Source organism: Cribrihabitans pelagius (assembly GCF_048820915.1).
Lineage (GTDB): Bacteria > Pseudomonadota > Alphaproteobacteria > Rhodobacterales > Rhodobacteraceae > Cribrihabitans_A > Cribrihabitans_A pelagius.
Map to the genome: position 1 here is coordinate 82291 of NZ_JBMERR010000012.1, position 56105 is coordinate 138395.

Sequence of the window (56105 nt, forward strand, 5' to 3'; positions counted from 1 at the left end):
CCGGCACCGCGCCTATGGCGCGGTCCCGGGCCCAACCGTGCGGGGCATTCGCAGAATGTTCCAAGCGGGCGGGAGCGCCTCCGGTTGCGGCGGCGGGAACGCTTGACGGAAAATCTTGGCGGAAAAAGACTGAAAAATATCTGCAGAAAACCCTTGCAAGACTCGCACTCTTGCCCGATATGGGCGCTCAAGACGCCAACGCACGCGCCTCTGTCGAAAGGGGTTACTCCCCTAAGGTTACGTAGCGACGGTAACGTCTCTGATGGAACTGAGCGGTCATATATGGCCGGGTCTTTTGGAGATGACTATGAACGCATATGCCGCTGGGCAAACCGCCCTCGAGCCCATTTCTGTTCCCCGACACCTGCATTACATCGCCCAAGCGCATTTCGACCGCCCGACCCTGGTGATCGACAGCGATGCCGTGGCGCGGCAGTACCGCGCGCTGGACCGTGGCCTCGGCCGCGCCCGCATCCACTACGCCGTGAAGGCCAACCCGGCGCCGGAAATCCTCAAGATGCTGGCCCGCCTCGGCTCCAACTTCGACGCGGCCAGCCGCGCCGAGATCGAGATGTGCCTGGCCGCTGGCGCCACCCCGGACCGGATCACCTTCGGCAACACCATCAAGCGGGCCTCCGACATCGTCTTTGCGCACGGGCTGGGCATCACCCATTTCTCTGCCGATGCGGTGGAGGAGCTGGACAAGCTCGCCGAACACGCGCCGGGTGCGCATGTCTGCCTGCGCCTGGTGGTCGAGGCCTCCGGCGCCGACTGGCCGCTCAGCCGCAAGTTCGGCTCCTCGCCCGCAATGGCGCTGGAGCTGATGCACGCCGCCGCCGCCCGCGGCCTCTCGGTGCATGGTCTGTCTTTCCACGTCGGCTCGCAAACCCGCGATCCGCTGATGTGGGCGCCGGTTCTGGATCAGGTCGCCGAGGTCTGGCGCCAGGGCCGTGCCGCGGGCCACGATCTGCGCCTGGTGAACATCGGCGGCGGTTTCCCGGCCGCTTACCGCAACGAGGTGATGGCTGCCGAGGACTATGCCCGCGTGGTGATGGCCCAGGTCGAGGCCCGCTTCCCCGATGCGGCCGAGGTGATGGCCGAGCCGGGCCGCGGCCTGGTGGCCGAAGCCGGGGCGATTGCCGCCGAGGTGCTGCTGGTGTCGAAGAAACACGCCGACGACCTGCACCGCTGGGTGTACCTGGATATCGGCAAGTTCTCGGGGCTGGCCGAAACCATGGACGAGGCGATCCGCTACCGGATCACCACCGCCCGCGATCACGAAGGCTTTGGCCCTTGCGTCCTGGCTGGCCCCTCCTGCGACAGCGCCGATGTGCTCTATGAAAAGCAGCCCTTCCAGCTGCCCCTGGGCCTGAAGGCGGGGGACCGCGTGGTGATCCACTCCTGCGGCGCCTATACCTCGACTTATTCCTCGGTCGGTTTCAACGGCTTCCCGCCGCTGGATGTGGTGGTGATCTGATCCGGGCAGGCCGGGCGTGATCCGATGTGACTGAACAAGCCGTGGCAGGGGTTGCACCTCTGCCGCGGCTTCGTCTTGATGGGGCAAACGAACAGGAAGGTTTGCCCGATGCCCCCTCTCTTTGCCGCGCCCGAAGACGCCGAGGCCCGCCGCGCCGTTGAGCCGGTGATCTGCTACCCGAACGAGACCCTGCCGGTGCCGGACCTGGCGCTTTACCACAGCGCCCGGCAAAGCGCTATGAAGACCGGCGAGGTGCTGGCCGCGCCGCGCGAGGCCGCCTGCTTCGAGGTCCCCGCGGGCCATTTCTTCCGCATCTCCTCGGTCGAGGGGCCGCAGGTTGGCGATCTCAACCTGTGGAACCGCGCCGACCTGTCCGAGCGGTTCTTCTCGGGCAAGACCCGGGCGCTGCACGGCAGCCATGTCACCACGGGCGGGCGGCTGTGGAGCAGCCTGCCGCATCTGCGCCCGATGGCGACCATCATCGAAGACACGCTCGATTGGTACGGCATCGATCCATACGGCGGCTCGGTGCATGACGTGATCGGCACCCGCTGCGATCCCTATACCGGCAACCTCCTGAAAGGCAGCCAGTACCATCATTGCTGCCACTCCAACCTGACCCGGGCGCTGGCCAATCACCTGGGCCTGCCGCTGGCGGAAGCGGAGCTGCATGTGCATGACGTGCTGAACGTCTTCATGTGCACCGGGTTCACCCGTGACACCGGCCAGTATTTCATGAAGGCCAGTCCGGTGCGGCCCGGAGATTACCTGGAGTTTTTTGCCGAAATCGATCTGCTGGGCGCGCTGAGTGCTTGCCCTGGCGGCGATTGTTCGGTCGAGCACACCAGCGATGCCGCCGCCTGCCATCCGCTGCTGATCGAGACGTTTGCTCCTGAACAGGGCGCGCCGGAAGGCTGGCAAAGCCCGGAGCCGAACGGCTATGACCGCAGCCACGGGCGCTGAGCGCTAGAGGACTGGGCAAGAAGGGCGCGGGCCGGGCAGCGCGCCTGCGGCGCGCTGCGGCCGGGCACCGCCGGCGCCCGGCCAGAAGGTCCCGTCAGACGGCCTGGCGGAAAGGAAAAAAGGCAGCGGCGGCCCGCTGCCTTTCCAATTCCGCCTGTGCCTGCGGTTCAGGAGAAGGCGGCTTCCAGCGCGATTTCCACCATGTCGCCGAAGCTGCGCTCGCGCTGGGCCGGGTCAAGCGCCTCACCGGTGCCGAGGTGGTCGGAAACCGTCAGCACCGCCAGCGCCCGGCAGCCGTAGCGGGCCGCCAGCGTGTAAAGCTCGGCCGCCTCCATCTCGACGCCGAGGATGCCATGTCGCACCATCTGTTCGTTCAGATCGGGGCGCTCGTCATAAAAGACGTCCGAAGAGTAGATGCCGCCCACATGGGTGGTGACGCTGCGCTTCCGGGCGGCGGCAAAGGCCGACTGCAACAAGCCCCAGTCGGCGCAAGGCGCAAAGTCGAACTCCTTGAAGATGGTGCGCGAGGGGCTGCCCGCGGAACTGGCCGTCATCGCCAGGATCACGTCGCGCAAACCCACCTTGTCCTGCATGCCGCCGCAGGAGCCTATGCGGATCAGGGTCTTGGCGCCATAGTCGCGGATCAGCTCGTTTGTGTAGATCGACAGCGACGGCATGCCCATGCCGCTGCCCTGGATGGTGACGCGGTGGCCGTTCCAGGTGCCGGTATAGCCGAGCATCCCGCGCACCTCATTAACGAGAGCCGGACTGTCGAGAAAGGTCTCGGCGGCCCATTTCGCGCGGTAGGGATCGCCGGGCAGCAAAACGGTCTCCGCAATTTCACCTTTTGCGGCACCAATGTGGATGGTCATGAATTCACCTGTTCCCGGTTCAGATTTCCATTTCGGAAATATCCATGCCGGCGGTCAGCGCGGCATGGACCCAATGCGGTTTCCGGCCGCGGCCGGTCCAGGTTTCGCTCGGGTTGGCAGGGTTGCGGTATTTCGGGGCGGCCTTGTTCTTCTTTGCGCCTTGGCGCGCGGCAGAAGAGATTTCGTCCAGCGAAAAGCCGTATTTCGCGGCGGCTTCCTCGGCGGCTTTCAGGGCTTCCTGGCGTTCGCGCAACTCCGCCTCCCGCAGGGCGTTTTCGACATCACCCTGCAGCTTGAGCAATTCTTTCCGGGACATCGTCGAAAGGTCTAGGGTCACGTGGCACTCCTTTGCAAATGACACACCAGTCCATTTGGTGTGTCACTCTTTATGACCCAAATGCCAGACGCGTTTCAGCATCTTTTTTTGCTTTTCGCGGAAAATTGCGCAGTGAATATCAATTCGCTGCAATTTCAGGTGGCTTTGCCAGCTCCACGATGTCACCGATAATTGAATTGAGCTCGAAATCCTTTGGCGTATAGACACGCGCGACGCCGTAGGTTTTCAATTTCTGCGCGTCTTCGTCGGGGATGATTCCACCCACAACCACCGGCACATGGCCAAGGCCTGCTGCATCCATGCGCTGCATCATCTCCTCCACCAGCGGCAGGTGGCTTCCCGACAGGATCGACAGGCCGACCACATGGGCGTCGTCCTTCTGCACTGCCGCGACCAGTTCCGCGGGCGTCATGCGGATGCCGTCGTATGTGATGTCCATGCCGCAGTCGCGGGCGCGGAAGGCGATCTGCTCGGCGCCGTTGGAATGGCCGTCGAGCCCGGGCTTGCCGACTACGAACTTGATGCGGCGGCCCAGCGTGCGGCTCACCGCGTCCACCGCAGCCCGCAGGTCGTCCAGCCCTTCGGTCTGGTTGGAGACCGAGACGGAGACGCCGGTGGGGCCGCGGTAGGTGCCATGCACGCGGCGCATTTCCTCGGCCCATTCGCCGGTGGTGACGCCGGCCTTGGCGGCGGCAATCGAGGGCACCATGATATTGGCGCCGCTGGCGGCGGCCTCGCGCAGGCCCGCCAGGGCCGATTGCACCGCGTCCGCGTCGCGCCCGGTGCGCCAGTCGTTCAGGCGGGCGATCTGCTCCTGCTCCACCGCCGGATCGACCACCATGATGCCGCCGTCTTCGCTTTGCAGCGGCGAGGGCTCGCCCTCGGTCCACTTGTTGACGCCGACCACCACGGTTTCGTTGCGTTCGATCCGGTTCAGCCGCTCGGCGTTGGAATCGACCAGCCGGCCCTTCATGTATTCGATCGAAGCCACCGCGCCGCCCATCGACTCGAGGTTGGCAAGCTCGGCGCGGGCGCCTTCCTTCAGCGCCTCAACCTTGGCCTCGACTGCCGGGTTGCCGTCGAACAGGTCGCCGTACTCCAGCAGGTCGGTCTCATAGGCCAGGATCTGCTGCATCCGCATCGACCACTGCTGATCCCAGGGGCGGGGCAGGCCGAGCGCCTCGTTCCAGGCGGGCAGCTGCACGGCGCGGGCGCGCGCCTTCTTCGACAGCGTCACCGCCAGCATCTCGATCAGGATACGGTAGACGTTGTTCTCCGGCTGCTGCTCGGTCAGGCCCAGCGAGTTCACCTGCACACCGTAGCGGAAGCGGCGGAATTTCGGGTCTTCCACCCCGTACCGCTCCCTGCAGATCTCGTCCCAGAGGTCGACAAAGGCGCGCATCTTGCACATCTCGGTCACGAACCGGATGCCCGCATTCACGAAGAAGGAGATCCGCCCCACCATCGCCGGGAAGTCCTCCGGCGCGATGCGCGGTTTCAGCTCGTCGAGCACCGCCTGCGCGGTGGCGAGCGCAAAGGCCAGCTCCTGCTCCGGCGTGGCGCCGGCCTCCTGCAGATGGTAGGAGCAGACGTTCATCGGGTTCCACTTGGGCACATTGGCGTAACAGTATTCCGCCACATCCGCGATCATCTTGAGGCTGGGTTTGGGCGGGCAGATATAGGTGCCGCGGCTCAAATACTCCTTGATCAGGTCGTTCTGCACCGTGCCCTGCAGTTTCGCCACATCCGCGCCCTGTTCCTCCGCTGCCGCGATATAAAGCGCCAGCAGCCAGGGCGCGGTCGCGTTGATCGTCATCGAGGTGTTCATCTGCTCCAGCGGGATCTGGTCGAACAGGGCGCGCATGTCACCCAGGTGGCCGATGGGCACACCGACCTTGCCGACCTCGCCGCGCGCCAGCTCGTGGTCGCTGTCATAGCCGGTCTGCGTCGGCAGGTCGAAAGCAACGCTGAGCCCGGTCTGCCCCTTGGCAAGATTAGAGCGGTAAAGCGCATTGGAGGCCTGGGCGGTCGAATGGCCGGCATAGGTGCGGATCAGCCAGGGACGGTCGGCGGTGCGGTCATTTTGCGTCTGCGGCATTGCGGGCCTCGCGAGTCAGGGTGTCGGTAATTTTATTTCGTCATGACGATGTAAACTGCAATGATCGACCCTTGTCAATTCGCTGCGTTGCGGCAAAGAGTGCTGCGGCAGGCCGCGGAGCAAAGACCCTGTGGCGGGCCGGGCAAAACCCTTGTCAACGCCCGGCGCCTGCGCAACTGTCCGGACATGACGCAGACGGTCGAACTCCCGCTTTGGCTCTTCGTGCTGGTCGTGGTCTTTGCCGCGGTGACCTTCGCCTCGCATTTCCTGTTCCCTTCGGTGCGCTGGTTCTTCCGGCGGCGGCTGGAGCGCGCGGTGGCGCGGCTGAACCAGCGGCTGGAGCGCCCGATCGAACCGTTCAAGCTGGCGCGCCGCTACGACATGATCCAGCGGCTGATCTACGATCCGCAGGTGACAAAGGCGGTGGCGGAACAGGCCGCGGCAGAGGGTATCCCCGACAACGTCGCCTTCGAGCAGGCCCGCGGCTATGCCCGCGAAATCGTGCCGGGGTTTTCCGCCTTTGCCTATTTCGGCCTGGCGATCCGGGCGGCGCGGGTATTGTCCAATGCGCTATATCATGTGCGCTTCGGCCACAGTGACGAAGCCGCGCTGCGCCGGATCAGCCCGGACGCCACCGTGGTTTTTGTGATGAACCACCGTTCCAACATGGATTACGTGCTGGTCACTTACCTCGCGGCGCAGCGGCTGACGCTGTCTTATGCAGTGGGGGAGTGGGCCCGGGTCTGGCCGCTCAGCCGGCTGATCCGGGCGATGGGCGCCTATTTCATCCGCCGCCGCTCGCACAGCCCGCTCTACCGCGCGGTGCTGGCGGCCTACGTGCGGCTGGCAACCCGCGGCGGCGTGACCCAGGCGATGTTTCCCGAGGGCGGGCTGAGTCTCGACGGCGTGCTGGCGCCGCCCAAGCTTGGTCTGTTGAAATACATCGTCGATGCCAGCGCAGCGGAGTCGCGCGACGTCGTCTTTGTGCCGGTGGCGCTGAATTACGACCGGGTGCTGGAAGACAAGATCCTGACCTCCGCCGCCCGCGCGGGCGAACGCCGCTTCCGCGCCCGCATCGGCGTGGTGGCGCTGAAGATGCTGCGCCAGCACTGGCTGTGGATCACCGGCCGCTTCCGCCGCTTCGGCCACGCCGCGGTAAGCTTCGGCCGCCCGCTCAGCCTGCAAGAATTTGCCGGGGGGCGCAGCGGCGAGGTGACGGTGCCGCTGGCCCGGGAACTGATGGAGCGGATCGGGGAGATCGTGCCGGTGCTGCCGGTGCCGCTGGCCGCCGCGGTGCTCCTGGAGCAGGACGATCTCAGCCGCGCCGCCATCACTCACCGGGCGGCGGCGCTTCTGGAGGCGATGCCGCTCTCGGGGCTGCACCTGCCGCCGGAGAACTGCGATTTCGAAATCGCCGCGGCGCTGCGGCGGCTGGAGGAGCGGGGCCTGATCACCTGTCGCCAGGACCGCTGCCGGGTGGCGCCGGGGCAGCGTGACCTCCTGGCCTTCTACGCCGCCTCGATCCGCCACCTGCTGCCGAAACCGATGCTGCCGCCCGCCGGAAGCGGCCCTGCTCATGCTGCGAATGCTAAATGCGATGCTGCATCCGCTCGGTCATAAAATTGCGCACTGGACCCGATGGGGGTTGCATTGTTACCCTGTCGATCATATCCCTCAGATAAGCGCTGCGATTCTGCACCGCGGCAAAGCACAGTGAAAAAGGAGGCCATCATGGCACTGGACACCCAGACCGACGTCATGTCGTACGAGGCGCCCGAGAAGGATCTTTACGAGATGGGGGAAATTCCCCCGATGGGCCATGTCCCCAAGCAGATGTACGCCTGGGCCATCCGCAAGGAGCGTCACGGCGAGCCGAACACTGCGATGGTGCAGGAAGTGGTCGATGTGCCGGAGCTGGACAGCAACGAGGTACTCGTTCTGGTGATGGCGGCGGGCGTCAACTACAACGGTGTCTGGGCCTCGCTGGGCAAGCCGATCTCGCCGTTTGACGGCCATAAGGCGCCTTATCACATCGCCGGCTCGGATGCCTCGGGCATCGTCTGGGCGGTCGGCTCCAAGGTGACGCGCTGGAAGGTCGGCGACGAGGTGGTGATCCACTGCAACCAGGACGACGGCGACGACGAGGAATGCAACGGCGGCGATCCGATGTACTCCCCGAGCCAGCGGATCTGGGGCTACGAGACCCCGGACGGCTCCTTCGCCCAGTTCACCAACGTGCAGGCCCAGCAGCTGATGCCGCGCCCCAAGCATCTGACCTGGGAGGAAAGCGCCTGCTACACGCTGACGCTGGCCACCGCCTACCGGATGCTGTTCGGCCACGAGCCGCATGACCTGAAGCCGGGCCAGAACGTGCTGGTTTGGGGCGCCTCGGGCGGTCTCGGCTCTTATGCGATCCAGCTCATCAATACCGCGGGCGCCAACGCCATTGGCGTGATCTCGGACGAGAGCAAGCGCGACTTTGTCATGGGGCTCGGCGCCAAGGGCGTTCTGAACCGCAAGGACTTCAACTGCTGGGGCCAGCTGCCCACGGTGAACACCCCGGAATATGCCGAGTGGTTCAAGGAAGCCCGCAAGTTCGGCAAGGCGATCTGGGACATCACCGGCAAGGGTGTGAACGTCGACATGGTGTTCGAACATCCCGGTGAGGCGACCTTCCCGGTCTCCACCTTCGTGGTCAAGAAAGGCGGCATGGTGGTGATCTGCGCGGGCACTTCCGGCTATAACCTGACCTTCGACGTGCGCTACATGTGGATGCACCAGAAGCGCCTGCAGGGCTCGCATTTTGCCCACCTGAAACAGGCCGCGGCCGCCAACAAGCTGATGGTGGAGCGCCGGCTCGATCCCTGCATGTCCGAGGTCTTCAGCTGGAGCGACCTGCCCGACGCGCACATGAAGATGCTGCGCAACGAGCATCTGCCGGGCAACATGTCGGTGCTGGTGCAGGCGCCGAAAACCGGCCTGCGCACCCTTCAGGACGTGCTGGAGGCGCGCGGCTGAGCCAGCCTGCGCCCGCCCGCTGACCCGGTGAACGCCCGCGAATCACACCTGTGATCCGCGGGCGTTCTGCTTGTGCGACCCTTTGCGCGCGTTTAACGCGCGGAACGCCGAACCCGCTATTTATGGGGAGGGAGAAATGGTGAGTATTCTGCAAGCCCGGCCGCCGCTAATGTGATATTTTATGATGTTTTCTCTTTTTCATGGGACGCCAATGGAACAAAATGAATGGATATTGGACGTTCTCATTGACCTCAGGGAGGTTGCCGCTGCAAAAGGGCTAGGGACCCTGGCCAGTCAGCTGGACGCAACCTTGCAGGTCGCTCGCACAGAGATTGCGCCAATTCCCAACCACAATGGCACCCGGGTGAATGGCGAAACAAGCAGACTTGGACCGTATTCTGGAGGCACTTGATGCCACCACTTCCCTCGATGGTCTGCAGCAGATCATCGAACAGGTCTGTGCGGTCTTCGGTGTCGATCATGCCATGTACCATTGGGTCGACAGCGCTGGCGACCACTACTATTTCGGCACTTATTCCCAGGAATGGACCGAACGCTACGCCGAAAAAGCCTATGTCCGCATCGATCCGGTCGTGGCGGGCTGCTATCAGCGGTTTCACCCGGTGGACTGGAAACGGCTGGACTGGTCGTCGAAACCGGCGCGCGAATTCCACAAGGATGCGCTCGCGCATGGGGTCGGAAATCAGGGCTACTCGATTCCGATCCGCGGCCCCAACGGCCAATTCGCGGTGTTTACCGTCAGTGACAACTGCGATGACGAAACCTGGATGAAGTTCACCGGCAAACACAGCCGGGACCTCATTCTGATGGGGCATTATTTCAACCGCAAGGCACTGGAATTCGAACCCAGCCGCGGCGGAGACCAGACCCAGCCGCTGTCGCCGCGCGAGGTGGATGCGCTGACTCTGCTGGCGGTCGGCTACAGCCGCGCCCAGGTGGCGCAGACGCTGTCGATTTCGGAACACACGCTCAGGGTCTACATCGAAAGCGCCCGCTTCAAGCTTGGCGCCATCAACACAACCCATGCCATCGCCCGGGCGATAAGCCTTGGAATTATCATCATTTAACGATTCATTTTCACCGTTAGCGTTAACGGTGTGAGAACGGTCTGAGGGACTCACCCTGAAGGCGCTACTCTGTCCCCACTTTTCAAGTTAAAGGGGACTATTCATGCTTCGCTACATCTACGGCCGTGACCTGCACAACCATGCCGACCTGGCGCATTCGATGTTCTGCGACAGGGCGGATCAGTTTAAAACCCGGCTGGGCTGGGACGTGCAGGTGAACGCCCGCGGCGAGGAACGCGATCAATATGACGATCTCGACCCGCTCTACGTGATCTGGGAAATGCACGACGGGAGCCACGGCGGTTCCATGCGCTTCCTGCCCACCACCGGCAGGGTCATGGTGAACGAGGTCTTCCCGGGTCTCACCGGCGGCGTACCGCTGTGCAGCCCGCTGATCTGGGAATGCACCCGGTTCTGCCTGGCCCGCGGCGCCAGCAGCAAGACCGCGGGCGCCCTGACCCTGGGCGGGGTGGAGATCATGCGCAACTTCGCAGTGCAGCATTTCGCGGGCGTCTTCGACCGGCGCATGGTGCGGATCTACCGCAGCCTCGGCTTCAGCCCCGAAATCGTTGGCACCGAAGGCGAGGGCGGCGAGCGGATCTGCCTCGGCCTGTGGGAATATTCCGAGGAGACCTACACCACGGTGGCGGCGAAGGCGGGCATTGCGCCGGACCTGTCGCAGCTGTGGTTCGACCGTGCCTTCGGCTGCCCTGCAGCCCCCGCGGGCATGGCACTTACCGCCTGACCGAAAGGCCGCGCCGGGCGCCGGTTCCTCTGGCGGAGGGGGGCGCCCGGCTGTAGTGTCGCGCCATGACAGCGATGCCCGTGACATTCTCCGACGACCAGGCCACTGCCTTCGACAGCGTGGCCGAGCTCCTGCGGCAGGCGGGGGTCGACCTTGATGACGGGCTGCTGCATCCGCCCCGCGGCGATGCCGGGGTGATGGCGGTGATCGGCAAGGCGGGCTCCGGCAAGACGCTCCTTCTGGCCGAGCTCTACAAGGCGCTGGAGCAGGCGGGCGTCGACATCGTCTCGGGCGATTACGAAAGCCGCAAGAAGACCGACCACCGCACGCTGGCGATTCTGGCGCCCACCAACAAGGCGGCGAGTGTGCTGCGGCTGCGCGGCGTGCCCGCCACCACCATCCACCGCATCCTCTATACCCCGGTCTACGACCCCGAGTACGAGCGCATCGCCGAATGGCTGACCGGCAACGGCGAACGCCCGGATATCGAGGGCCTCAGCGACGAAGCCCTGGCCCGCGCCGCCGCTTTTTACGGGAAGAACAAGTCGATCCCCGGCGCGCTGGCCGCCGCCGGCCTGCGCGGCTCCGATTTCATAACCGGGTGGAAACGGCGTGAGGATCCGCTCGACATCGGCTTCATCGACGAGGCTTCGATGCTGGACGACCGCCAGTTCGAGGACCTGAAGGAGATCTTCCCCAACCTGGTGCTGTTCGGCGACCCGGCGCAGCTTGCCCCGGTGAACCAGTCCGGCTCGATGGTGTTCGAAACCCTGCCCGAGCCGCGCCGCCTGATCCTCAACCGGGTGCACCGGCAGGAAGCGGGCAACCCGATCCTCGACCTCGCCCACGCGCTGGCCGACCCGCAGCTGGGGTTCGAGGATTTCGAGCGCATGGTGGAGGACACCGCGCGCCGAGACGACCGGGTGGTCTGGGGCCAGCGGGTGGAGGTCGACCTGATGGCGCGCTCGCCGGTGCTGGTCTGGCGCAACGCCACCCGCATCCGGCTGATCAACGCCTTCCGCACCGTCCATGGCGCCCCCGAAGATGCGCTGATCGCGGGCGAGCCCTTGATCTGCGATGGGCTGGAACTGCCGCTCAAGCACCGCAAGAAACGGCTCGACCTGGAGGCGCGCGGGCTGATCAAGGGCGCCCAGGTGATCTACCTCGGCCCGGGGCGCAAACCCGGCTTCTCGCGCCTGCACGTGATGGGCGCCGAGGACCCGCAGGTCTCCGCCGCCTCGATCGTGAAGATCGAAAAACCTGACGAGGAAGAGCCCTTCATCCCCTATGCCGCGCGCATGGGGGCGACCTTTCTGCATGGCGCCGCGGTGACCATCCACAAGGCGCAAGGCTCGCAATGGGACACCGCGCAGGTGTTTGCGCCCGATATCTACGCCGCCGCGCGCATGGGAAGGGTCGAGGCGGGCCAGCCACTGTGGAAACGGCTTGCTTATGTGGCCATCACCCGCGCCCAGGAGCGGCTGATCTGGGTGGTGCGGAACCGGCTTGCCAAGCCGACCACCGCACTGCCGGTCGATGACCTGAAGGCGCTGCCCGCGGCGGCACTGACCCTCGAAGCTCAGGAGGAGGCCCCGGCATGAGCAAGACCATCCTGATCACCGGCGCCAGCTCCGGCATCGGCCGCGCCGTGGCTGAGCTGTTCCTGGCCGAGGGCTGGCAGGCGGGGCTGCTGGCGCGCCGGGCCGATGCGCTGGAGGAAGTGGCGGCGGACCGCCCCAATGCCCATGTCCTGCCCGCCGACGTGACCGACCCGGCTGCGGTGGACCAGGCGGTTGCGCGGTTCATCGCAGCCACCGGCCGGCTTGACGTGTTGTTCAACAACGCAGGCATCTTCACGCCGCCCGGGCTGATCGACGAAATCCCGCTCGAGGACTGGCACGCCTCGCTGAACGTGAACCTCACCGGCATGTTCCTGGCCGCCCGCGCCGCCTTCCGGCAGATGCGCAAGCAGGATCCGCAGGGCGGGCGGATCATCAACAACGGCTCCATCGCCGCCCATGTGCCGCGCCCGGAATCGGCGCCTTATGCTGCAACCAAGGCGGCGGTCACCGGGCTCACCCGGTCGCTCTCGCTCGACGGGCGCGCCTTCAGCATCGCCTGCGGCCAGATCGACATCGGCAACGCCCGCACCCCGATGGTGGAGGACCTCAGCCACCGCCACGCCGCCGCCCACCCGGAGACCGAGCCGATGCATACCTTCGCGGTGGAGGACGCCGCCGCCTCGGTGCTGCACATGGCCAATTTGCCGCTGGAGGCCAACGTGCAGTTCATGACGGTGATGGCCACCAAGATGCCCTACATCGGCCGCGGCTGACCCGGCGCGGGAAAGCCGATCGCTGCGCTGACGCGCAGCGGCCTCCGGCGGGGATATTTGGTGTCAGAAAGTGGCATCTGCTTGTCCTCCCGGGCTGCTTTCTGGCTGGAAATACCCCGGGGTGAATTGGCCGCAGGCCAAAAGGGGCGGCGCCCCTGCCTGCCTGTCAGCGGTTGCGCAGCAGGCTGAAGCCCGCCGAGGCGCCCCAGCCGGCGGCGATTGCGATCACCAGCGACATCACGCCGTACAGGAAGGGCTGCTCCCGAGACAGCCCATAGAGGAACTTCTCCAGCCCCACCTTGCGCACGTCGATCACGGTCTCGTAGCGCGACACCACCCGGCCGCCGCGGGTGAGGAAGATGCGGGTGTCATAGGCGCCCTCGGTCAGGTCGGCGGGCATGTCGATGGCGGTGCGGAACAGGGTCTGCTCGTCCACGGCGACAGTGTTTTCGCGCAGCGAGTAAAGCCCGTTGTTCTCGCGGATGCGCATCACCGCCTCGGCAAAGCGCTGCGCGCCGCGGATATGCATGGCAGCGCCGACCGAGCGGATCGCGCGCCGGATCGAGACCCGGTGACGAAGGTCTTCGGTGTCGCGGAGCACTTCTTGAAAGGGGGCGGAAGTGGCGACGGCGTAGAAGGCAGGCGCCGAATCCACCAGCACGCTGTCGGTGTTGACCCAGATGCCGAAGCGTTTCTCCTTGCGGCGCACGGTGACCGGGGCCTGGGGGCCGGAGACCGCGACGATCACCTGCAGCGGGTCGTCGTCGGGGATCGGGGTTTCGCGCTTCACCGCGCCGAAGATCAGGATTTCGGAGCCGTCGAATGTGGCGGTGATGGCCACCCGGTCCTGGCTCAGTCCCAGCACCACTTCCTCTTCCCCGGCGTGCGGCGCGGAGAGCGGCAGCAAGGCCAGCAGGGCGGCGAAGGCCAGGCGGGGCAGGGCGGCAGCGGCCATGGTCAGTGCCCTCCCGGCGCGCCGAGCGAGTAGAGCTCGCCCGGCATCAGCAAGAGATCGAGCGCCAGCTTGGCGCAGACCGCGATGACCATCAGCGCCAGCAGGATGCGCAGCTGTTCGGCCTTGAGGTAAACACCGATGCGGGTGCCGATCTGGGCGCCTATGACACCGCCGACCAGCAGCAGAACCGCCAGCACGATGTCCACCGTGAAGTTGGTGGTGGCATGCAGCATGGTGGTGAAGCCGGTGACCAGGATGATCTGGAACAGCGAGGTGCCGACCACTACCTTGGTCGGCATGCCGAGGATGTAAATCATCGCGGGCACCATGATGAAGCCGCCGCCAACCCCCATGATTGCGGCCAGGATGCCGACGCAGACCCCCACCATGAGCGGCGGGATCACCGAGATATAGAGCCCGGAGGTTCGGAAGCGCATCTTGAACGGCAGCGCATGCACCCAGCCGCGCTGGCGCCTTGCGGGCGCCGGGGTGCCGCCTGCGCGTTTGGCCTTGCGGATCGCGTTCAGGCTTTCGATGAACATCAGCCCGCCGACCACGCCGAGGAAGACCACGTAGCAGAGCTTTACCAGGAGATCGACCTGCCCCGCGGCTTTCAGCAGGTTGAACACCACCACCCCCAGCGCCGCCCCCACGAGGCCGCCCGCCTGCAGCACCATCCCCATCTTGATATCGACCGTGCGCCTTCGGAAATGCGCCAGCACGCCCGAGAACGACGAGGCGACGATCTGGTTTGCCTCGGTCGCCACCGCCACCGCGGGGGGGATGCCGATGAAGAACAGAAGCGGCGTCATCAGAAATCCGCCGCCGACACCGAACATGCCGGAAAGGACGCCCACCATCCCGCCCAGACCGAGGAGCAGGAACGCGTTGACCGAGACCTCGGCGATGGGAAGGTAGATCTGCATAGTCCTTGTTAGCCTGCCGGCCGTTTAGAAATCAAGAATCCTTGCCGCTGCGCAGCATTCAGGACCGATTGGAGGACAGCAACTGGACTTATCGGGCAGGGGCGGGGCGGTCGGGCGGATGTGCAAATATGAGGCACGCGGACTCCGGCGCGGAGCAAGGCCGCCGGGCCGCCGCGCGCGCAGGCGCGGCGCGGCTTGCGTACACCTTCCAAAAAGATACGCCCGGCGCTTTGGCCGGGCGTTTTGCTGTCTCTTTCCCGGTTGGGGCAGGGCGGCTCAGCGCTCCTTCACGTAAGGCTCGCCGCCCGCGCGCGGCGGGATCGCCTTGCCGACGAAACCTGCGAGGATCACCACCGTCAGCACATAAGGCAGCGCGTCCATCACCTGCACGGGGATGGTGATGCCGCCGAGCTCGATGCTCTGGAAGCGCAGCGCCACCGCCTGCAGCAGGCCGAACAGCAGGCAGGCCCCCATCGCGTGCCAGGGCCGCCATTTGGCGAAAATCAGCGCCGCCAGGGCGATGAAGCCGCGGCCCGCGGTCATGTCCTTCACGAAGCCCGCCTGCAGCGCGGTGGCGAGATAGGCGCCCGCGACGCCGCACAAGAGCCCGCAGATCAGCACCGCGCCATAGCGCAGCCCCACCACCGAGACGCCCGCGGTATCCACCGCCGCCGGGTTCTCCCCCACCGCGCGCAGGCGCAGGCCGAAGCGGGTGCGGAACAGGATCCACCAGGTTGCAGGGACCGCGAGGAAGGCGAAGTAGACAAGGATCGAATGGCCCGAAAGCAGCTCGGAGTAGATCGGCCCCAGCACCGGCACGTCTTCAACAGCCCCGGCAAAGGGCAGCGTCACCGGGTTGAACCTTCCCGCGCTGAACAGCGAGGGCGTGCGGCCGCCTTGCTGGAACCAGTCCTGGGCAATCAGCACCGTCATGCCCGCCGCGAGGAAGTTGATCGCCACGCCCGAAATCAGCTGGTTGCCCCGGAAGGTGATCGAGGCCACCCCGTGCAATGCCGCCAGCACCAGCGAGGAGGCTATACCGGCCAGCAGACCCAGCCAGACATTGCCGCTCGCCGCCGCCACCGCGGCCGAGAAGAAGGCCGCCATCAGCATCTTGCCTTCAAGGCCGATGTCGAAGATGCCCGCACGTTCCGAAAACAGCCCCGCAAGGCAGGCGAGCAGCAGCGGCGTTGCCAGCCGGATCGTGCTGTCGAACACCTGGATGATCGTGAGGAAATCCATCAGGCCTTCTCCCTGCGCAGCGCCAGGAACAGCTTTTCAAGCGGCATCCGCACCATGTTGTCGAGCGCGCCGGTGAACAGGATGACCAGCGCCTGGATCACCACGATCAGCTCGCGCGGGATCGTGGTCCAGAGCGCGAGCTCGGCGCCGCCTTGGTAGAGGAAGCCGAACAGGATCGCCGCCAGGAACACCCCGAACGGGTGGCTGCGGCCCATCAGGGCCACCGCGATGCCGATGAAGCCCGCGCCCTCGGTTGAGTTCAGGACCAGCCGCTCGGCCTCGCCCATCACGTTGTTGATCGCCATCATCCCCGCCAGCGCGCCGGAGATCAGCATGGCGATCATGATGATCTTCACCGGCGAGATGCCGGCATAGACCGCGCCCGGCTCGGAATGGCCGTAGGCGCGGATCTCGAAGCCCAGCCGGGTGCGCCAGATCAAAAGCCAGACTACGACACAGGCGGCGACTGCCACCAGGAAGGAGACGTTCGCGGGGGCGGCCTTGGAGAACTCGATCCCCAGCGGTGCCAGGATGTCATGCAGCGACGGCAGGTGCACCGAAGCGGGAAAGCGCGCAGTGGCCGGGTCCATCGAGCGCTCGGGGCGCAGGACGTTCACCAGCACGTAGTTCAGCACCGCCGCCGCGATGAAGTTGAACATGATGGTGGTGATCACGATGTGGCTGCCGCGCTTGGCCTGCAGATAGGCGGGGATTGCGGCCCAGGCGGCACCGAAAAGGCCCGCCCCCAGCGCGGCAAAGACCAGCGCCAGCGACCAATGCGGCCAGGGGATATAAAGGCAGACCAGCGCCACGCCGAGGCCGCCCAGCATTGCCTGGCCCTCGCCGCCGATGTTGAACATGCGGGCGTGGAAGGCGACCGCCACGGCCAGGCCGGTGAACAGGAAATTGGTGGCGTAATAAAGCGTGTAGCCCCAGCCGTAGGTCGACCCCAGCGCGCCGCTGACCATCAGGTCGACGGCGGCGATCGGGTCTTCGCCAATGCCCAGGATCACCAGGGCAGAGAGGAGTGCGGCCAGCGCCAGGCTGATCAGGGGGATCAGCACAACGTCGGCCCATTTCGGCATCTTGTCCATTTACGCGGCCTCCCCCGCGACACCGGCCATCATCAGGCCGAGTTCTTTTTCGTTGGTCTGATCGGCCGGGCGCTCGCCCATGATCATGCCGTCAAACATCACCGCCACCCGGTCGCTGAGCGACAGGATCTCTTCCAGCTCGACCGAGACGAGGAGGATGGCCTTGCCCTGGTCGCGCAGGGCGACGATCTGCTTGTGAATGAATTCGATGGCGCCGATGTCGACGCCGCGAGTGGGCTGGCCGATCAGCAAGAGGTCGGGGTTGCGCTCGATCTCGCGCGCGACCACGATCTTCTGCTGGTTGCCGCCCGAGAAGTTCTTCGCCGCGAGCCAGGGATCGGGCGGGCGGACGTCGAACTTCTCCATCTTGGCGGCGGTGTCGGCCTTCAGGGCGGCGTTGTTCATCAGCAGGCCGCGCTGGTATTGCGGCGCATGGTGATAGCCGAAGGCAACGTTCTCCCAGGCGTGGAAGTCCATGATCAGGCCTTCGCGCTGGCGGTCCTCCGGCACGTGGCCGATGTGGGAGGCCCGGCGCGCGCGCCCGTCGGCGCCATGGCCCGACAGCGGCAGCGGCTGCCCGTGCAGCTTGATGCTGCCGGTGCCCTCGCGCATGCCTCCGAGCACCTCCAGAAGCTCCGACTGGCCGTTGCCTGCGACGCCTGCAATCCCGAGGATCTCGCCCGCGCGCACGGTAAGGTCGATGCCCTTCAGCCGCTCGACGCCCGCGCCATCCACCACCCGCAGGTTCTCCACCTCCAGGATCGGCTCGCCCGGGCGGGCAGGGACCTTGTCCACGCGCAGCAGCACCTTGCGGCCGACCATCAGCTCGGCCAGGTGCTCGGGGCTGGTCTCGGCGGTCTTCACGGTCGCGGTCATCTCGCCGCGCCGCATCACCGAAACGGTGTCGGTGTATTCCATGATCTCGCGCAGCTTGTGGGTGATCAGGATGATCGTCTTGCCCTCGCTGCGCAGCCGGTCGAGGATGCGGAACAGCTGGTCCGCCTCCGAAGGCGTGAGCACGCCGGTCGGCTCGTCGAGGATCAGGATCTCGGCCTTGCGGTAGAGCGCCTTCAGAATCTCGACCCGCTGCTGCATGCCGACGCCGATCTGGTCGATGCGCTTGTCGGGGTCGACGAAGAGTTCATATTCAGCTTCCAGCGCCTTCAGCTCCTTGCGGGCGCGGGTCAGCGAAGGCATCAGCATGCCGCTGTCCTCGGCGCCCAGCACGATGTTCTCGAGCACGGTGAAATTCTCCACCAGCTTGAAGTGCTGGAACACCATGCCGATGCCCGCGGCAATCGCCGCCTGGCTGTCCGGGATCTCGGTCTTCTTGCCGTTGATGAAGACCTCGCCCTTGTCGGCCTTGTAGAAGCCGTAGAGGATCGACATCAGCGTCGACTTGCCGGCGCCGTTTTCCCCGATGATACCGTGGATGGTGCCCGGGGCGACGCGAATGGATATGTCCTTGTTTGCCTGGACCGGGCCAAAGGCCTTTGAAATGCCTTTGAGTTCGATGGCGGGGGCGGTCACGCGGGCTCTCCCATGCCTGAAAATCCGATCAGCCGGACCACTTTGCCGTCTTCGAAGTCGGCAAAGTAATATCCGCGCAGCATCTGTTCGCCGTCCTTGAGGAAATCGACGCTGGCCAGCGCGTGGCCGTGGTGCGCGGTGACCGCAGCAACCCTGGCCTCGCCGCCGGTCAGCACCGCGCCGAACTGCGCGATATAGTCCAGATAGGCTGCGCGCCCGTGCAGGGGGCCGGGCGCATTGGGATCGGAATAATAGAAGTTGGGCCCGATTGCCGCGTCCGTCTTGGCGGCGCGGCTTTCGGGCGACGGATCGCCCCAGGCGGAAAACAGAAGATGCAAGGAATCCGTCATCGCCCGGGGCATTTGACTCAGAAGCTCAGCGCAGGGCAGCTGTCATCCGACATGTAGTCATGCACCTCGATCTCGCCCGACGCGATTTTCTCCGCGGCTTCGTCCACCGCGGCCTGCATCTCCTCGGTGACCAGCTCGGCGTTGTGCTCGTCCATCGCATAGCCGACGCCGCCATTGCCAAGCCCCATGACCGAGAAGCCGGTCTCCATGTCCGCACCGTCCTGGAAGGCCTCGAACACGGCGTTGCCGACGTTCTTGGTCATCGAGGTCAGCACCTTGCCCGGATGCAGGTGGTTCTGGTTGCTGTCCACGCCGATCGACAGGATGCCCTCGTCGGCGGCGGTCTGCAGCACGCCCACGCCGGTGCCGCCGGCAGCGGCATAGACCACATCGGCGCCCTGGGAGATCTGCGCCTTGGTCAGCTCGGAGCCCTTCACCGGGTCGTTCCAGGCGGCAGGGGTGGTGCCGGTCATGTTGGCGATCACCTTGGCATCGGGCTTGGCGGCCTTCACGCCCTCAGCGTAACCGCAGGCGAATTTGCGGATCAGCGGGATGTCCATGCCGCCGATGAAGCCGACGGTATCGGACTTGGACGCCATCGCCGCCATCATGCCGACGAGATAGGAGCCCTCATGCTCGTTGAACACCACCGAGCGCACGTTGTCGCCTTCGACCACCATGTCGATGATGACGAATTTGGTATCCGGATAATCCGCTGCCACCTGGCCAAGCGCGTCGGCGAAGGCAAAGCCCACCATCACGATCGGGTTGGCGCCGGCCTCGGCAAAGCGGCGCAGAGCCTGTTCGCGCTGGGCTTCGGACTGTAGCTCGATCTCGCGATAGCTCTCGCCGGTTTCCTCGGCCCACCGCTTGGCGCCGTTGAAAGCAGCCTCGTTGAAGGACTTGTCGAACTTGCCGCCCAGGTCGAAAATCAGCGCCGGTTCGGCAAGCGCAGCACCGGCGGTCAGGGCCAGCGACGCGGCTGCGCCCATCAGCGATTTCATCAGGGTCATCAGGATACTCCCACTGCATTCTGTTTTTTTTGAGCCATCGGCCAATGCCGGCGGCCGGGCCCTGTTCGGGCCCTGTAGGTGCGGCAATTTAGCCCGGAGCCCGGGGAGACGGTCAACAGGTTTTTGACCATCTGGTGCGGAATCCGCGCGCGTTGCCTAACGTAAGTATGCCCGCATCAGCAGCGCATCGGCCGCCGCGCGCCCCTCCCGCGGGTAATAGCCGGACCGGCGTCCGCAAAGCGCGAACCCGCAGGCGTGATACAGCGCCTGTGCCGGCATGTTGTCCTCGGCCACCTCCAGGAAGGCCTCCAGCGCACCGCGGCGGCGGGCCTCGGCGGCCCAGCCCGCCATGGTGGCACGCGCCAGCCCCCGGCGGCGGTGCGCGGGCGCGGTGGCGATGGTCAACAGCTCGGCCTCCTGCGCCACCACCCGCACCAGCGCAAAGGCGCGCGCATCTCCGATGGCGAAATTCAGCGGGCTTTCCAGCAGGGCGGTGAACTCGGCCGCGCTCCAGGGGCGCGACTGGGTGAAGGCGGCGGCGTGGGTGTCCGCCATCACCTGTGGCAGAAGCGCCTCAGTCATCGGGGAGAACGGCCATCGAGAAGAACGGGCGGCAGGTCGCGGGCAGGCGCGGCATCGGCGGCGCGCAGGTAAAGCGGCGCCGGGGCTTCGACGGGGCCATCAAGCCGGGTGATGGCGATGCGCGCGATGGCTTCGGCTATCCCCGCGGGGCTTGCCTCGGGCGCAAACGCCAGCCCGGCGCCGCGGGCGGCCTCCTCGGCCGCTGCGCGCGGCATCAGACGCGGCGCCTCCCTCCCGTGCTGGCCGGGCAGGGCGGCATAGACCTGATCGCGCGGCGCCGGCACCGCGGCCAGCGTGCCTTCCGCGGCGCGCGCCTCAAACCCGTCGACGCCCACGGCCGGGATCTCCAGCCCCAGCGCCAGCCCGCGCGCGGCCGAAACCGCGATACGGATACCGGTGAAATTGCCGGGGCCGACGCCAACGCCGATCGCGGCAAGGTCCTGCCAGGAAGCGCCGCCCTCGGCCAGCACCTCCTCCAGCAGCGGCATCAGCCGCTCGGCCTGGCCGCGGCTCATTTCTTCCAGGCGGCAGACCAGCACGTCGCTGCCGCGCAGCAAAGCGGCCGCGCAATGCGCGGCCGATGTGTCAAATCCCAGAACCAGCGGTTCGGAGGTCATGCAATGTCCTTTCGCAGCCGGTCAGACGGCAACCGGGCGCACCTCGGTGACTTCCGGGATATAATGGCGCAGCAGGTTCTCGATGCCCATCTTCAGCGTCAGGGTCGAGGACGGGCAGCCCGCGCAGGCGCCCTGCATGTGCAGGTAGACCACGCCGCGGTCAAAACCGTGGAAGGTGATGTCGCCGCCGTCCTGAGCCACCGCCGGGCGCACCCGGCTGTCCAGCAGCTCCTTGATCTGGTTGACGATTTCTTCGTCCTCGCCGGAGTGTTCGGCATGGCCCGAGGCCGGGTCCGAAGCGCCGCCCGCCATCACCGGCTGGCCGGACTGGTAGTGCTCCATCACCGCGCCCAGGATCGCTGGCTTGATGTGGTCCCACTCGACGGCGTCCGCCTTGGTCACGGTGACGAAATCATTGCCGAAGAACACCCCGGTCACGCCGTCGACCGCAAAGATGCGCGCGGCCAGCGGCGATTGGGCGGCGGCTTCGGCGCTGGCGAAATCGGCGGTGCCCGCCTCCAGGACGGTCTGGCCCGGCAGGAATTTCAGCGTCGCCGGGTTGGGCGTGGATTCGGTCTGAATGAACATCTCGGGCCTCCGTAAAGCGTGCCACCGATATGCGCCCTGGCGCCGGGCAAGTCAAGTTTTGGAACAGTTCTAAATCATACGCTGCCGCCCGCGTGCTCGCGGGCGTGCTCCAGGGCTTGCTCCAGACGGTCGTCGCCCCAGAACAATTCCGCGCCGCTGGAGAAACTGGGCGCGCCGAAAATGCCCGCCGCCATGGCGGCCTCGGCCTGCGCGCGCAGCGCCGTTTTGATTTCAGGCGCCCCGGCGCGGTCCAGCAGCGCCGCGTCCAGTCCCGCCTTGCGCAGGCAGTCCAAAAGGGTCGCATCGCTGGAAATATCGGCGCCTTCCGCGAACTCTGCCCGGAACACCGCTTTCGAGAACGCCTCGATCCCGTCCTGCTCCGCGGCGGCCATGGCCAGCCGCGCCGCCCGCAGGCTGTTCTGCGGAAAGGGATCAGGGCGGCGGAAAGGCAGCCCGCGGGCCGCACAGATCCGCTCCATGTCGCGCCACATGTAGCGCCCTTTGGCCGGGTAGATATTGAACGGGGAGGTGTCCCAGCCCTGGGCGGCAAAGACCGGCCCCAGCAGGAAGGGTTTCCAGGTGATTGAGACGCCGCGCGCCGCAGCGGCTTCGCCGATCCGCATGGCGCTGAGGTAGGAATAGGTGGAGGCGAATTCGAACCAGAAGGTGATCCTGCCGTGCATCGCCCTTGCCCCGCTGCCCCGCTGCCCCGTCAGGTGATCGCCTCCAGCTTTTCCTTGCTGAGATCGCCCGGCACGATGGTTATCGGCACCGGCAGAGTGCCCGAATTCTTGGTGAGCTGGGTGACCAGCGGCCCTGGCCCCTTGCGCCCGGTGCCCGCGCCCAGCACCAGGACGCCGATCTCCGGATCTCCTTCGATATAGTCGAGGATCTCCGGCACCGCCTCGCCCTCGCGGATCACCAGCTCCGGGTCGACGTTCTGGCGGTCGCGCATCCACTTGGCAAAAACCTCGAAATGGGCGTGGATACGCTCGCGCGCCTCCTCCCGCATCACTTCGCCGACGCCGATCCAGTGGTTGAACTCGTCCGGCGGGATCACCGACAGGATGGTCACCCCGGCGCCGGTATGCGCTGCCCGCATGGCGGCAAAACGCATCGCGTTCAGGCATTCGCGGCTGTCGTCCAGTACCACAAGGAATTTGCGCATATCCGCTCTCTCTCTGCTCCGCCGGGGATCATGGCGCAAGGCGGCCGGTCAGGCAAGGGCGGCCCGCCCGGGTGCGCAAGCGGCGGCGGCGGGAGGGGAGCTCTCCCGCGCACACGGAGCCCTCCGGCTGCGCCGGCGCGCCCCAGGCGGTTTTGGGCGTGGCGCCGCGCTTTCGCGCGTCGCGGCACGGTGCGGCAGCACGGTGCCCGGCCCAACCGGAAAGGGAGCTGCACAGCCGCGTCCGGAGCCGGCGGGAGGGGCCCTGCGCGGCCAATTTCCAGCAGCCGCGGCTCACGCTTCGCTGGCGGCCCAGTCCCAGTACATCTCGCGCGCCCGCGCCGCCACCGGCCCGGTCTGGTAGCGGGTCTCGTCGAAGGCGGTGACCGGGGTCACCTTGCTCATGTTGCCGGAGAGGAACACTTCGTCGGCGTCCTCGAAATCCTCGCAGGTGAGCACGCATTCATGCACTGCCACCCCATCGGCGCGCAGGTTCCTGATGTGGCGCGCGCGGGTGATCCCTGCGAGGAAGGTGCCGTTCGGCACCGGCGTGAAGACCTCGCCGCCGCGCACCATGAAGATATTGGCAGTGGCGGCTTCGGCGACATTGCCCATCGCGTCCAGCGCCAGCGCGTTGCCGAACCCCTTGGACCGAGCCTCGCGCAGCATCCGCGCGTTGTTGGGATACAGGCAGCCGGCCTTGGCGTTCACCACTGCGCTTTCCAGCACCGGGCGGCGGAAGCGGGTCCGGGTCAGCGTGGTGCTGGCCGTGGGCGGCGCCATCGGAATTTCCTCCAGGCAGACCGCAAACTGCGTGCTGCCGGCGTCCGGCACGATCAGCGAAGGATCGCCATCCGCGGCCCAGTACATCGGCCGGATGTAGACCGCGGCACCGGGGGCAAAGCCTTTCAGCCCCTCGCGGATGATCTCCACCATTTGCTCCGGCGTGTGCGTCGGCGCCATCATCAGCGCCTCGGCCGAGGCATTTGCGCGGGCGCAATGCAGGTCCAGGTCCGGGGTCAGCCCGTTGAACAGCCGCGCGCCGTCAAAAACCATCGAGCCCAGCCACATGGCGTGATCGGCCGCGCGCAGAACGGCCGGGTTGCCGTCGTGCCAGGTGCCGTTGAAATAGGTCCGGATCGCGCTGCCCGCCGCCATGGCTCTCTCCATCGTTCGCTCCGCCGGGAGCGTAGGGCGGGATGGGTCAGCCGTCCAGACCTTTTTCCGGCCTGTCATGACCCGTCCGGAGCCGCCTGTAAGGCAATGTTTCACGTGCAATAAAGCGGAGTTCGCTGAGAGATGCGGAGCCCGAAAACAACGCCGCCAAATGTTTCGCGCGCGAAACATTCGGTCAGACTTGCTGACCCGGTTGCGGCCCGTCGCACGGGGCCGCTCTGGCGGCTCCGGCGGTCATACTGCCCTCCCGCGCCGCCAGGCGCGCGCGACCCAACAGGGCAAGTCCAATTCATTGGATGCAGGCCGGGCGGGAGGGGCTGGTGTGCCTTTTTGACCTGCGGCGCGCTTCAGTAAGGCCAGGTTATCTGGACCAGTTTTCAACCCGGCCTGCGCAGCCCGGCGTTTTCGAGGATCGCGCCGGCGTCGGCCTCCCAGCGGGCCTTGAGATCGGCGTTCGGGGTGCGGCGCAGGCCCATGGCCTTCAAGCCTTCGAATTTCTCCGAGGATTCCGAGCCGAAGCTCGCGGCCACCCGCGGCCACCAGTAGTCCGCGTGTTCCTGCAGCAGCGCCGGACCTTCCCGTTCCACCAGCTGCATCAGCCCTTCTTCAGCGAGTTCCGCGTGATGCGTCTCGACAGGCAGGATAACGCGGAAGGCTTCGGCCAGCGGCTGGTAGGAGACATGGGTGAGCTCCTCCAGCTGCACTGCCACCGCGCGCCCCATCAGGAGGTTCATCACCACCGCATCACCCCAGCCCTCCAGCGGGTAGTTGAACACCGCCAGCCGCATGTCGTGCTTGCTGCGGCTCTGGCCGATGTCGGCGCCGCGCTCCAGCCGGGCGGTCCAGGGGTGGTGGTCGGCGTAGCGCTCGGTATTGGCGCCGAACTCGCCCATCAGCCGCAGCACCTGGCCCGCGTGGCCGGTCTTCTCCAGCACGATGCGGGCGGCGGCGATGCGGGCCTTGATGCCGGGGCCTTCGTTGATGATGTCGGCAAAGCCCGCAGCGCCCGCGAGCTCGCTGTCGACAAAGGTCGCCATCAGCTTCAACAGCTCGGCGCGGTAACGCGGCGGCACGTTGGACGGGTTGCTGAGCACCCCGCCCTGTTCCAGGTAGCTTGCGATGCTCATCTCGTCCGTCATGGCGGTTCCTCCCTCGGGCCAGCCGTTACTGATCGTAGTCGACCACCACGCGGTCGGTCACCGGATAAGCCTGGCAGCTCAGCACATAGCCCTTCTCCACCTCGTAGTCCTCGAGCGCGTGGTTGGCGACCATCTCGACCTCGCCTTCCAGCACCTTGCAGCGGCAGGTGGAGCAGACCCCGGCCTTGCAAGCGTAGGGCGCATCCATCGCGTTTTCCAGCGCCGCATCGAGGATCGTGACGTCCTTGCCCATCTCGATGGTCTGCGTCGCGCCGTCGAGCGTGATGGCGGCCTTGGTCTGGTTGGCGCCGGAGGCGGTGCCGCCCGCCACGGTTTTCCGCTTGGCGCGGCCGGGCTGGGCGGAGGCGAACAGTTCGAACTTGATCTGCTCCTCGCCGAGCCCCGCCTTGCGCAGGGCGCTGGCGATGCCGAGCATCATCGGCTCCGGGCCGCAGATGAAGGCGGTGTCGACCGATTTGATGTCGATCCAGTGCTCGAAGAGCTGCGCGCATTTCTCCTCGGTCACCAGGCCGGTGAAGAGATCGATCTCCTGCGCGTCCGTTTCCAGCACGTGGATGACGTTGAGACGGCCCATGTGCAGGTTCTTCAGATCCTCCAGCTCCTCGCGGAACATGATCGTGTTCACGCCCTTGTTGGCATAGACCAGCGTGAAGGAGGAATGGGGCTCGGCCGCCAGCGTGGTCTTGAGGATCGACAGCACCGGCGTGATGCCGGAGCCGCCCGCAAAGCCCAGGTAGTGCTTCTCCGCGCCCGCTTCGAGCGGTGTGAAGAAGCTGCCCATCGGCGGCATCGCCTGCAGGGTGTCGCCCGCTTTCAGCTCGGTATTGGCCCAGGTCGAGAAGGCGCCGCCGTCAACGCGCTTGATGCCGACCTGCAGGATGCCTTCATCGCGGCCTGCGCAGATCGAATAGCTGCGGCGCAGCTCCTCGCCGTCGAAGTCGCGGCGGAAGGTCAGGTACTGCCCTTGCGTGAAGCCGAACGCCCCCGCGGCATCCTCCGCGGGCTTCAGGGAGACGACAACCGCATCGCGGATCGTCTTGCGGACGTCGGTGACTTCAAGATCGTGAAAGCGCGCCATGGAGGTCTCCTCAGATGCACTTGAAATAGTCGAAAGGTTCGAGGCAGTCCTGGCAGCGCCAGTGGGCCTTGCAGGGGGTCGAGCCGAACTGGCTGACCTTGGTGACATGTTTGCTGCCGCAAAGCGGGCATTTCTCCGGCCCGCCCGCGGGCTGGGGCGGGGCGATGCCGTAATCCTCCAGCTTGGCGCGGCCTTTTTCCGACAGCCAGCCGGTGGTCCAGGCGGGGGCGATCTGGGTCTTCAGCTTCAGATCGCAGATGCCACGAGCGCGCAGTGCGGTTTCGACGTCTATCTGGATCACCGCGGTGGCGGGGCAGCCGGAATAGGTCGGGGTAAGGGTGACTACGAGGGTTTCGCCCTGCCATTCGACGCCGCGGATGACGCCAAGATCGACCAGCGAGATCACCGGGATTTCCGGGTCCGGCACGGCGTCGAGCCACTCCCAGATCTGGTCGATGCTGGGCTTTTCGGCAGGCTTTTCGGCAGTTTGGCTCATGCGGAAATCCTCATTGGCTGATCCGCCCGGCACAGACGCCGGGCACTGGCAGGCGCGCCGCCGGCGGCGGGGGCCGGAATTATTCGATAATTCCGGGCCGGTTTCCTTGCAGGAAACCGGCTTGGCTGGCTACCGGCTTACCATTTGGCGCCGGGGTAGGCGCGTTGCAGCCATTGCATCTGGGTCAAAAGATGGCCCAGATGCTCGGTGTGCATCCGGCCGGTGCGGCCACCCGTGTGGCCATAGCGGCTTTCGGGGATCTTCAGGGTCGCCTCGCCCAGCACCCGGGTCACCAGCGCGTCGTACTCCTCGCGCAAGCTCGCCGGATCTGGGGCGATGCCCGCGTCCGCCATGACGGCGTCCGCTTCGTCGGACTGGAACATCTCGCCCACATAAGGCCACAGGTAATCCAGCGCCGCCTGCATGCGGGTGTGGCTTTCCCCGGTGCCGTCGCCCAAGGAAACCACCGTGTCCTTGGAGCGTTCGAGGTGGTAGGCCACCTCCTTCGATGCCTTCCCGGCAATCGCGGCCACGCGCTCGTCCGAGGACGCCTTCAGCCGCTCCAGCATCAGCGAGTGCCAGGCGTCGAACAGGAACTGGCGCATCAGGGTCTGGCCGAAATCGCCGTTCGGCATCTCGACTAGCAGGAGGTTGCGGAAGTCCCAGGCGTCGCGCAGGAAGGCGAGATCGTCGGCGGTCTTGCCCTCGCTCTGCACCTCGGCAGCAAGGCCGAGCCACATCTGGGTCTGGCCGATCAGGTCCAGCGCGATATTGGCGAGCGCGATGTCCTCCTCCAGCACCGGCGCGTTGCCGCACCATTCGCTGACGCGGTGGCCGAGGATCAGCGTGCTGTCGCCCATCCGCAGTAGAAACTGCTCGAACGCCTCGTCCTGGCTGAGCGCGGCTTTAGCTTTGGCGGCTGCGGCGGTCATCACATCGCCCCCACTTCTTCGGGGATGTCGAAGAAAGTCGGGTGGCGGTAGACTTTGGACTCGGACGGCTCGTAGAGCGGGCCCTTGTCGCTGGGCGAGGAGGCGGTGATGGCCGCGGCCTCGACCACCCAGATCGACACGCCCTCGTTGCGGCGGGTGTAGACGTCGCGGGCGTTCTTGATCGCCATTTCGGCGTCGGGCGCATGCAGGGAGCCCACGTGGCGGTGGCTCATGCCGTGCTGGCCGCGGATGAAGACTTCCCAGAGGGGCCATTCGTTTTTCATGACTCGGATACTCCTGGCTGCGGCGGCCCCGGCCGGGCGGGGCGCGCACTCATGTGGCTCATTCGGCGGCGTGTTTGCGGGCGGCTTTCTTGCGGGCGTGGGCCAGCATGCCGTCGCGCACCCATTTGCCGTCGTCCCAGGCCGTGTTGCGGGCGGCGAGCCGGTCCGTGTTGCAGGGGCCGTTGCCCTTGATCACCTCGAAGAACTCGCTCCAGTCCGGTTCCGAGAAGTCGTAGTGGCCGCGTTCCTCGTTCCACTTCAGGTTCTCGTCCGGCACGGTAAGGCCGAGGTATTCGGCCTGCGGCACGGTCTGGTCGACAAACTTCTGGCGCAGCTCGTCGTTGGTGTTCATCTTGATCTTCCAGGCCATCGACTGCGCCGAATGCACCGAGTCCTTGTCGGAAGGCCCGAACATCATCAGCGACGGATACCAGAAGCGGTTGAGCGCATCCTGCGCCATCTTCTTTTGCTCCGGCGTGCCTTCCGCCATGCGGCGGATCGCGTCATAGCCCTGGCGCTGGTGGAAGCTTTCCTCCTTGCAAACACGGATCATCGCGCGCGAATAGGGGCCATAAGATGTCCGCTGCAGCGGCACCTGGTTCATGATCGCAGCACCATCGACCAGCCAGCCCACCGCGCCGATATCGGCCCAGTTCAGCGTTGGGTAGTTGAAGATCGACGAATACTTCATGCGCCCGTCGAGCAGCATCTCGGTCAGCTCGTCGCGCGACACGCCCAGCGTTTCTGCCGCGCAGTAAAGGTAGAGCCCGTGTCCCGCCTCGTCCTGCACCTTGGCCAGAAGGATCGCCTTGCGCTCCAGCGTTGGGGCGCGGGTGATCCAGTTGCCCTCGGGCAGCTGGCCGACGATTTCGGAATGCGCGTGCTGGCCGATCTGGCGGATCAGCGTCTTGCGGTAGCCCGCGGGCATCCAGTCCTTCGGCTCGATCTTCTCGCCCGCGTCGATGCGCGCCTGGAAGGCGGCGAGCTTCTCGGGATCGTCCTGCGTCACCTCGGACTTCACCATCTGTGCATACATGACTTGTACCTCCCGTCAGGGGTTAACCGGGTTACACGCGTTCCAGGATCAGGGCGGTGCCCTGACCGACGCCAACGCACATGGTGCAGAGCGCATAGCGCCCGCCGGTGCGCTGCAGCTGGTAGGCGGCGGTCAGCACGAGCCGCGCGCCCGACATGCCGAGCGGGTGGCCCAGTGCGATGGCGCCGCCATTAGGATTAACATGGGGCGCATCGTCCGGAACGCCAAGTTCCCGAAGCGTCGCCAGACCTTGCGAGGCAAAAGCCTCGTTCAGTTCGATCACGTCCATCTGCCCGATGGTGAGGCCGGTGCGGGCGAGCAGCTTGCGGGTGGCGGGCACCGGGCCGATGCCCATCACGCGCGGCTCCACGCCCGCCGCCGCCATGCCGACGATGCGGGCAATCGGGGTGAGGCCGTTCTTGCTGACCGCCGCCTCATTCGCCAGCAGGATCGCCGCGGCGCCGTCGTTCACGCCGGAGGCATTGCCCGCGGTCACGCTCTTGTCCGGGCCGTTGACGCCCTTCAGGCCCGCCAGCTTTTCGGCTGAGGTGCCGGGGCGGGGGTGCTCGTCGGTGTCGACCACCAGCGCATCGCCCTTGCGCTGCGGGATGGTGACCGGGGTGATCTCATGGGCGAAGACGCCGGCCTCCTGCGCGGCGGCCCAACGGGCCTGGCTGCGCGCCGCGAAAGCGTCCTGGTCCTCGCGGGAGACGCCGTAATCCTCGGCCACGTTGTCGGCGGTCTGCGGCATCGAGTCGGTGCCGTACATCTGCTCCATCTTCGGGTTCACGAAGCGCCAGCCGATGGTGGTGTCATAGACCGCGTTGGCGCGGGTGAATGCGGAAGTGGCCTTGGGCATCACGAAGGGCGCGCGGCTCATGCTTTCGACGCCGCCGGCAATGGCCATGTCATAGTCGCCCGAGCGGATCCCGCGTGCGGCCATGCCCGCCGCGTCCATGCCGGAGGCGCAGAGCCGGTTGATCGTGGTGCCCGGCACATCCACCGGCAGGCCCGCCAGCAGGGCGGCCATGCGCGCGACGTTGCGGTTGCTTTCGCCGGCCTGGTTGGCGTCGCCGAAGATCACGTCGTCGATGCTGGCCCAGTCCACCTGCGGGTTGCGCGCCATCAGCGCGGCAATCGGCGCGGCAGCAAGATCGTCGGTGCGGACCTGGCTCAGCGCGCCGCCGTAGCGGCCGATGGGGGTGCGGGTGGCATCGCAGATGAAAGCTTCCATAGTGTTCGCGTCTCCTCACAGGCGGCGTGCCGGCGGCAGATAAGCCGACCGTTGGGTCGGTGATACGCCGGAAGATGATTCGCGGCAAGATATTTGTAACGAGTGATCAGTGATTGGCGAAATTCTGTAACATTCCACCGCGTGAGGTTGCAGCAGGGGCGGCGCCGCGTCGCGCAGCCACGGCGGCGGAGGGATTTCCTCGTCTACGGCTACCTGGCCGGGTTCACCATGGCGACCCCGGCCCGCGCCCGGTTCCGGGACCCGCAGGCGGGCCATGCCTCCGGTTTCGTTGCGGCCGCAATGCCGCCAAACCTTGCGGCGATTGCCGCTCAGAAGGTGCGGGTGGTTTCCAGCGCCGGCGGCGTGAACCCCGAGGCCTGCGCCGCCGCGCTGAGAGACGAGATCGCGCGGCACGGTCATTCAAGGAGCGTGGCGGTGGTGGAGGGCGGCGGCCTGGTGCCGCGGGGTGAGGAACTGCCGGAGACCGCTCTGCAAGAGATGGTCACCGGAACCGGCCTTCTGCCGCTGGACAAGATCGCCAGCATTGACGCCTGCCTCCATCACTTTGGCTGGGGGCTGAAGATCTGGACCGCCTTGCGCAGGGCAGCCTGTCCCGACACCTGCCGGAGTGCAGCCCGCAGGAGACAGTTGGTGATTTCACCGGCTGGCGGGAGGTGGCCGAGCGCATGGCGGCGACCGGCTATCAGATTGCGGAGGTGGCGGCCGATGGCTGCTTCGATCCGGTGAAGCCCGCAGGCCCGGACGGCCTGGTTTCACGGGCGGCAGTGGCAGAGCAGATGCTCGATGAAACGGGCGTTCCGCAGGCTTAGGCGCTGCCGGATGTGATCTGCGGTTTCTCTGCTGTCACACTGACGCAGGCGGGGGCGGACCGGAAGCTGCCCTTTGTCCATCTGGCCGAAAGTGCCAGCGCCAACGGCGGCGGGCATCCCGGTGATCACGAAGTTGCACGGCGCCTCCACCGCGCGCGGCGCCCATCAGCCGAGGGCTGGCGTTTATGTGATCGGGGTCCGGGCAACGGCATGGCGTTGCTGGCCGGTGCAACCCCGGTGCAGGACGCGACCGGTGAGGCGGCAAGCGATGCGGACCATGGCGGTGGCGAGTTGCATGCGGAGGTGGCGGGCCTCGCCGACTGCCTCGCTGAGGACGATGCCCACGGTACCGGGACTGCGCGCGAGGTCGTGGCGGGGCTGGGCTAGGCTGGGCTCCCCCTGCCGCGGCCAAGGGTTCCGCCCCGCCGGAGCTGGACCTGCAAAGGACCGCGGGCGCGGTGACGGTGGGCAATCGCACCCCTTACGGCATGCGCGGGATGGCGGCGCGGTATGTGGACTGCTCGGACTTGCGGGAGTTCAAGCGCCGGTCTGGGCGCGGTGAGGCTCTGCCTGCAAGCGCGGATCATGGGCGGGCCGGCACCTTGAGCAACAACGGCCCGGCCGAGCCGGACGGCGCCGCCAAGGCCACGCAATTCCTGCAGGCGATGGAGCAGGCGGGTGCGCCGGTTGCCTTCGTCAACAATACCACCGGTTACATCGCCGGCACCGAATTTGAGCGCGCGGGCATGATCAAGCAGGGCGCCAAGATGACCCGGGCGTTGACCAGCCTGCGAGCGCCGAAGGTCGCGCTCTGCACCGGGGTCAGCTTCGGGCCGGGAATTGCGGAATGTGCGGCTCCGCCTCTGGAGCGGATTTCCTGTTCACCTGGCCCAACCCGATGACCTGGGTGATGGGCGGCGGTCAGGGGCGCGCCGCCGGCGCAGGAGGATGTGGCGTTCTCTGGCCGCGCGATCGAGGCGCGGCTTCATGCCGGGGATCCCGCCCAGGCCTTCCTGCCGCAGGCCGGGCGGACCGCGCTTTGGCGGCCTGCGGAAGGAAAGGGGCTGCGGGTCCATGCGGGGATTGCCACGCGGCAGGAGGTGCCGCCTTTCTGCGCTCCGCTGCCCGCCAAGGTGATTGCGCATGGCGCCAGCCGGGCAGTGGCTTTGCGGCGGCTCATGGAAGGCCTTGGCAGCGGCGTGCTGTGCGGGGTAGTGAGCAACCGTGACTGCCTGCGCAAGGCGCTGGCGCATCTGCAGGTGGCGCAGGGTGGCGCAGGGCGGCGCGGATATAGGCCTTCTTGGGCGTTGTTTTTGGGCGCGCGGCGCTGCTCTATGAGGCGTAGCAGGCGGAGACCGCCACCGCGGCGGGTCTGCCCGGAGAGCTGCCGGGCCGGTCCAGCCAGGGCGCGCTGCGCTCCCGGTTCCCGCTGGACGCCGGGGGCAAGCGGCAGATGGGGACGGTCTCGGGCCGCACCAGGCAGCTGGAAGTCACGGCCGGAGGGGCCAGCCATGCGGTGACCGGCAGCGGCGCCGGAATGCGTGTGGACGGGCAGCGCGCAAACCCGCGTGCGGCACCGCTGGAGGATGGCATCCAGTATGCAGCAGCCTTCGGGCGGTTCTTCCGGGTGGCGCAACTGACAGCCGGGGCAGAGGCCCGCGCCGCGGGCGGTGCCAGCGGCCAGGCAGGCTGCCATGTCACCGCCCCGGTGCACGGCAGCCTGCTGGAGGTCTGTGCCGGGGTCGGCGGCAGTGTGGAGCCGGGCAGCCGCCTGGCAGGGCTGGAAGCGATGATGATGCAGCACGAGATTCCTGCCGGTGTGGCGGACAAGGTGGTCTCGCTCCCCGTCGGGTCCGCCTGCGAGGTGCGCGCAGGTGCGCTGCTCGGGGAGATCGCGCCCTCCGGCCGAGGGCGGCATGGCTGGCCCCCGCCCTTGCCGCAGGGGCTGCGGCGGCTGCGTGTAACGCTTGGTGTCCGCCCTCTCCGGAGGGCGCCATTTGACTGGCAGACAGGCTGGCAGGCGGGCGGTCAGGCTGGCTGGCTAGGAGCGGGGCGCTGGGCGGGCCGGGGGCGGCATTCGTCCTCGCCATTCTGCTTCACCTGTTCAATAGTCGCAGGGTCAATACAGGCAGCGCGGCGGGGAGGCCCAGATGAATATTCTCTACATCATGTTCGATCAGCTGCGCTTTGATTACCTGAGCTGCGCGGGCCATCCCTACTTGCGGACGCCGCATATCGACGCGCTGGCCGCCAGGGGCGTGCGGTTCTCGCGCGCCTACGTGCAATCGCCCACCTGCGGTTCCTCGCGGATGTCGAGCTATACCGGGCGCTACCCGTCCAGCCACGGGGTGCAGTTCAACGGCTATCCGCTGCGGGTGGGCGAATGGACCATGGGCGACCATCTGCGCAAGGCGGGCATGGGCTGCCACCTGATCGGCAAGACCCATATGGCGGCGGATGCAGAGGGCATGGCGCGGCTGGGGCTCGCTCCCGACAGCCTGATCGGCGTGCGCCAGGCGGAATGCGGCTTTGACCCTTTCGTGCGCGACGACGGTCTTTGGGCGGAGGGGCCTGACGGCTTCTATGACCCGGGGCGCAGCCCGTACAACGAGTACCTCAAGGCAAAGGGCTACCCGGGCGAAAACCCCTGGGCCGATTTCGCCAATGCGGGGGCGGTGGACGGGGACATCGCCTCGGGCTGGTTCATGGTCAATGCGGACAAGCCCGCCAATATTGCCGAGGAGGACAGCGAGACCCCCTGGCTCACGACGCAGGCGATGGACTTCATCAGCCAGTCCGAAAGCCCCTGGTGCGCGCATCTGAGCTACATCAAGCCGCATTGGCCCTATATCGTACCGGCGCCTTACCACGATATGTACGGGCCGGAGCACGTCTTGCCCGCGCAGCGCAGCGAGCGCGAGCGCCAAGGTCCGCATCCGGTCTTTGCCGGCATGATGGACAATCCGATCGGCCGCGCCTTCAGCCGGGAGGAAGTGCGGCAGAAGGTGATCCCCGCTTACATGGGGCTGATCAAACAGGCCGACGACCAGATGGGCCGGCTGTTTGCCTGGCTGGAGGAGACCGGCCGCATGCAGGACACGATGATCGTGCTGACCTCTGATCACGGCGACTACCTGGGCGATCACTGGCTGGGGGAGAAGAACCTGTTCCACGAGGTCTCGGTCAAGGTGCCGCTGATCGTCTATGACCCGCGGCCCGAGGCCGATGTCACCCGCGGCACGGTCTGCGACGCGCTGGTGGAGGCGATCGACCTCCTGCCCACATTCTTGGAAGCGGCGGGCGGGGAACCTGCATCGCATATCCTGGAGGGGCGCTCGCTGATGCCGCTGATCCGGGGCGAGCGGCCGGAATGGCGGGAGTTTGCGGTCTCGGAGTTCGACTATTCGACCATGCCGCTATGCGCGATGCTGGGGCTCGCTCCGAAGGACGCGCGGCTGTTCATGGTGGCGGACAAGCGCTGGAAGTTCATGCATGCGGAGGGCGGGCTGCGGCCGATGCTGTTCGACCTGGAAAAAGATCCGGGCGAGCTGGAGGATCTGGGCGCCAGTGCCGCGCACCGCGGCGTGATCGCGCTGATGTACGAACGGCTCCGGGCCTGGGGGCTGCGAATGTCGCAGCGGATCACCCTGCCGGATGCGGAGATCATCGCCCGGCGCGGCGCCTCGGACCGCAAGGGCATCCTGCTGGGCGTCTACAAGCCCGAAGAGCTGGACCCGGAGCTGACCGCGAAATACCGCGGGCCGGTGCCGCGGAGGTGAGCCCTGGCGGCCGGGGCGCGGCCGCGCAAGTGTCGTGGCGGGGCGCGGCGTGGAGAGAACGGCAAACGGCTTGAATGGACCCGGCCGCCGCGTGGGCCGTTCCGGGGCAGGCTACCAGGCGCTGTGGCGGCCCGGGCGTCTCAGACTGGCCGGGAGGTTTGCGGCGTTCCGTCCCGCAGCGGGCGCAGCGCGCGGATATGGGCGGGCAGTTCCTTGCGGCGGGCATAGGGCAGGGCAGGCACGCCGTAGGCTGCGCTGGCCTGCTGCCGGCCGAGCTCCGGCAGCGCGGCGGCAAGCTGGAGAAGCGCGGCAGGCGACAGGCAGGACAGGGCGCGGGGGCCGGGGTAGAAGCTCTCCGTCGCCAGGCCCTCGGAGCAGAGCAGGCTGTGCTGCGGCAGCAGGAGGTGCACGTAGGTGACCGATCTGGCGCCCCTGAGTACCCGCGCCGCGCCGCCCTTCAGGCGCGCCAGCTGGATGGCGCGCGCCAGCAGTTGCCGACCGCCGGCGGTGCGGACCGCAATGCCGTGCTGCGGCGATACCGTGAGGCTGCGGCCGGTGCCTGTCCAGCGGGCGGAGAGGAGCACGGGGCGCAGGTTCGGGTGTGCGGCGAGTTCCTCTGGCCCCAACGTGCGGCTGCCGGCCCAGACCACCGGCTGCACGCCCCGGTCCAGCGTGCAGACCGGGTCGCCCGGCTGCAAACCGCCGGCTTCCCGCAGCCCGTTTGGCGTGCGGATCAGCGTCTGCGCGGTGAAGCAGGGAATGCCCGAGGCGATCATCTGCTGGGTGGTCATCTGCCCGGGGGTGATGCCGTAGAAAGTGATGGTTTCGCCCTCGGGGAAGGTCAGCACCGCGTTGCCGTGGCCGTCGCCGCTGACGCTGACGTCCCAGACTGAAACCGGCTGTCCGGTGGCGTCCCGCAGGCCGGTCACGTCGAGCTGGTCGTTGGAGAATCCGTCGGTGTCGTCGTCGCCGATATCGAAATCCAGGACCACCGTGTGCCCGGCGCTCTGCTCGAAGATCAGGAGGTCGTCGCCGTCGCCGGTGTGGATCTCGTCATTGCCAGAGCCGCCGGTGAGCGTGTCGCTGCCGGTGCCGCCCTGCAGCGTGTCATCACCCGCACCGCCGGACAGGGCATCGTCGCCGCTGTCGCCGTAGAGGACGTCATCGCCGCCGCCGCCGCGGAGCGTGTCATTGCCGCCGCTGCCCTTGAGGGTGTCATGGCCCGCGCCGCCCTGGACCAGATCGTCGCCATCGCCGGCATAAACGAGGTCATCCCCGGCGCCGGCATCTATGGTGTCATGGGCGACGGCGCCGCCATCCGGCTCGCCTACGCTGTTGCCGCCGTAGATGGTGTCATTTTCCGAGGTGCCGGTGATTATGCCGTCATCCTGGCCGTCGGACATGTCGTGCAGGGTGTTGAGCTCGGATGGCGCCCGGGCGTCGCTGTAGATCTCGAAATGCCCGATCGAGCCTTCGAAGAACTGCCGCAAGTTGTCGGCGGTGTTGTCGCCGCTGGACCCTTGGCTGGCTCCCAGCGTCCAGGGTTCGTTGTTTTGTGACAGGGCGAGGGAATCGCCATTTGTCACCGCATCGCTGTTGGTGCCGACGGCAACGCCGTCCACATAGAGGATCATGCCGCCAGTGGGGCTGAACTCGTAAACGAGGTCGGCTGCCTGGCCCTCGGTGATCAGACCCCCAGCGGTGTGGATGTAATAATCCTGAGTGGCGGACTGGTGGCGCACCAATAGCGAGCCGTCCCCGTCAACCATGATGGTCAGATGTCCACCGCCATCGTAGCCGCTGGAGTCGCGGGAGACCAGCGTTTGAAGGCGTCCGTCGTTGATATTCGTGCTGCGGTGGCCGTCGAAACTGCCATTCGCCGCGGTAAACGTGGTGCGGATGGTGCCTTCGGTCAGCGCATATTGCGGCGCGTCCGCGATCTCAACATAATCATTCACGCCATCGAAGGTCGCGGCGCCGGCATTGTCCTGAACGGCTCCATTGTGGAAAACGGCGTCATTGGCGTTGCCGGATGTATCCTTGCCGTTTCCGTCGCCGGTCCAAAAGGCCCAAAGCCCGATGAGAGACATGCCGCTTGCCCTTATACTAAGTGTGGCAACCATAGAGAATCGATATTTAAAATGTCTGAATCCCGTGGGGCAGGCCGGCGGCGGCGCCTCGCGAGCATCTTCAGGAAAGTGAAAAGGTGACGTGGCGGAAGGAATGCCGGGCGTCGGCGTCCCTTGGCGCGCAGCTGAGGAGCAGCAGGAAAGTTTCGCAAGTTCCATGTGGCCTGAAAGTTTGTTACATGCGAGGCGAGCCGGCCGGCGTTGCGGCCCGCTGGGCTTGGCGCGGGGGTGCTGCTGTGGCCCTATCGGATGAGCCCCAGAGCCGCCTGGCGGCGGGCGGGGAGGAGAGAGGAAGAAAGATGACCGAAGCCATTGCATATGAACGGGTGGGCGAGATCGCCGTCCTGAAGGCGCAGAACCCGCCGGTGAACGCGCTAAGCGCGGATGTGCGCCGCGGCCTTCTGGCCGGGATCGAGCGCGCCGAGCAGGAGGGCGCCCGGGCGGTGCTGATTTACGGCGAGGGGCGGACCTATTTCGCGGGCGCCGACATCCGCGAGTTTGGCAAGCCGCCGCAGGAGCCTTCGCTGCCGGACCTGTGCAGCCGGATCGAGGCCTCGCCGCTGATCGTGGTCTCCGCCCTGCACGGCACGGCGCTGGGCGGCGGGCTGGAGGTGGCACTGTCCTCGCAATACCGGATCGCGGTGCCCTCGGCCAAGATGGGGCTGCCGGAGGTGAACCTTGGGATCCTGCCCGGCGCAGGCGGCACCCAGCGGCTGCCGCGGGTGGCCGGAACGGAAGCGGCGCTGGAGATGATCACCACGGGGCGCCATATCCCGGCCGCGGAGGCGCTGGAGAAGGGCGTGATCGACCGGATCGAGGATGGCGATCCGCGCGAGATCGGCTTGGCCTACGCGCAGGAGCTGCTGAAGAAGGGCGCGCCGCGCCGGGCGGTGGGCGAGATGCCGGCGCCGGAAGCGGGGGATTTCGATGCGGTCTACGCGGCGACACTGAAGAAGGGCCGCGGCCAGCTCTCGCCCGCGGTGGCGGTGCGCGCGGTGCAGGCGGCTGCCGAGGCGGATAGCTTCGAGGCGGGTCTCAAGCACGAGCGGGAACTGTTCATGGAGCTGATGGCCTCGGACCAGCGGCAGGGGCTCATCCATGCGTTCTTTGCCGAGCGCGCGGTGAGCAAGCTGCCGGAGCTGGAGGGGGTTGACCCGCGGGAGGTGGCCTCGATGGGGGTGATCGGCGGCGGCACCATGGGGGCGGGCATCGCCACCGCGGCGCTGCTGGCGGATCTGCCGGTGGTGCTGATTGAGATGACCGCAGCGGCGGTGGAGGCCGCGCGGAGCCGGATCGAGGGCAACCTGAAGGGCGCCCTGAAGCGGGGCAAGATCAGCGAGGCACAGTACACCCAGCTCACCGGCGAGGCGCTGACCGTGGCGACGGACTACGCCGCGCTTTCGGACGTCGACCTGGTGGTGGAAGCGGTGTTCGAGGACATGGGCGTGAAGCGCGAGGTCTTCGGCAAGCTGGATGCCCATTGCAAGCAGGGCGCGGTGCTGGCGAGCAATACCTCCTACCTGGATGTGGACGAGATCGCTGCGGCAACCTCGCGGCCGCAGGATGTGATCGGACTGCACTTCTTCTCGCCCGCGCATGTGATGAAGCTCCTGGAGGTCGTGATGGCGGAGAAGACCGCGCCAGAGGTGCTGGCGACTGGTTTTGCGCTGGGCAAGCGGCTGAAGAAAGTGGCGGTGCGCTCCGGCATCTGCGACGGCTTCATCGGCAACCGGATCATGAACGCCTACCGCAAGGCGGCTGAATACGCGGTGCTGGACGGCGCCTCGCCCTTTCAGGTGGACAAGGTCGTGACCGGATTCGGCTTCCCGATGGGGCCGTTTGCGATGGGCGATCTGGCCGGGCTCGACATCAACTGGGCCGCCCGCAAGCGCCGCGCGCCCACCCGTGATCCGCGCGAGCGGGTGGCGCGCTTTTACGAAATGCTCTGCGAGGGCGGCGATTTCGGCCAGAAGACCGGAAAGGGCTTCTACATTTACGAGGAGGGCAGACGCGGCGGCGTGCCGAACCCTAAGGTGGCTGAGCTGATCGCGCAGGATCAGGCGGAGCAGGGAGTCGCGCCGCGTGACTTCAGCGATGACGAGGTGCTGCGCCGCTACATGTGCGCGATGGTGAACGAGGCCGCCAAGGTGGTGGGCGAGGGCATCGCGCGGCGGCCGCTGGACGTGGATATGGTGATGGTCTTTGGCTACGGCTTCCCGCGCTTCTGGGGCGGGCCGCTGAAATGGGCAGACCTGCAGGGGCTGGAAGCGGTGCTTGCGGATATCCGTCGCTATGCTGAGGAGGATGACTTCTTCTGGCAGACCGCGCCGCTGCTGGAGCGGCTGGTGGCGGAGGGCAAGAGCTTCGACGACCTGAACAAGGGCAGCTGAGCCGCGGGCAGGGGGCGCCCTTCCGGCCCGTCGAAGGCCCTCAGGGCGCGGCCCGGCTTTGCCGGGCTGGAGGCGCCGCCGCAGGCCGTATCACGAAAAAGCGCCGCGCGGAACGCGCGGCGCCTGGCCCAACAAGCGCGGCGCATCTTTGATGCGCCTGGCGATTGGCGGGAGTGCTTCCCTCGCGCTTTACGCCCAGGTGCCTTGGGTGGCGGCACGGATCTTGCGGATGTTTTCGCCGTAGACCTCCGGGGTGTCGACCGAGCCGCCCTTGAACACGGCGGAGCCTGCGACCAGCACGTCGGCGCCCGCTTCGGCCACCAAGGGCGCGGTGGTGGGGTCGACACCGCCGTCGATCTCAATATGCACCGGGCGGTCGCCGATTATGCTGCGCAGGCTGCGGATCTTGGCGGTCATGTCGATGAACTTCTGCCCGCCGAAGCCCGGGTTCACCGTCATCACGCAGATGAGGTCGGTGAGGTCAAGGAGATGCGCCACCGCTTCGGCCGGGGTGCCGGGGTTGAGTGCAACGCCCGCCTTCATACCTGCGCCGCGGATCGCCTGCAGGGTGCGGTGGATGTGCGGGCCTGCCTCCACATGGGCGGTCAGCACGTCGGCGCCGGCATCGGCGTAGGCTTCGATATAGGGGTCGACCGGCGCGATCATCAGGTGGACGTCCATCACTGTCTTCACATGCGGGCGGAAGGCCTTCACCGCTTGCGGGCCGAAGGTGAGGTTGGGCACGAAATGGCCGTCCATCACGTCGACATGCACCCAGTCGGCGCCCTGCGCCTCGATGGCCCGGATTTCCTGGCCGAAGTTGGCGAAATCGGCGGAGAGGATCGAGGGGGCGATCTTGATGTTGCGGTCAAAACCCATTGGGCAGTTTCCTTCTGCATCGGGAGAACGGGGAGTCGGGGCGCATATAGCCGCTTGCGTTGAGGTTTGACAGGGGGCAGTTCGCCTGCGCAGCCAGTGGACGCGGCTTCAGGTTGCATTCGCGCGCGTCACAAAACCTTCACGGCAGCGACACATGGGTGTTGAGCGCTCCTCGTAGCCAGAACCCGAACGAAGAAGGGGGCCGGGACCGTGCTGCGTATCGAGAAATTGAGCAAGACCTTCAGCGGTAAGATCGCGGTGGACAATGCCACGCTGGATATCGGCAAGCCCTGCATGATCGGCGTCATCGGCCGCTCCGGCGCGGGCAAGTCGACGCTTTTGCGGATGATCAACCGGCTGGAGACCGCGAGCAGCGGCCGCATCCTGTTTGAGGGCCGCGAGGTCACCCAGCTGAAGAGCCGCGCCAAGCGGGCCTGGCAGGCGCAATGCGCGATGATCTTCCAGCAGTTCAACCTGGTGCCGCGGATGGACGTGGTCTCCAACGTGCTTCATGGCACGCTGAACCGCCGCCCGGTGCTGGCGGCGCTGTTCAACCTCTATCCCGCGGCCGACATCCACCGCGCCATCGATATCCTGGAGCGGCTGGGCATCGCCGAACATGCCGCCAAGCGCGCCGAGGCGCTTTCGGGCGGGCAGCAGCAGCGGGTGGCAATCGCCCGCGCGCTGATGCAGGACCCGGCGATCATCCTGGCGGATGAGCCGATTGCCTCGCTCGACCCGATGAACGCCCAGACCGTGATGCAGAGCCTGCGCCGCATTCACGAGGAGGACGGCCGCACGGTGATCGCCAACCTGCACACGCTGGACACCGCGCGGCGCTACTGCGACCGGGTGGTGGGCATGCGCGACGGGCGCATCGTGTTTGACGGGCTGCCCGGGCAGCTGACCGCGGGCGTCGCCCGCGAGATCTACGGTGCGGACGAAGCCTTCAGCGAGGCCGCCACCTCGACCGCGATCGAAACCCTAGAGCCGGGCGGCCCCGTCCCCGGCCTGAACCCCGCCATCCCCCTCGCGCGCCGCCGCGCTGCCGTAACCGCCTGACGGATTTTCAGAGTTCCGGGGCAGCCACGCTCCGGGAAAGACAAACCGGAGTAAAAGAGATGAAGACTTTGATTGCTGCCGCCCTTTCCACCACTGTCCTGGCCTCCGCGGCCTCGGCCGAAGGGATTACCGGGTTCCGCATCGGCATTCTTGGCGGCGAGAACGCTCAGGATCGTCTGAACAACAACGAGTGCCTGCGCGAATACACCGAGGAAGCCCTGGGCGTGGAAACCAAGCTGTTCGCGCCGGCCGACTATAACGGCGTGATCCAGGGCCTGCTGGGCGGCACCATCGACATGGCCTGGCTCGGCGCCTCGGCCTATGCCAAGACCTACCTGAGCGACCCGGAGGCGGTGGAGCCGGTGCTGGTCAAGGTGAACACCGATGGCGGCTACGGCTATTACTCGGTCGGCTTTGCCCGCAAGGACAGCGGCATCACCTCGCTGGACGGCATGAAGGGCAAGACCTTCGGCTTTGGCGATCCGAACTCAACCTCGGGCTACCTGATCCCTTCGATCGAGATCCCGCAGGCGACCGGCGCCAGCATGCAGTCCGGCGACTACTTCGCAGACGTGAAGTTCACCGGCGGCCACGAGCAGACCATCGTTTCGGTTGCCAATGGCGACGTCGACGGCGGCGTGACCTGGGCCGACGGCCTCGGCGAGTGGGAAGACGGCTACCAGTCGGGCGCGCTGCGCCGCGCGGTGGATGCGGGCCTGGTCGATATGAACGACGTGGTCGAGATCTGGAAATCCAAGCCGATCCCGGAAGGCCCCGTGGTGCTGCGCAAGGCGCTGCCTGCAGATGTGAAAGCGAAGATGACCGAGCTGATGGACGGGCTGAGCGAGACCGACCGCGACTGTTTCTACGGCGTGGCCGCGGGCGAGGCCAAGAGCTTCGATCCGATCGATCACGCCGCCTATGAGGGGATCATCGAAGCGCGGAAATTGAAGTCCGAGTAATTTCAGCACCTCTCGCGGGGGAAGGCCTGGTCTGCCCCCGCAATTTCGAGACGGCCTCTCCGCCCCCGCGTGGCGGGGCGGGGGCGGCGGCGGCGCACCGGAACGATTGACGGGACCTATCTCATGGCAGACCTCACCGCGGCGGCGCCGTCAGGCGCGGAGATCCGCACGCAGTACATGGCGCTCAAGCGGCGCAAGCGGCTGTATGGCGGCGTTCTTCTCGCGCTATTCATCGCGCTGATGGCGGCGGGATTCCGCACCGCGGATGCCCGTAACGCGGGCTCCTTCGCGGATGGCATCACGCATGTTTTCGACTATCCGGCCGAAGTGCTGGCCGAGGCCTCGGAAAAGGCTGCCGAATTGCCCGGCCATCTGGTGCGGTTTTTCCCGGCGCTGGCGGAGACGCTGAACATCGCCGCCGCCTCCACCCTCACGGGCGCGGTTGCGGGCACGCTGGTGGCGCTTTTGTCGGGCCGCGGGCTGGCACCCTGGCCGCGGATGGTTCCGCTGTTCCGGCGGCTGATGGACATTGCCCGCGCGGTGCCGGAGATCGTTTTTGCGCTGGTGCTGATCTTCGTGCTCGGGGGCGGGCCGGTGGCGGCGATGACCGCCATTGCCATCCACACCGCCGGGGCACTGGGCAAACTGTTTTCCGAGGTGAACGAGAACGCCTGCCTGCAGCCGGTGGAAGGGCTCGCCTCCACCGGCGCGGCCTGGACGCAGCGGATGATGCTGGGGGTGATGCCGCAGGTGGCGCCGAACTACGTGAGCTACGCGCTTTTGCGCTTCGAGATCAACATCCGCGCCTCCGCCATCCTCGGCTTCGTCGGCGCGGGCGGCATCGGCTATGAGCTGAAGAACGCGATGTCCTGGGGGCAGGGGCGCTATGACGAGGCGGCGGCGATCTTCATCCTCCTGTTCCTCACCATTGTTGCCGCCGACCAGCTGTCCGGCCTGCTGCGCACCCGGCTGGGGCAGGGAGAGGCGCGATGACCATGATCGGGACCAACATGATCGACGCCAACTTGGGCAGCGGTGATCTGCGGCGGCAGATGGCGCGGCTGTTCCTGAAGAAGCGGCTGGTGAGCGCGGCACTGCCCGCGGCGGTGCTGGGCTACCTTGCCTATATCTTTTTTGCCTTCGGCGTGCCTGGGCTCCTGGCGCGGGCGGATATGGAGAACGCCCGCACCCTCATCAGCGACAGCTACAGCTACAAGACCCACGTGACGCGCGACAACCGCACCGGCGAGGTCACGGCGGCAGTGGAGGGCGAGCGCAAGGGGGCTTATCCCGCGGGCCAAGGGCCGGAGTGGGTCAGTTTCGGCGAGACCACGGTGATCGGCCTTGAAGGCGGCCATGTGGTGCGCTTCACGCCGGATGCGGTGGAGTACGATACTCCGGGCTACGGGACGGTCATTGCGCGGCCCAGCCGCAGCGCCGGGGTGCAGGCGGAGCTGCCGCCGGGCGCGGTGCCGGAGTGGATCAGCCAGTCGCGCAACCGCCTGATGGTGCGCACCGATGCGGGCCGCCTGACCGTGACCCGCAACCGGGCCGAGGTGTTCCGCTATTTCACCGGCTGGGAACTGTTCTTCTTCACGCTGGACAGCTCCTATCACGGGCTGGGCGCGGGCGAACTGCTGGCGCGCGCCTCGGCGGGCGAGGCGGGGGCGATCCTGAATGATTTCTGGACCAACAAGATGTGGCGGCATCAGGATGTCGCCTGGGCAATTGCCGAGACGCTGCTGATGGCCTTCCTCGGCACCATCGGCGCCGGGATGGTGGCGCTGCCGCTTGCCTTCCTTGGCGCCCGCAACTTCATGCCGCTGCGCGCCTTGCGCTTTGCCGCGCGGCGGCTGTTCGATCTGGTGCGCGGGGTGGACTCGCTGATCTGGACAGTGGTTCTGGCGCGCGCCTTCGGCCCCGGCCCGCTGACCGGCGCGCTGGCGATCCTGGTGACGGACACCGGGACCTTCGGCAAGATCTTCTCGGAGGCGCTGGAGAACAGCGACAGCAAGCAGATTGAAGGCGTGCAGTCGACCGGCGCCGGCGCGGTGCTGCGCGGCCGCTTCGGGGTGCTGCCCCAGGTGACGCCGGTGCTGTTGAGCCAGCTGCTCTACTTCCTGGAGTCGAACACCCGCTCCGCCACCATCATCGGCGCCATCACCGGCGGCGGTATCGGCCTGTTGCTGACCCAGGCGATCAGCACCCGCAAGGACTGGGAAGAGGTCGCCTATTACATCGTGCTGATCGTGCTGATGGTGATGGTGATGGACTGGCTGTCGGGCTGTCTGCGGCGGCGGCTGATCAAGGGCGAAACCAGGCGGCGCGCGCGCAAGGCGGGCAAGAGAGGTGAAGCCGCCCGATCCGCGCCTTTCCCGCTGCCCTGAGCTGCTCTGCGGGGATCATGGGGCCGTGCCCGATTGTCTTCCAGCGCGGATCAAGGCCGAAGGCCGCTGCGCATCGCCGGCGAGCGCCCGCGCGGCGGCGATGCGCGGCTTCCCGTCCTGGGCTTCGGCAGCCTTCTTCAAGTTGGATCAACAAATCTGCAAATACCACCACTCGAAAAGAACACGGCATGGCCCGCTTGACAGCAGAGGCGCCCTTCCTGCACCCCGATTGCCAGATCACCGTTAGCAGCTTCGGCGCTTTCGTGGAGATTGGCGCGGGCAGCCGGATCACGGGTACCGTCTTTGGCGGCTGCAGCTGCTGCGACCGGACCTGCGACATCGCCAATGCGGAGATCGGCACACTTGCCAGTATCGCCAGCTTCACCCCTACCGGCGCCACCGGTCATCCGATGGAGAAGGCCTCGCTGCACCATTTCCACTACCGCGCGGCGAAGTATAGGGACGATGCGGAGAACGGCGCCGGGTGCATGGCCTGCCGCGCCGGGCGCCGGGCCTATGCCGGCCATGTCACTTGGTTCGGGCATGCCGCGATTTTGAAGCCGGAGATGACCATCGGCCACGGCGCGGTGGTGGCGTCGGGAGCCATCGTGACCAAGGACGCGGCGCGCTATACCATCGCCGGCCGCAATACCGCCAAGGTGATCCGGCGCCGCTTCACCGAGGCGGTGGCGGAGCGGATGATGGAGCTGGCCTGGTGGGACTGGAGCCACGACCCCCTGCGCCGGGTGCTGCCGGACTTCCGGCAATTGCGGGCCGGGGGATGCTTGGAAAAATACGCCTGACCGGCGGGCGGGTGGCTCCCGCCTGTTCCCGAGCATTCGAGGAAAGCACGTCTCAGTTGGGCGGGGCGCCGCTGCGCGGCGCGAAGAAGGTCTGCCGGGAAGCGCTTGACGGGCAAGTCTGCCCTTCAAGCGCGCCGTCCATTGTGTGGTCTGCCAGCCCCGCCTCAAGGGTGAACGGTGCTGCGCACCGCCGCCGCTGCGCGGCCCTTGGCCCGGGACTGGCAGGGGGCAGGCCGCGCCTTCGGTGACCAGCTTCGCGGCAATTTCGGGGAACGCCCTGGTCTGGGCGCTTTCGGGCTGGGCGGCCACGATGGGTATGCCTTTGCCGCCCGCCAGGTGCCGGTCCAGATGCAGCGGCACCCCCTGCGTCTGCGCCTCCTGCGCCGCGCCGCCGTGGTCGAAGACGGTGCTCCTCGTGGCGGCAGTTGAATCAGATGTGGGCCGACATGCCCTTTACCATGCCCCGCACCGGCACGTGCATCTTGCGGAACATGTCGATGCCCTTGCGGGCGTCGATCAGCGCCACCTCCTGCGGGGTGGAGGCCACGATGGCGCGGTGCACTTTCGCCATCTGCGCCTGCGTCATCTGCCCGTCGCCGTTGCCGGGCGGCAGGCCGGCAATCAGCACGTCGGGATTGCCCCATCGCACCTGCACCAGCATCTGCTGCAGCGCCCCCCTCAGCCTCGGCCCGCGCCCGATCACCTGCTGGTTCTCGCCGGTCATCAGCCCCATGGACATCAGCGTGACGCCGTGGTTGCGCAGGCGCAGGATGGTCTTGCCGCCGGGACTGGCCGGACGGCCGGAGACGCCAAGCCTGCGCGGCTGCGGAGGGAGGTAGACATCGGCGTCCAGCGGACTTGCCTTGCGGCCCTGCAGCACCAGCGCGCAGGCCAGGTTGGCCGAGACGGTGGACTTGCCGGCGCCGCCTTTTCCCGAGGCAGGGGCCACCAGGCGCGCGGCGCCGGGGATTTTCTGCCGGCCGTGCCGCGCCGCGAGGCGCGGCACGGCCCCACGGGAGGAGGGCCCGCAGGGGCCGGACGACGGGCGGGAGCGCGCCCGCCCTTTCGTGCTCGCTCCGCCGCGCGGCGGCCGCCGTCTGTGTTCAGCCGCCCTTCAGGACTTCGCCGATGCGGCGGCCGGTATCGACCATGCGGTTGGAGAATCCCCATTCGTTGTCATACCAGCTGACCACCCGCACCAGACCTTCGGAAGTGACGGCTGTCTGCGGCGCGGCAAAGCAGCTGGAGTGGGGATCGTGGTTGAAATCCACCGACACCAGCGGCTCGGTCTCGTAAGACAGAATGCCCTTCAGCGGACCTTCGGCCGCCGCCTGCATGGCCGCGTTCACCTCTTCCACCGTGGCCGGGCGCTCGGGCAGGAAGGTGAGGTCCACCATCGAGACATTGGCGGTAGGCACACGGATTGCCGAGCCCTCCAGACGGCCTTCCAGATGCGGCAGCACTTCGGAGATGGCGCGTGCAGCGCCAGTGGAGGTCGGGATCATCGACAACGCCGCAGCGCGGGCGCGGTAGAGGTCCGAGTGGCTGGCGTCATGGGTCGGCTGGTCGCCGGTATAGGCGTGGATCGTGGTCATGTACCCGGTCTTGATGCCGAAGGTCTCGTCCAGCACCTTGGCCACCGGCGCCAGGCAGTTGGTGGTGCAGGAGGCGTTGGAGATCACCACGTCCTCTGGCGTCAGGTCCATGTGGTTGACGCCATAGACCACGGTGCGGTCTGCCTCCTTGCCCGGGGCGGAGATCAGCACCCGCTTGGAGCCGTTCTTCAGGTGCCGGGCGGCGGCGTCCCGGCTGACGAAGATGCCGGTGCATTCGAAGGCGACGTCAACGTCCTGCCAAGGCAGGTCCTCGGGGTTGCGCTCGGCGGTGAGGCGGATGTCGTGGCGGCCCGCCTTGAGGCGGCCGTCAGCGATGCTGGCGGGCACCGTCAGGCGGCCGTGGACGCTGTCGTATTTCAACAGGTGCAGCAGGGTCTCGGCCGGGGCCAGGTCGTTGATGGCCACCACCTGGACATCCTCGGCGCCGCTTTCCAGCAGCGCCCGCAGCACGCCGCGGCCGATGCGTCCGAATCCGTTGATCGCAATTTTCAGGGTCATCTGTGTTCTCCGGCTGCTGACACCGGGACGGGGGCTCCGGTATCGATAACGGTTTGGGGTGTTCAGGTATTGTTGTTAGCGGTATCGTTATCGGCACCGGAGGCAAAATGCAAGCCTGCGCCCGCCCGGCTGCCCGGCCGCAGCCTGCGGCCAAAGACCGCTGCCGCGGCGGCGGCGCTGCCGGGCGGCGGGCCTTGCGGGCGCGGTCAATGTGCAGGAGCATGAGGCATGACGAGGAAATTGCTGCTGAAAGACGTGGCCCGGCTGGCCGGGGTGAGTGAGATGACCGCATCCCGGGCGTTGCGCGGGGCGCCGGATGTGTCGGAAAAGACGCGCGCCCGCGTGGAGGAGGTGGCGCGCGCGCAGGGCTATGTGCCGAACCGCATTGCGGGCTCGCTCTCGTCGCAGTCAGTGAACCTCGTGGCGGTGGTGGTGCCCTCGCTCAACAGCTTTGTTTTTCCCGAAGTGCTGTCGGGGATCTCGGCCGTCTTGAAGGACAGCGGCCTGAAGCCGGTGGTGGGGATCTCGGGCTATGACCTCGAGGAAGAGGAAAGCGTGATCCGCGAAATGCTGAGCTGGCGGCCCTCCGGACTGGTCGTGGCGGGGATGGAACATACCGGGGCCACCCGGCGGATGCTGCAGCAGGCGGGCTGCCCGGTGGTCGAGGTGATGGACGTGGACGGCAGCCCGGTGCGCCATTGCGTCGGCATCTCCCACCTGCAGGCGGGGCGCGGGATGGCGGCGCAGATCCTGGCGCGCGGCCACCGCCGGATCGGCTTCATCGGCACCAAGATGCCGCAGGATTTCCGGGCGCGGAAGCGCTTTGACGGCTTCACCGACGAGCTTGCGGCCGCGGGCGTGACACTGGCGGACCGGGAGCATTACGCGGGCGAAAGCTCGATTGCGACGGGGCGCGCGCTCACTGCCCAGATGCTGGCGCGCAGCCCGGGGCTGGACTGCATCTATTACTCCAGCGACGTGATGAGCGTCGGCGGGCTGATGCATTGCCTGGCGGCCGGGTTGAAGGTGCCGCAGGACATCGCGCTGGCGGGTTTCAACAACCTGCAGATCCTGCAGGGCATGCCGCTGGCGCTGGCCACCACCGATTCCTGCCGCCGCCGGATCGGGGCGCGCGCGGCGGAAATCATCCTGCAATCGCGCAAGGCTGGCGGAGCGGCGGACCTGGTGTTTGAGTGCCTCAGTCCCGAGATCAGCCTGGGCGAGACGCTGTAGACCGGCGGCGCGCAACAAGGGCGGCGGCGCCTCGCCGCCTGCGGCCCGGGGGCGAGGAGGCGGCCTTGGCGCCGCCTTGGGAATCTGACAGGCTGACAGCAGAAGCGGCCGCAGGCGGCACGCCGCCGCGGGGCCGGGCGGGAACAACAGACAAATCAGCGGGCAGGGTACGGCATGGAAATCTCACGGCGTTACTTCGGAATTGGGCTTCTGGCATTCGGGCTTGCAGCATGCAGCCGCCCTGCGGTGCGGGGCAGGGGCGCCACGGAAACGGGCGGGTTGCCGTCCGATCTGCGCCCGGCGCCAAATGCGGGCTATGACGCTTGGGTTGCAAGCTTCCGCAGCCGGGCGCGGGCCAGCGGCATTTCCGACAGCACCCTGCGCGCGGCCTTCCGCGGTGCCGGATACCTGCCGGGTGTCATCACCCGAGACCGCAACCAGACCGAGTTCAAGCGCAGCCTGGAGGATTATCTCTCCATCGCGGTTTCGGACGAGCGGGTCGCCAAGGGCCGCGCCGCCTTTGCCCGCCACCGCAGCACATTGGCGGCGCTGGAGCGCGCCTATGGCGTCGATGCGGAGATCATCGCCGCGATCTGGGGGCTGGAGAGCTATTATGGCGAGCGCCGCGGCGATGTGCCGGTGATTTCGGCCACCTCGACGCTGGCTTATGACGGCCGGCGCGGCGCATTTTTCGAGAAACAGCTGCTGGCGGCGTTGCGCATCTTGCAGAACGGCGACATCCCGCCCGCGCGGATGACCGGCAGCTGGGCGGGGGCGATGGGGCATACGCAGTTCATCCCGACTTCGTATCAGGCGTTTGCCGTCGATTTCACAGGCGACGGGCGGCGCGACATCTGGTCCGAGGATCCAAGCGACGCGCTGGCCTCCACCGCCGCCTACCTTTCGCGCAACGGCTGGAAGCGCGGGCTGAAATGGGGCGGCGAGATGGGGGCGGACGCGCCTGCGGGCCGGGTGATCCAGCCGCAGCCGGGCGGGCCGCGCTTTGCGGTGACGTCCAACTTCAATGCGATCAAGCGCTACAACAACTCCGATGCCTATGCGATCGGCGTGGGCCATCTGGCAGACCGGATTGCCGGGGGCGGCCCCCTGCGCGCCGGTTTCCCGCCGGATGCCAACGGGCTGACCAAGGCGGACCGGATCGCGCTTCAAAAGCGGCTCACCGCCCGCGGCTTCGACACCGGCGGCAGCGACGGGGTGATCGGCCCGAACAGCCAGGCCGCAATCCGCGCCTACCAGGTCAGCCGCGGCTGGCCCGCGACCGGCACGCCCTCGCAGGAGCTGCTGCGCAGCCTGCGTTGAGGGCGGCCTCACGGCCTTGTTCCGCGCTCGGGGTAAATAAGAACGGTCTAACGACTAACCAAAATGAAAGCGCTCCCCGCCAGGGCAGGGAGCGCTTGCGACTGAATATCTCAGTTCCTCAGAGCGCAGCATTGAACAGCGCCGTGAAGTTCTCCTTTGTCAGTTCGACCGGGTTGCCGCCGCAGGAAGGGTCGATCAGCGCGCCCTCGACCAGCTCGGGGATTGCTGCCTCGGTCACGCCCAGATCCGACAGGCGGCGCGGGATGCCAAGGCTGTCGTTGAATTTCTGCACGAAGGCGCGGAAGCCGTCGAAGCCGCCTTCGATGCCCAGATAAGCCGCCGCCTGGGTGAAGCGGTCGGCGATCACTGGCGCGTTGAAGTCCAGCACTGCCGGCATGCAGACCGCGTTGGTGGTGCCATGATGAGTGTTGAAATGCGCGCCGACCGGGTGGCTCATCGCGTGGATCGCCCCCAGGCCCTTCTGGAAGGCGGTGGCGCCCATCGCGGCGGCCGACATCATCTGCGCCCGCGCCTCGATGTCGCTGCCGTCTGCATAGGCGCGCGGCAGGTAATCCTTGACCAGGCGCATGCCTTCCAGCGCGATGCCTTGGGACATCGGGTGGTAATGGGGCGAGGAGTAGGCCTCGACACAATGGGCAAAGGCGTCCAGCCCGGTGCCGGCGGTGATGAACTTCGGCATCCCCACGGTCAGCTCGGGGTCGCAGATCACGACCGCGGGCAGCACCTTGGGGTGGAAAATGATCTTCTTCTGATGGGTAACGCTGTCGGTGATGACGCTGGCGCGGCCCACTTCCGAGCCGGTGCCTGCGGTGGTCGGCACCGCGATGATCGGCGCGATGGCGTCGGCGTCGGCGCGGGTCCACCAGTCGCTGATATCCTCGAAATCCCACACCGGCCGGGTCTGGCCCGCCATGAAGGCGACCATCTTGCCCAGATCCAGCCCGGAACCGCCGCCAAAGGCGATCACCCCGTCATGGCCGCCCGCCTTGTAGGCGGCAACACCGGCGTCGAGGTTCTTCTCGTTCGGGTTGGGGTCAACCTCGGAGAAGATGCCGCGCCCTAGGCCCGCCGCTTCCATGATGTCGAGGGTGCGTTGGGTGACGGGCAGGTTCGCCAGCCCCTTGTCGGTGACCAGCAGCGGCTTCCTGATGCCCGCCAGTTCGCAGGCTTGGGCAAGTTCCTTGATCCGGCCAGGGCCGAACTTGATCGCGGTCGGGTAAGACCAGTTTCCAATAAGAGACATAGGCGTGTTCCTGTGATGAAACCGGGGAGGGGGCGCTGCCCCCGCTTGCCTGCCGGCAAGCCCCCCGGAGTATTTTTGCCAAGGTGACGAGGCTCAGCCCGTGACCTTTTTCAGGTGGTAGGATTTCGGGCGGGTCAGGTTGTGGTAGCCGATCACCGACAGGCCGCCGCCGCGGCCGGTGTCCTTGCAGCCGGTCCAGCAGAGGCCGGGGTCGAGGTAGTCGGCCCGGTTCATGAAAACGGTTCCGGTTTCCAAGCGGTCGCCCACGGCTTGCGCCCGCTCCACATCGCGGGTCCAGAGCGAGGCGGTGAGGCCGAAGTCGCTGTCGTTCATGAGTTCAATGGCTTCTTCGTCGGAAGAGACCTTCATGATGCCCACGACGGGACCGAAGCTCTCCTCGCGCATCACCCGCATATCGTGGGTCACATTGGTGAGGATCTGCGGGGTGAGGTAAGCTGCGGCGTCATCTTCGGCAAAGGTTTCTATATGGGCAACGGCGCCCGCGGCGACGGCCTCGGCAATCTGGCCGCGCACCTCACTGGCAAAGCGCACGCTGGCCATCGGGCCGATGGTGGTCTCTGCATCCAAAGGGTTGCCGAGCTTGTAGCCCTTCACGATGGCAATCGCCTTCTCCAGGAAGGCGTCATATAGGCTTTCGTGCACGTAGATCCGCTCGATGCCGCAGCAGCACTGGCCGGAATTGAACATGGCGCCATCGATCAGGGTATCCACTGCCGCATCCAGATCCGCGTCCGCCATCACATAGCCCGGGTCCTTGCCGCCAAGCTCGGTGCCGACGCCGGTGAAGGTGCCAGCCGCGGCGCGCTCCATCGCCTTGCCGCCGCCGACCGAGCCGGTGAAGTTGACGAAGTTGAACGCCTTGCGGGCAATCAGCTCCGAGGTGGTGTCATGATCAAGGAAGAGGTTCTGGAACACATCCTCAGGCACGCCGGCGGAGTGGAAGGCCTGCGCCATGCGCTCGCCCGCCAGCAGGGTCTGGGTTGCATGTTTCAGCACCACGGTATTGCCGGCGATCAGCGCAGGCGCCACCGTGTTGATCGCGGTCATGTAAGGGTAGTTCCACGGCGCCACCACCAGCACCACGCCATGCGGCAGCCGCTTGATGTAGCGCTTGAAGGTGGCGTCTTCGCCAACCTCGATATCGGCCAGTGCCTCTTTGGCGATCTGCGCCATGTGGCTGGCACGTTCGTTGAAGCCGCCGAACTCACCGCCATAGCGCACCGGCCGGCCCATCATCTGCGCCAGCTCCGGCACGATTTCATCGTTCATTGCACCCACCGCGGCAACACCCGCCATCACCAGATCGATCCGCTCCTGCAGCGGCCGGGCGGCCCATGCGCCCTGTGCCGCGCGGGCGCGTCCAGCGGCCGCAAAAGCCTCGTCGCGCGACAGCACCGCGCGCTCCGCAAAAACCGATCCATCCACCGGCGAGATGCATTTCAATGTCTGGCCCATCGCCATCAACTCCGTTCACCAGGGCACGAGGCCCATGTCACTTTCTGTCCTTAAATACCCCGGGGGTCCGGGGGCTGGCCCCCGGCGCAGCCCGGATCACGCCCGCTCAAAGCCGCGCGCAATCTCGTAGTCCGTGACCACGCGGTCGAAATCCTCGATCTCCACCTCGGCGGCGCGCAGGTAGTGGTCCACCACCTCCTCGCCAAAGGCTTCGCGCAGCATCTGCGAGTCTTTCAGCGCCGCGCGGGCGTCGCGCAGGGTGCTCGGGATCATGCCGGTATCGCCCTGGTAGACATCGCCCTTGGCAGGCGCTTGCAGCTCCAGCCCTTCCTCGATTCCCGCAATGCCCGCCGCCAGCATCGCGGCCGAGGCGAGGTAGGGGTTCATGTCCGAGCCCGGCAGGCGGCATTCCACCCGGATCGCCTTGGTGCCGTCGCCGCAGAGCCTGAAGCCAGCGGTGCGGTTGTCGACCGACCAGATGATCCGGGTCGGCGCGAAGGTGCCCTTCACGAAGCGCTTGTAGCTGTTGATGTAGGACGCCATGAAATAGGTGTAGTCGGGGGCGTATTTCAAAAGCCCCGCCATGTAGCTTTTCATCAGCTCCGACATGCCCAGCTCGTCCGCCTCGTCAAAAAAGGCGGGCTGGCCGTCCTTCCACAGCGACTGGTGCACGTGGCTGGAGGAGCCGACCTTTGCGTGGCTCCACTTCGGTAGGAAGGAGACGGCGTGGCCCTGCTGGTGGGCGATCTCCTTCACCGCGTGTTTGGCGATAGTGTGGTGATCGGCGGTGCCAAGCGCATCCGAATACTTGATATTCAGCTCTTCCTGGCCGGTCTCAGCCTCACCCTTGGTGCATTCCACCGGGATGCCCGCTTCCCACAGGTGGTTGCGCACCGGGCGCAGCACGTGCTCTTCGCGGGTGGTCTGCAGAATGTTGTAATCCTCGTTGTAACCGGAGATCGGCGCGAGATCGCGGAAGCCCGACTTGCGGATCTCGTCGAAGCTTTTCTCGAACAGGAAGAACTCCAGCTCGGTTGCGGTCATCGCGTCAAAGCCCATCGCTTCGAGCCGCCGGATCTGCCGTTTCAGCATCCCGCGGGGGGAATGGGCGATCTCTTCATGGGTGTGATGATCGAGCACATCGCAAAGCACCATCACCGTCCCCTCCAGCCAGGGCACAGGGCGCAGGGTGGCGAGGTCGGGTTTCATCACGTAGTCGCCGTAGCCCCGTTCCCAGCTGGTGGCGGCAAAGCCTTCCGGAGTGGACATCTCCAGGTCGGTGGCAAGCAGGTAGTTGCAGCAGTGGGTCTCCTCCCAGGCGCTGCGGATGAAATGCTGGGCATGGAAGCGCTTGCCCATCAGGCGGCCCTGCATGTCCACCAGACAGGCCAGCACGGTGTCGACGCTGCCATCGGCAACCTGTTGTTTCAGCGTATCGAAGGAGAGCATGAGCGGCCCTTTGTCTGTTGCGGCCAAAACGCTTGAGAAAGCGTTTTGACAAATTCCTTTGGTAAGGAATTTGGCCCGCTGCGGCGCAGGCCAAATCCAAGATCGTCAGCCGTGCGCTTAGCCGTAGCGGTAGGGGCGGCCGGCTTTCTGCATGTCGGCGTTGTACTTCTTGAAGATCTCCACGACTTTCGCCTTGGTCTCGGATTCCGCGGCGATCTCGTCCCAGAACTTGACGGCGGCGTCTTCGACCTGCTGCCATTCATTGTCGGGAATGGTGGTCAGCTTCATCTTGTCGCCGTTCACACGCAAGCTGGCTTCGCCGCCCCAGTACCACCATTGGCGGTAGTAGTGAGACTGGTCGCAGCAAACGCGGAACAGGGTTTGCAGGTCTTCCGGCAGTTCTTCCCAGCGGCCCATGTTGGCAAAGAACGAGCCCGCCCAGGCGCCGGAGATGTTGTTGGTCAGGAAATAGTCGGTCACATCGGCCCAGCCGACGGTGTAATCCTCGGTGATGCCGGACCAGGCGATGCCGTCGAGTTCGCCGGTCTGCACCGCGACCTCGATGTCTTCCCAGGGCAAGGTGACCGGCACCACGCCAAACTGGCTGAGGAAGCGGCCCGCAGTGGGGAAGGTGAAGACGCGCTTGCCTTTCAGATCTTCCAGCGAGTTGATCGGGTCCTTGGTGGCGAAGTGGCAAGGGTCCCAGGCGCCGGCCGAGATGTGCTTGACGCCGACCTTGGAATATTCCGCGTCCCAGATCTCGTTCAGGCCGTACTGGTTGAACAGCACGGGCACGTCGAGCGAGTAGCGCGAGGCGAAGGGGAAGTAGCCGCCGAAGACGGTGACATCGGTGGGCGAGGCCATCGAGTCGTCATCGGACTGCACCGCGTCGATGGTGCCGCGCTGCATGGCGCGGAACAATTCGCCGGTGGGCACCAGCTGGTCGGCGTAGAACAGTTCGATCTGCATGCGGTCGCCGGCGATCTTGTTGAACATGTCGATGGCGGGTTTCACTACATGTTCGGCCAGGGCGGCGCCGGCATAGGTCTGCATGCGCCAGGTGATGGTGGATTGCGCCAGAGCCGGGGTGGCCAAGGGTGCGGCCATGGCGCCCGCGCCGGCCGACTGCAGGAACTTGCGTCTTGTTGTCATATTTCTCACTCCTTGTTGAACTATCCGGCCCCTAGGCAGGACTCTGCTTGGTTATTTTCCGTAGACGTATTCCGGCAGCCACAGGGCGATCTGCGGGAAGACCATGATCAGGGCGAGTGCCAGCACCATCACCGCGGCAAAGGGGATGATCGAGACATAGATGTCCTTCAGCCCGATCTCCGGCGGTGCCATGGCGCGCATCAGGAACAGGTTGTAGCCGAAGGGCGGCGTCATATAGGCGATCTGGGTGGTGATCGTATAAAGCACCCCGTACCAGATCAGATCGAATCCTAGCGCGCCGACCAGGGGCACATAAAGCGGCGCCACGATCACCAGCATCGCGGTGTCATCAAGGAATGTGCCCATGATGATGAAGCTCAGCTGCATCAAGATCAGGATCATCCAGGGGGAAAGGCCCAGCTGGGTGGTGAACAGATCCTCGATCGCCTTCACCGCGCCCAGCCCGTCGAACACCGCGCCAAAGC

At 66.6% G+C, this 56105-nt stretch carries 53 protein-coding genes and 2 pseudogenes (1 of these 55 running past the window's edge); 23 read left to right on the forward strand and 32 right to left on the reverse strand.

Going from position 1 to position 56105, the window contains the following annotated elements:
- Positions 1-301 precede the first annotated feature (301 nt).
- Together ACOHX0_RS12245 and ACOHX0_RS12250 are read left to right on the forward strand one after the other, a co-directional pair.
- Positions 302-1477 carry a type III PLP-dependent enzyme gene (locus ACOHX0_RS12245; RefSeq protein WP_420677064.1) on the forward strand — a complete coding sequence of 392 codons (1176 nt, stop codon included), beginning with the start codon at positions 302-304 and terminating at the stop codon, positions 1475-1477.
- Between the two features lie 108 nt (positions 1478-1585).
- Positions 1586-2440 (forward strand): urea carboxylase-associated family protein, encoded by an 855-nt coding sequence (locus ACOHX0_RS12250; RefSeq protein ID WP_420677066.1) that lies wholly within the window; start codon positions 1586-1588, stop codon positions 2438-2440.
- A 167-nt stretch (positions 2441-2607) separates the two neighbouring features.
- Here ACOHX0_RS12250 and deoD read toward each other — a convergent pair whose 3' ends face one another.
- The 3 genes from deoD to ACOHX0_RS12265 form a co-directional block, all read right to left on the reverse strand.
- Entirely contained in the window at positions 2608-3312 is a 705-nt protein-coding gene (gene deoD, locus ACOHX0_RS12255) for a purine-nucleoside phosphorylase (RefSeq protein ID WP_420677067.1), read from the reverse strand.
- Positions 3313-3331: 19 nt separating this feature from the next.
- Positions 3332-3649: an H-NS histone family protein gene (locus ACOHX0_RS12260; protein ID WP_420677069.1), complete on the reverse strand. Its 318-nt coding sequence runs from the start codon at positions 3647-3649 to the stop codon at positions 3332-3334.
- A gap of 118 nt (positions 3650-3767) precedes the next feature.
- Entirely contained in the window at positions 3768-5747 is a 1980-nt protein-coding gene (locus ACOHX0_RS12265; RefSeq protein ID WP_420677070.1) for a methylmalonyl-CoA mutase family protein, read from the reverse strand.
- 186 nt (positions 5748-5933) lie between these two features.
- Here ACOHX0_RS12265 and ACOHX0_RS12270 point away from each other — a divergent pair, with 186 nt between their 5' ends.
- The 6 genes from ACOHX0_RS12270 (at position 5934) to ACOHX0_RS12295 (ending at position 12933) form a co-directional block, all read left to right on the forward strand.
- Complete coding sequence (locus ACOHX0_RS12270; protein ID WP_420677072.1) at positions 5934-7367, forward strand: 1-acyl-sn-glycerol-3-phosphate acyltransferase; 1434 nt, start codon at positions 5934-5936, stop codon at positions 7365-7367.
- Between the two features lie 111 nt (positions 7368-7478).
- Positions 7479-8765: a crotonyl-CoA carboxylase/reductase gene (ccrA, locus tag ACOHX0_RS12275; RefSeq protein WP_420677074.1), complete on the forward strand. Its 1287-nt coding sequence runs from the start codon at positions 7479-7481 to the stop codon at positions 8763-8765.
- A gap of 368 nt (positions 8766-9133) precedes the next feature.
- Positions 9134-9853, forward strand: a complete 720-nt coding sequence (locus ACOHX0_RS12280; protein WP_420677076.1) for a helix-turn-helix transcriptional regulator — start codon at positions 9134-9136, stop codon at positions 9851-9853.
- A 103-nt stretch (positions 9854-9956) separates the two neighbouring features.
- Positions 9957-10598 (forward strand): acyl-homoserine-lactone synthase, encoded by a 642-nt coding sequence (locus ACOHX0_RS12285; RefSeq protein WP_420677078.1) that lies wholly within the window; start codon positions 9957-9959, stop codon positions 10596-10598.
- Between the two features lie 65 nt (positions 10599-10663).
- Positions 10664-12199: an ATP-dependent DNA helicase gene (locus ACOHX0_RS12290; RefSeq protein ID WP_420677079.1), complete on the forward strand. Its 1536-nt coding sequence runs from the start codon at positions 10664-10666 to the stop codon at positions 12197-12199.
- The gene (locus ACOHX0_RS12295; RefSeq protein WP_420677081.1) at positions 12196-12933 is read left to right on the forward strand and encodes an SDR family oxidoreductase; all 738 of its coding nucleotides are present in this window, start codon (positions 12196-12198) and stop codon (positions 12931-12933) included. Before ACOHX0_RS12290 ends, ACOHX0_RS12295 begins: the two co-directional genes overlap by 4 nt.
- A gap of 166 nt (positions 12934-13099) precedes the next feature.
- On the opposite strand, the gene ACOHX0_RS12300 is transcribed toward ACOHX0_RS12295, so the two are convergent.
- The 20 genes from ACOHX0_RS12300 to pcaF all read right to left on the reverse strand — a co-directional run bounded on the left by ACOHX0_RS12300 (position 13100) and on the right by pcaF (position 30391).
- On the reverse strand, positions 13100-13888 hold the full coding sequence (locus ACOHX0_RS12300) for a TIGR02186 family protein (protein WP_420677083.1): 789 nt from the start codon (positions 13886-13888) through the stop codon (positions 13100-13102).
- Between the two features lie 2 nt (positions 13889-13890).
- Entirely contained in the window at positions 13891-14814 is a 924-nt protein-coding gene (locus ACOHX0_RS12305; RefSeq protein WP_420677084.1) for a sulfite exporter TauE/SafE family protein, read from the reverse strand.
- A 276-nt stretch (positions 14815-15090) separates the two neighbouring features.
- Positions 15091-16056: an ABC transporter permease gene (locus tag ACOHX0_RS12310; RefSeq protein ID WP_420677086.1), complete on the reverse strand. Its 966-nt coding sequence runs from the start codon at positions 16054-16056 to the stop codon at positions 15091-15093.
- Positions 16056-17150 (reverse strand): ABC transporter permease, encoded by a 1095-nt coding sequence (locus ACOHX0_RS12315; RefSeq protein ID WP_420677088.1) that lies wholly within the window; start codon positions 17148-17150, stop codon positions 16056-16058. Before ACOHX0_RS12315 ends, ACOHX0_RS12310 begins: the two co-directional genes overlap by 1 nt.
- Complete coding sequence (locus tag ACOHX0_RS12320) at positions 17151-18680, reverse strand: ABC transporter ATP-binding protein (RefSeq protein ID WP_420677090.1); 1530 nt, start codon at positions 18678-18680, stop codon at positions 17151-17153.
- Complete coding sequence (locus ACOHX0_RS12325; protein WP_420677092.1) at positions 18677-19030, reverse strand: nuclear transport factor 2 family protein; 354 nt, start codon at positions 19028-19030, stop codon at positions 18677-18679. The genes ACOHX0_RS12320 and ACOHX0_RS12325 overlap by 4 nt, the downstream gene beginning before the upstream one ends.
- 17 nt (positions 19031-19047) lie before the next feature.
- A complete protein-coding gene (locus ACOHX0_RS12330; protein ID WP_420677094.1) occupies positions 19048-20043 on the reverse strand; it encodes a BMP family lipoprotein in 996 nt (331 codons plus the stop codon).
- Positions 20044-20199: 156 nt separating this feature from the next.
- Positions 20200-20625 (reverse strand): GNAT family N-acetyltransferase, encoded by a 426-nt coding sequence (locus tag ACOHX0_RS12335; protein ID WP_420677096.1) that lies wholly within the window; start codon positions 20623-20625, stop codon positions 20200-20202.
- Complete coding sequence (tsaB, locus tag ACOHX0_RS12340; protein ID WP_420677098.1) at positions 20622-21242, reverse strand: tRNA (adenosine(37)-N6)-threonylcarbamoyltransferase complex dimerization subunit type 1 TsaB; 621 nt, start codon at positions 21240-21242, stop codon at positions 20622-20624. Before tsaB ends, ACOHX0_RS12335 begins: the two co-directional genes overlap by 4 nt.
- Before the next feature lie 21 nt (positions 21243-21263).
- Positions 21264-21830, reverse strand: coding sequence for a NifU family protein (locus ACOHX0_RS12345; RefSeq protein ID WP_420677099.1), 567 nt, complete (start codon positions 21828-21830; stop codon positions 21264-21266).
- Between the two features lie 74 nt (positions 21831-21904).
- The gene (locus ACOHX0_RS12350) at positions 21905-22513 is read right to left on the reverse strand and encodes a 2-hydroxychromene-2-carboxylate isomerase (RefSeq protein ID WP_420677101.1); all 609 of its coding nucleotides are present in this window, start codon (positions 22511-22513) and stop codon (positions 21905-21907) included.
- A 29-nt stretch (positions 22514-22542) separates the two neighbouring features.
- The gene (locus ACOHX0_RS12355) at positions 22543-22998 is read right to left on the reverse strand and encodes a universal stress protein (protein WP_420677103.1); all 456 of its coding nucleotides are present in this window, start codon (positions 22996-22998) and stop codon (positions 22543-22545) included.
- A 291-nt stretch (positions 22999-23289) separates the two neighbouring features.
- Positions 23290-24153, reverse strand: a complete 864-nt coding sequence (locus ACOHX0_RS12360) for a branched-chain amino acid aminotransferase (protein ID WP_420677154.1) — start codon at positions 24151-24153, stop codon at positions 23290-23292.
- Positions 24154-24548: 395 nt separating this feature from the next.
- Entirely contained in the window at positions 24549-25310 is a 762-nt protein-coding gene (locus ACOHX0_RS12365) for a Phenylacetic acid catabolic protein (RefSeq protein ID WP_420677105.1), read from the reverse strand.
- Between the two features lie 25 nt (positions 25311-25335).
- A complete protein-coding gene (gene paaE, locus ACOHX0_RS12370) occupies positions 25336-26409 on the reverse strand; it encodes a 1,2-phenylacetyl-CoA epoxidase subunit PaaE (RefSeq protein ID WP_420677107.1) in 1074 nt (357 codons plus the stop codon).
- Positions 26410-26419: 10 nt separating this feature from the next.
- Positions 26420-26905, reverse strand: a complete 486-nt coding sequence (gene paaD / locus ACOHX0_RS12375; RefSeq protein ID WP_420677108.1) for a 1,2-phenylacetyl-CoA epoxidase subunit PaaD — start codon at positions 26903-26905, stop codon at positions 26420-26422.
- A 137-nt stretch (positions 26906-27042) separates the two neighbouring features.
- Positions 27043-27837: a 1,2-phenylacetyl-CoA epoxidase subunit PaaC gene (paaC, locus tag ACOHX0_RS12380; protein WP_420677110.1), complete on the reverse strand. Its 795-nt coding sequence runs from the start codon at positions 27835-27837 to the stop codon at positions 27043-27045.
- On the reverse strand, positions 27837-28121 hold the full coding sequence (paaB, locus tag ACOHX0_RS12385) for a 1,2-phenylacetyl-CoA epoxidase subunit PaaB (protein WP_420667695.1): 285 nt from the start codon (positions 28119-28121) through the stop codon (positions 27837-27839). The genes paaC and paaB overlap by 1 nt, the downstream gene beginning before the upstream one ends.
- A gap of 58 nt (positions 28122-28179) precedes the next feature.
- Positions 28180-29157: a 1,2-phenylacetyl-CoA epoxidase subunit PaaA gene (gene paaA, locus ACOHX0_RS12390; protein WP_420677112.1), complete on the reverse strand. Its 978-nt coding sequence runs from the start codon at positions 29155-29157 to the stop codon at positions 28180-28182.
- 31 nt (positions 29158-29188) lie between these two features.
- Positions 29189-30391, reverse strand: coding sequence for a 3-oxoadipyl-CoA thiolase (gene pcaF, locus ACOHX0_RS12395; protein ID WP_420677113.1), 1203 nt, complete (start codon positions 30389-30391; stop codon positions 29189-29191).
- Positions 30392-30619: 228 nt separating this feature from the next.
- Between pcaF and ACOHX0_RS12400 the strand changes: the two are divergent.
- The 7 genes and pseudogenes from ACOHX0_RS12400 to ACOHX0_RS12430 all read left to right on the forward strand — a co-directional run.
- A pseudogene (locus ACOHX0_RS12400) lies at positions 30620-30871 on the forward strand (acyclic terpene utilization AtuA family protein); the annotation flags it as partial.
- A gap of 140 nt (positions 30872-31011) precedes the next feature.
- A complete protein-coding gene (locus ACOHX0_RS12405) occupies positions 31012-31221 on the forward strand; it encodes an acyclic terpene utilization AtuA family protein (RefSeq protein WP_420677156.1) in 210 nt (69 codons plus the stop codon).
- 210 nt (positions 31222-31431) lie between these two features.
- Entirely contained in the window at positions 31432-31608 is a 177-nt protein-coding gene (locus tag ACOHX0_RS12410; RefSeq protein ID WP_420677115.1) for a carboxyl transferase domain-containing protein, read from the forward strand.
- Between the two features lie 71 nt (positions 31609-31679).
- Positions 31680-32123, forward strand: a complete 444-nt coding sequence (locus ACOHX0_RS12415) for a carboxyl transferase domain-containing protein (protein ID WP_420677116.1) — start codon at positions 31680-31682, stop codon at positions 32121-32123.
- Positions 32124-32171: 48 nt separating this feature from the next.
- Positions 32172-32741 carry a hypothetical protein gene (locus ACOHX0_RS12420; RefSeq protein WP_420677118.1) on the forward strand — a complete coding sequence of 190 codons (570 nt, stop codon included), beginning with the start codon at positions 32172-32174 and terminating at the stop codon, positions 32739-32741.
- A 17-nt stretch (positions 32742-32758) separates the two neighbouring features.
- Positions 32759-33412 (forward strand): acyl-CoA carboxylase biotin carboxyl carrier protein subunit, encoded by a 654-nt coding sequence (locus ACOHX0_RS12425; RefSeq protein WP_420677158.1) that lies wholly within the window; start codon positions 32759-32761, stop codon positions 33410-33412.
- On the forward strand, positions 33372-35000 hold the full coding sequence (locus ACOHX0_RS12430) for a sulfatase-like hydrolase/transferase (protein WP_420677120.1): 1629 nt from the start codon (positions 33372-33374) through the stop codon (positions 34998-35000). The genes ACOHX0_RS12425 and ACOHX0_RS12430 overlap by 41 nt, the downstream gene beginning before the upstream one ends.
- A gap of 140 nt (positions 35001-35140) precedes the next feature.
- Here the strand turns inward: ACOHX0_RS12430 and ACOHX0_RS12435 are convergent, their stop codons facing one another.
- A complete protein-coding gene (locus ACOHX0_RS12435) occupies positions 35141-37090 on the reverse strand; it encodes a Hint domain-containing protein (protein WP_420677122.1) in 1950 nt (649 codons plus the stop codon).
- Positions 37091-37428: 338 nt separating this feature from the next.
- Here ACOHX0_RS12435 and ACOHX0_RS12440 point away from each other — a divergent pair, with 338 nt between their 5' ends.
- Complete coding sequence (locus tag ACOHX0_RS12440; protein WP_420677123.1) at positions 37429-39519, forward strand: 3-hydroxyacyl-CoA dehydrogenase NAD-binding domain-containing protein; 2091 nt, start codon at positions 37429-37431, stop codon at positions 39517-39519.
- A 189-nt stretch (positions 39520-39708) separates the two neighbouring features.
- Here the strand turns inward: ACOHX0_RS12440 and rpe are convergent, their stop codons facing one another.
- Positions 39709-40398 carry a ribulose-phosphate 3-epimerase gene (rpe, locus tag ACOHX0_RS12445; RefSeq protein WP_420677125.1) on the reverse strand — a complete coding sequence of 230 codons (690 nt, stop codon included), beginning with the start codon at positions 40396-40398 and terminating at the stop codon, positions 39709-39711.
- A gap of 210 nt (positions 40399-40608) precedes the next feature.
- Here rpe and phnC point away from each other — a divergent pair, with 210 nt between their 5' ends.
- The 5 genes from phnC to ACOHX0_RS12470 all read left to right on the forward strand — a co-directional run bounded on the left by phnC (position 40609) and on the right by ACOHX0_RS12470 (position 45612).
- The gene (gene phnC / locus ACOHX0_RS12450; protein WP_420677126.1) at positions 40609-41460 is read left to right on the forward strand and encodes a phosphonate ABC transporter ATP-binding protein; all 852 of its coding nucleotides are present in this window, start codon (positions 40609-40611) and stop codon (positions 41458-41460) included.
- Between the two features lie 59 nt (positions 41461-41519).
- On the forward strand, positions 41520-42422 hold the full coding sequence (phnD, locus tag ACOHX0_RS12455) for a phosphonate ABC transporter substrate-binding protein (protein WP_420677127.1): 903 nt from the start codon (positions 41520-41522) through the stop codon (positions 42420-42422).
- A 123-nt stretch (positions 42423-42545) separates the two neighbouring features.
- Positions 42546-43415, forward strand: a complete 870-nt coding sequence (phnE, locus tag ACOHX0_RS12460; protein ID WP_420677128.1) for a phosphonate ABC transporter, permease protein PhnE — start codon at positions 42546-42548, stop codon at positions 43413-43415.
- 2 nt (positions 43416-43417) lie between these two features.
- The gene (gene phnE, locus ACOHX0_RS12465; protein ID WP_420677159.1) at positions 43418-44809 is read left to right on the forward strand and encodes a phosphonate ABC transporter, permease protein PhnE; all 1392 of its coding nucleotides are present in this window, start codon (positions 43418-43420) and stop codon (positions 44807-44809) included.
- Between the two features lie 188 nt (positions 44810-44997).
- The gene (locus tag ACOHX0_RS12470) at positions 44998-45612 is read left to right on the forward strand and encodes an LbetaH domain-containing protein (protein ID WP_420677130.1); all 615 of its coding nucleotides are present in this window, start codon (positions 44998-45000) and stop codon (positions 45610-45612) included.
- Between the two features lie 231 nt (positions 45613-45843).
- On the opposite strand, the pseudogene ACOHX0_RS12475 reads toward ACOHX0_RS12470, so the two are convergent.
- Positions 45844-46606 (reverse strand): annotated as a pseudogene (locus tag ACOHX0_RS12475) (P-loop NTPase); the annotation flags it as partial.
- Between the two features lie 109 nt (positions 46607-46715).
- Entirely contained in the window at positions 46716-47726 is a 1011-nt protein-coding gene (gene gap, locus ACOHX0_RS12480; RefSeq protein ID WP_420677131.1) for a type I glyceraldehyde-3-phosphate dehydrogenase, read from the reverse strand.
- A gap of 228 nt (positions 47727-47954) precedes the next feature.
- Here gap and ACOHX0_RS12485 point away from each other — a divergent pair, with 228 nt between their 5' ends.
- Both ACOHX0_RS12485 and ACOHX0_RS12490 read left to right on the forward strand, forming a co-directional pair.
- On the forward strand, positions 47955-48959 hold the full coding sequence (locus ACOHX0_RS12485) for a LacI family DNA-binding transcriptional regulator (RefSeq protein WP_420677133.1): 1005 nt from the start codon (positions 47955-47957) through the stop codon (positions 48957-48959).
- Between the two features lie 174 nt (positions 48960-49133).
- Positions 49134-50279, forward strand: a complete 1146-nt coding sequence (locus tag ACOHX0_RS12490; RefSeq protein ID WP_420677134.1) for a lytic murein transglycosylase — start codon at positions 49134-49136, stop codon at positions 50277-50279.
- Between the two features lie 118 nt (positions 50280-50397).
- Here ACOHX0_RS12490 and ACOHX0_RS12495 read toward each other — a convergent pair whose 3' ends face one another.
- From ACOHX0_RS12495 to ACOHX0_RS12515, 5 genes are all read right to left on the reverse strand, one after another.
- The gene (locus ACOHX0_RS12495) at positions 50398-51543 is read right to left on the reverse strand and encodes an iron-containing alcohol dehydrogenase (protein WP_420677135.1); all 1146 of its coding nucleotides are present in this window, start codon (positions 51541-51543) and stop codon (positions 50398-50400) included.
- A 93-nt stretch (positions 51544-51636) separates the two neighbouring features.
- Positions 51637-53019 carry an aldehyde dehydrogenase family protein gene (locus ACOHX0_RS12500; RefSeq protein WP_420677136.1) on the reverse strand — a complete coding sequence of 461 codons (1383 nt, stop codon included), beginning with the start codon at positions 53017-53019 and terminating at the stop codon, positions 51637-51639.
- Positions 53020-53115: 96 nt separating this feature from the next.
- Positions 53116-54468 (reverse strand): glutamine synthetase family protein, encoded by a 1353-nt coding sequence (locus ACOHX0_RS12505; RefSeq protein ID WP_420677137.1) that lies wholly within the window; start codon positions 54466-54468, stop codon positions 53116-53118.
- A gap of 117 nt (positions 54469-54585) precedes the next feature.
- A complete protein-coding gene (locus ACOHX0_RS12510; protein WP_420677138.1) occupies positions 54586-55620 on the reverse strand; it encodes a TRAP transporter substrate-binding protein in 1035 nt (344 codons plus the stop codon).
- Positions 55621-55671: 51 nt separating this feature from the next.
- Positions 55672-56105, reverse strand: the final stretch of a protein-coding gene (locus tag ACOHX0_RS12515; RefSeq protein ID WP_420677139.1) for a TRAP transporter large permease. The gene runs 1069 nt beyond the window's last position; only the last 434 of its 1503 coding nucleotides appear in the window; its start codon lies off the right edge, out of view; the stop codon is at positions 55672-55674.

Bases quoted from the DNA above. Each gene is read 5' to 3' on its own strand.
- ACOHX0_RS12245 (WP_420677064.1), top strand. From the start codon at position 302: ATGACTATGAACGCATATGCCGCTGGGCAAACCGCCCTCGAGCCCATT.
- ACOHX0_RS12425 (WP_420677158.1), top strand. From the start codon at position 32,759: ATGCGTGTGGACGGGCAGCGCGCAAACCCGCGTGCGGCACCGCTGGAG.
- ACOHX0_RS12285 (WP_420677078.1), top strand. From the start codon at position 9,957: ATGCTTCGCTACATCTACGGCCGTGACCTGCACAACCATGCCGACCTG.
- paaD (WP_420677108.1), bottom strand. From the start codon at position 26,905: ATGAGCCAAACTGCCGAAAAGCCTGCCGAAAAGCCCAGCATCGACCAG.
- ACOHX0_RS12365 (WP_420677105.1), bottom strand. From the start codon at position 25,310: ATGACGGACGAGATGAGCATCGCAAGCTACCTGGAACAGGGCGGGGTG.
- ACOHX0_RS12305 (WP_420677084.1), bottom strand. From the start codon at position 14,814: ATGCAGATCTACCTTCCCATCGCCGAGGTCTCGGTCAACGCGTTCCTG.
- ACOHX0_RS12300 (WP_420677083.1), bottom strand. From the start codon at position 13,888: ATGGCCGCTGCCGCCCTGCCCCGCCTGGCCTTCGCCGCCCTGCTGGCC.
- ccrA (WP_420677074.1), top strand. From the start codon at position 7,479: ATGGCACTGGACACCCAGACCGACGTCATGTCGTACGAGGCGCCCGAG.
- ACOHX0_RS12335 (WP_420677096.1), bottom strand. From the start codon at position 20,625: ATGACTGAGGCGCTTCTGCCACAGGTGATGGCGGACACCCACGCCGCC.
- ACOHX0_RS12510 (WP_420677138.1), bottom strand. From the start codon at position 55,620: ATGACAACAAGACGCAAGTTCCTGCAGTCGGCCGGCGCGGGCGCCATG.
- ACOHX0_RS12505 (WP_420677137.1), bottom strand. From the start codon at position 54,468: ATGCTCTCCTTCGATACGCTGAAACAACAGGTTGCCGATGGCAGCGTC.
- ACOHX0_RS12360 (WP_420677154.1), bottom strand. From the start codon at position 24,153: ATGGCGGCGGGCAGCGCGATCCGGACCTATTTCAACGGCACCTGGCAC.
- ACOHX0_RS12500 (WP_420677136.1), bottom strand. From the start codon at position 53,019: ATGGGCCAGACATTGAAATGCATCTCGCCGGTGGATGGATCGGTTTTT.
- phnE (WP_420677128.1), top strand. From the start codon at position 42,546: ATGGCAGACCTCACCGCGGCGGCGCCGTCAGGCGCGGAGATCCGCACG.
- ACOHX0_RS12495 (WP_420677135.1), bottom strand. From the start codon at position 51,543: ATGTCTCTTATTGGAAACTGGTCTTACCCGACCGCGATCAAGTTCGGC.
- ACOHX0_RS12440 (WP_420677123.1), top strand. From the start codon at position 37,429: ATGACCGAAGCCATTGCATATGAACGGGTGGGCGAGATCGCCGTCCTG.
- gap (WP_420677131.1), bottom strand. From the start codon at position 47,726: ATGACCCTGAAAATTGCGATCAACGGATTCGGACGCATCGGCCGCGGC.
- ACOHX0_RS12265 (WP_420677070.1), bottom strand. From the start codon at position 5,747: ATGCCGCAGACGCAAAATGACCGCACCGCCGACCGTCCCTGGCTGATC.
- ACOHX0_RS12290 (WP_420677079.1), top strand. From the start codon at position 10,664: ATGACAGCGATGCCCGTGACATTCTCCGACGACCAGGCCACTGCCTTC.
- phnE (WP_420677159.1), top strand. From the start codon at position 43,418: ATGATCGGGACCAACATGATCGACGCCAACTTGGGCAGCGGTGATCTG.
- ACOHX0_RS12485 (WP_420677133.1), top strand. From the start codon at position 47,955: ATGACGAGGAAATTGCTGCTGAAAGACGTGGCCCGGCTGGCCGGGGTG.
- ACOHX0_RS12315 (WP_420677088.1), bottom strand. From the start codon at position 17,150: ATGGACAAGATGCCGAAATGGGCCGACGTTGTGCTGATCCCCCTGATC.
- ACOHX0_RS12435 (WP_420677122.1), bottom strand. From the start codon at position 37,090: ATGTCTCTCATCGGGCTTTGGGCCTTTTGGACCGGCGACGGAAACGGC.
- pcaF (WP_420677113.1), bottom strand. From the start codon at position 30,391: ATGGAAGCTTTCATCTGCGATGCCACCCGCACCCCCATCGGCCGCTAC.
- ACOHX0_RS12410 (WP_420677115.1), top strand. From the start codon at position 31,432: ATGGCGTTGCTGGCCGGTGCAACCCCGGTGCAGGACGCGACCGGTGAG.
- ACOHX0_RS12270 (WP_420677072.1), top strand. From the start codon at position 5,934: ATGACGCAGACGGTCGAACTCCCGCTTTGGCTCTTCGTGCTGGTCGTG.
- ACOHX0_RS12330 (WP_420677094.1), bottom strand. From the start codon at position 20,043: ATGACCCTGATGAAATCGCTGATGGGCGCAGCCGCGTCGCTGGCCCTG.
- ACOHX0_RS12355 (WP_420677103.1), bottom strand. From the start codon at position 22,998: ATGCGCAAATTCCTTGTGGTACTGGACGACAGCCGCGAATGCCTGAAC.
- phnD (WP_420677127.1), top strand. From the start codon at position 41,520: ATGAAGACTTTGATTGCTGCCGCCCTTTCCACCACTGTCCTGGCCTCC.
- paaB (WP_420667695.1), bottom strand. From the start codon at position 28,121: ATGAAAAACGAATGGCCCCTCTGGGAAGTCTTCATCCGCGGCCAGCAC.
- ACOHX0_RS12310 (WP_420677086.1), bottom strand. From the start codon at position 16,056: ATGGATTTCCTCACGATCATCCAGGTGTTCGACAGCACGATCCGGCTG.
- paaC (WP_420677110.1), bottom strand. From the start codon at position 27,837: ATGACCGCCGCAGCCGCCAAAGCTAAAGCCGCGCTCAGCCAGGACGAG.
- ACOHX0_RS12295 (WP_420677081.1), top strand. From the start codon at position 12,196: ATGAGCAAGACCATCCTGATCACCGGCGCCAGCTCCGGCATCGGCCGC.
- deoD (WP_420677067.1), bottom strand. From the start codon at position 3,312: ATGACCATCCACATTGGTGCCGCAAAAGGTGAAATTGCGGAGACCGTT.
- paaA (WP_420677112.1), bottom strand. From the start codon at position 29,157: ATGTATGCACAGATGGTGAAGTCCGAGGTGACGCAGGACGATCCCGAG.
- ACOHX0_RS12250 (WP_420677066.1), top strand. From the start codon at position 1,586: ATGCCCCCTCTCTTTGCCGCGCCCGAAGACGCCGAGGCCCGCCGCGCC.
- ACOHX0_RS12280 (WP_420677076.1), top strand. From the start codon at position 9,134: ATGGCGAAACAAGCAGACTTGGACCGTATTCTGGAGGCACTTGATGCC.
- tsaB (WP_420677098.1), bottom strand. From the start codon at position 21,242: ATGACCTCCGAACCGCTGGTTCTGGGATTTGACACATCGGCCGCGCAT.
- rpe (WP_420677125.1), bottom strand. From the start codon at position 40,398: ATGGGTTTTGACCGCAACATCAAGATCGCCCCCTCGATCCTCTCCGCC.
- paaE (WP_420677107.1), bottom strand. From the start codon at position 26,409: ATGGCGCGCTTTCACGATCTTGAAGTCACCGACGTCCGCAAGACGATC.
- ACOHX0_RS12470 (WP_420677130.1), top strand. From the start codon at position 44,998: ATGGCCCGCTTGACAGCAGAGGCGCCCTTCCTGCACCCCGATTGCCAG.
- ACOHX0_RS12345 (WP_420677099.1), bottom strand. From the start codon at position 21,830: ATGTTCATTCAGACCGAATCCACGCCCAACCCGGCGACGCTGAAATTC.
- ACOHX0_RS12325 (WP_420677092.1), bottom strand. From the start codon at position 19,030: ATGACGGATTCCTTGCATCTTCTGTTTTCCGCCTGGGGCGATCCGTCG.
- ACOHX0_RS12490 (WP_420677134.1), top strand. From the start codon at position 49,134: ATGGAAATCTCACGGCGTTACTTCGGAATTGGGCTTCTGGCATTCGGG.
- ACOHX0_RS12350 (WP_420677101.1), bottom strand. From the start codon at position 22,513: ATGCACGGCAGGATCACCTTCTGGTTCGAATTCGCCTCCACCTATTCC.
- ACOHX0_RS12430 (WP_420677120.1), top strand. From the start codon at position 33,372: ATGAATATTCTCTACATCATGTTCGATCAGCTGCGCTTTGATTACCTG.